The 57,671-nt window shown below is 43.6% G+C and carries 54 protein-coding genes and 3 pseudogenes (2 of these 57 cut by a window edge); 15 read left to right on the forward strand and 42 right to left on the reverse strand.

What is annotated here, in order from left to right; genetic code table 11:
• The 11 genes from gndA to MED222_RS18095 form a co-directional block, all read right to left on the reverse strand.
• On the reverse strand, positions 1-1,161 hold the 5' portion of the coding sequence (gene gndA / locus MED222_RS18145) for an NADP-dependent phosphogluconate dehydrogenase (protein WP_009845622.1). It extends 348 nt beyond the left edge of the window; only the first 1,161 of its 1,509 coding nucleotides appear in the window; it begins with the start codon at positions 1,159-1,161; its stop codon lies beyond the left edge, outside the window.
• A 3-nt stretch (positions 1,162-1,164) separates the two neighbouring features.
• Positions 1,165-1,662, reverse strand: a complete 498-nt coding sequence (locus MED222_RS18140) for a gluconokinase (RefSeq protein WP_009845623.1) — start codon at positions 1,660-1,662, stop codon at positions 1,165-1,167.
• 118 nt (positions 1,663-1,780) lie between these two features.
• The gene (locus MED222_RS18135; protein ID WP_009845624.1) at positions 1,781-3,103 is read right to left on the reverse strand and encodes a TRAP transporter large permease; all 1,323 of its coding nucleotides are present in this window, start codon (positions 3,101-3,103) and stop codon (positions 1,781-1,783) included.
• Positions 3,096-3,653 (reverse strand): TRAP transporter small permease subunit, encoded by a 558-nt coding sequence (locus MED222_RS18130; protein WP_009845625.1) that lies wholly within the window; start codon positions 3,651-3,653, stop codon positions 3,096-3,098. The genes MED222_RS18135 and MED222_RS18130 overlap by 8 nt, the downstream gene beginning before the upstream one ends.
• Positions 3,654-3,718: 65 nt before the next feature.
• Positions 3,719-4,735, reverse strand: coding sequence for a TRAP transporter substrate-binding protein (locus MED222_RS18125; protein WP_009845626.1), 1,017 nt, complete (start codon positions 4,733-4,735; stop codon positions 3,719-3,721).
• Between the two features lie 200 nt (positions 4,736-4,935).
• The gene (locus tag MED222_RS18120) at positions 4,936-5,838 is read right to left on the reverse strand and encodes an EamA family transporter (RefSeq protein WP_009845627.1); all 903 of its coding nucleotides are present in this window, start codon (positions 5,836-5,838) and stop codon (positions 4,936-4,938) included.
• A gap of 137 nt (positions 5,839-5,975) precedes the next feature.
• Positions 5,976-6,680, reverse strand: a complete 705-nt coding sequence (phnR, locus tag MED222_RS18115) for a phosphonate utilization transcriptional regulator PhnR (RefSeq protein WP_009845628.1) — start codon at positions 6,678-6,680, stop codon at positions 5,976-5,978.
• A 68-nt stretch (positions 6,681-6,748) separates the two neighbouring features.
• On the reverse strand, positions 6,749-8,458 hold the full coding sequence (locus MED222_RS18110; RefSeq protein ID WP_009845629.1) for a putative 2-aminoethylphosphonate ABC transporter permease subunit: 1,710 nt from the start codon (positions 8,456-8,458) through the stop codon (positions 6,749-6,751).
• Between the two features lie 21 nt (positions 8,459-8,479).
• Positions 8,480-9,589, reverse strand: coding sequence for a putative 2-aminoethylphosphonate ABC transporter ATP-binding protein (locus MED222_RS18105; protein WP_009845630.1), 1,110 nt, complete (start codon positions 9,587-9,589; stop codon positions 8,480-8,482).
• Positions 9,590-9,816: 227 nt separating this feature from the next.
• Positions 9,817-11,238 (reverse strand): FAD-dependent oxidoreductase, encoded by a 1,422-nt coding sequence (locus tag MED222_RS18100; protein WP_009845631.1) that lies wholly within the window; start codon positions 11,236-11,238, stop codon positions 9,817-9,819.
• A gap of 120 nt (positions 11,239-11,358) precedes the next feature.
• On the reverse strand, positions 11,359-12,369 hold the full coding sequence (locus MED222_RS18095) for a putative 2-aminoethylphosphonate ABC transporter substrate-binding protein (RefSeq protein WP_032555077.1): 1,011 nt from the start codon (positions 12,367-12,369) through the stop codon (positions 11,359-11,361).
• A 365-nt stretch (positions 12,370-12,734) separates the two neighbouring features.
• Between MED222_RS18095 and phnW the strand changes: the two genes are divergently transcribed.
• From phnW to MED222_RS18075, 4 genes are all read left to right on the forward strand, one after another.
• The gene (gene phnW / locus MED222_RS18090) at positions 12,735-13,838 is read left to right on the forward strand and encodes a 2-aminoethylphosphonate--pyruvate transaminase (protein WP_009845633.1); all 1,104 of its coding nucleotides are present in this window, start codon (positions 12,735-12,737) and stop codon (positions 13,836-13,838) included.
• On the forward strand, positions 13,838-15,277 hold the full coding sequence (locus MED222_RS18085; protein ID WP_009845634.1) for an aspartate aminotransferase family protein: 1,440 nt from the start codon (positions 13,838-13,840) through the stop codon (positions 15,275-15,277). Before phnW ends, MED222_RS18085 begins: the two co-directional genes overlap by 1 nt.
• 97 nt (positions 15,278-15,374) lie before the next feature.
• Positions 15,375-16,193 carry a phosphonoacetaldehyde hydrolase gene (phnX, locus tag MED222_RS18080; RefSeq protein WP_009845635.1) on the forward strand — a complete coding sequence of 273 codons (819 nt, stop codon included), beginning with the start codon at positions 15,375-15,377 and terminating at the stop codon, positions 16,191-16,193.
• A 351-nt stretch (positions 16,194-16,544) separates the two neighbouring features.
• Positions 16,545-17,606 carry an OmpA family protein gene (locus MED222_RS18075; RefSeq protein WP_009845636.1) on the forward strand — a complete coding sequence of 354 codons (1,062 nt, stop codon included), beginning with the start codon at positions 16,545-16,547 and terminating at the stop codon, positions 17,604-17,606.
• A 143-nt stretch (positions 17,607-17,749) separates the two neighbouring features.
• Here MED222_RS18075 and MED222_RS18070 read toward each other — a convergent pair whose 3' ends face one another.
• The gene (locus MED222_RS18070; protein WP_009845637.1) at positions 17,750-18,148 is read right to left on the reverse strand and encodes an OsmC family protein; all 399 of its coding nucleotides are present in this window, start codon (positions 18,146-18,148) and stop codon (positions 17,750-17,752) included.
• Positions 18,149-18,344: 196 nt separating this feature from the next.
• On the opposite strand from MED222_RS18070, the gene msrB reads away from it, so the two are divergent.
• On the forward strand, positions 18,345-19,487 hold the full coding sequence (gene msrB / locus MED222_RS18065) for a peptide-methionine (R)-S-oxide reductase MsrB (RefSeq protein WP_009845638.1): 1,143 nt from the start codon (positions 18,345-18,347) through the stop codon (positions 19,485-19,487).
• A 130-nt stretch (positions 19,488-19,617) separates the two neighbouring features.
• On the opposite strand, the gene MED222_RS18060 is transcribed toward msrB, so the two are convergent.
• Positions 19,618-20,985, reverse strand: coding sequence for a TrkH family potassium uptake protein (locus MED222_RS18060; protein ID WP_009845639.1), 1,368 nt, complete (start codon positions 20,983-20,985; stop codon positions 19,618-19,620).
• Positions 20,986-21,005: 20 nt separating this feature from the next.
• On the reverse strand, positions 21,006-21,662 hold the full coding sequence (locus MED222_RS18055; RefSeq protein ID WP_009845640.1) for a potassium channel family protein: 657 nt from the start codon (positions 21,660-21,662) through the stop codon (positions 21,006-21,008).
• A 184-nt stretch (positions 21,663-21,846) separates the two neighbouring features.
• Between MED222_RS18055 and MED222_RS18050 the strand changes: the two genes are divergently transcribed.
• From MED222_RS18050 to MED222_RS18040, 3 genes are all read left to right on the forward strand, one after another.
• Entirely contained in the window at positions 21,847-22,959 is a 1,113-nt protein-coding gene (locus MED222_RS18050) for a mechanosensitive ion channel family protein (protein ID WP_009845641.1), read from the forward strand.
• A 141-nt stretch (positions 22,960-23,100) separates the two neighbouring features.
• Positions 23,101-24,636, forward strand: a complete 1,536-nt coding sequence (locus MED222_RS18045) for a mannose-1-phosphate guanylyltransferase/mannose-6-phosphate isomerase (protein ID WP_009845642.1) — start codon at positions 23,101-23,103, stop codon at positions 24,634-24,636.
• A gap of 15 nt (positions 24,637-24,651) precedes the next feature.
• Entirely contained in the window at positions 24,652-26,076 is a 1,425-nt protein-coding gene (locus MED222_RS18040) for a phosphomannomutase/phosphoglucomutase (protein ID WP_009845643.1), read from the forward strand.
• A 120-nt stretch (positions 26,077-26,196) separates the two neighbouring features.
• Here MED222_RS18040 and aroG read toward each other — a convergent pair whose 3' ends face one another.
• The 4 genes from aroG to MED222_RS18020 form a co-directional block, all read right to left on the reverse strand.
• Positions 26,197-27,249, reverse strand: coding sequence for a 3-deoxy-7-phosphoheptulonate synthase AroG (gene aroG, locus MED222_RS18035; protein ID WP_009845644.1), 1,053 nt, complete (start codon positions 27,247-27,249; stop codon positions 26,197-26,199).
• Positions 27,250-27,935: 686 nt separating this feature from the next.
• Positions 27,936-28,250: a helix-turn-helix domain-containing protein gene (locus MED222_RS18030; RefSeq protein ID WP_009845645.1), complete on the reverse strand. Its 315-nt coding sequence runs from the start codon at positions 28,248-28,250 to the stop codon at positions 27,936-27,938.
• Positions 28,237-28,569 carry a type II toxin-antitoxin system RelE/ParE family toxin gene (locus MED222_RS18025; RefSeq protein ID WP_012600340.1) on the reverse strand — a complete coding sequence of 111 codons (333 nt, stop codon included), beginning with the start codon at positions 28,567-28,569 and terminating at the stop codon, positions 28,237-28,239. Before MED222_RS18025 ends, MED222_RS18030 begins: the two co-directional genes overlap by 14 nt.
• A gap of 476 nt (positions 28,570-29,045) precedes the next feature.
• Complete coding sequence (locus MED222_RS18020; protein ID WP_009845647.1) at positions 29,046-29,543, reverse strand: hypothetical protein; 498 nt, start codon at positions 29,541-29,543, stop codon at positions 29,046-29,048.
• 99 nt (positions 29,544-29,642) lie between these two features.
• Between MED222_RS18020 and MED222_RS18015 the strand changes: the two are divergent.
• Positions 29,643-29,867: pseudogene (locus MED222_RS18015) on the forward strand (IS110 family transposase); the annotation flags it as partial.
• 332 nt (positions 29,868-30,199) lie between these two features.
• On the opposite strand, the gene MED222_RS18010 reads toward MED222_RS18015, so the two are convergent.
• Positions 30,200-30,676 carry a hypothetical protein gene (locus MED222_RS18010; protein ID WP_102257517.1) on the reverse strand — a complete coding sequence of 159 codons (477 nt, stop codon included), beginning with the start codon at positions 30,674-30,676 and terminating at the stop codon, positions 30,200-30,202.
• Between the two features lie 110 nt (positions 30,677-30,786).
• On the opposite strand from MED222_RS18010, the pseudogene MED222_RS22270 reads away from it, so the two are divergent.
• Positions 30,787-30,992, forward strand: a pseudogene (locus MED222_RS22270) (IS110 family transposase); the annotation flags it as partial.
• Positions 30,993-31,316: 324 nt separating this feature from the next.
• On the opposite strand, the gene MED222_RS18005 reads toward MED222_RS22270, so the two are convergent.
• Positions 31,317-31,847 (reverse strand): GNAT family N-acetyltransferase, encoded by a 531-nt coding sequence (locus MED222_RS18005; RefSeq protein WP_009845650.1) that lies wholly within the window; start codon positions 31,845-31,847, stop codon positions 31,317-31,319.
• Positions 31,848-31,947: 100 nt separating this feature from the next.
• On the opposite strand from MED222_RS18005, the pseudogene MED222_RS18000 reads away from it, so the two are divergent.
• Positions 31,948-32,169: pseudogene (locus tag MED222_RS18000) on the forward strand (IS110 family transposase); the annotation flags it as partial.
• 376 nt (positions 32,170-32,545) lie between these two features.
• Here the strand turns inward: MED222_RS18000 and MED222_RS17995 are convergent.
• From MED222_RS17995 to MED222_RS17960, 8 genes are all read right to left on the reverse strand, one after another.
• Positions 32,546-33,283 (reverse strand): hypothetical protein, encoded by a 738-nt coding sequence (locus MED222_RS17995; protein ID WP_009845652.1) that lies wholly within the window; start codon positions 33,281-33,283, stop codon positions 32,546-32,548.
• 565 nt (positions 33,284-33,848) lie between these two features.
• A complete protein-coding gene (locus MED222_RS17990; RefSeq protein WP_009845653.1) occupies positions 33,849-34,067 on the reverse strand; it encodes a DUF3820 family protein in 219 nt (72 codons plus the stop codon).
• A gap of 12 nt (positions 34,068-34,079) precedes the next feature.
• On the reverse strand, positions 34,080-34,751 hold the full coding sequence (locus MED222_RS17985) for a DUF3313 domain-containing protein (RefSeq protein ID WP_009845654.1): 672 nt from the start codon (positions 34,749-34,751) through the stop codon (positions 34,080-34,082).
• A gap of 96 nt (positions 34,752-34,847) precedes the next feature.
• Positions 34,848-35,201 (reverse strand): hypothetical protein, encoded by a 354-nt coding sequence (locus MED222_RS17980; RefSeq protein ID WP_009845655.1) that lies wholly within the window; start codon positions 35,199-35,201, stop codon positions 34,848-34,850.
• Between the two features lie 151 nt (positions 35,202-35,352).
• On the reverse strand, positions 35,353-36,327 hold the full coding sequence (gene cyoE, locus MED222_RS17975; protein ID WP_009845656.1) for a heme o synthase: 975 nt from the start codon (positions 36,325-36,327) through the stop codon (positions 35,353-35,355).
• Positions 36,317-37,372, reverse strand: a complete 1,056-nt coding sequence (locus tag MED222_RS17970) for a COX15/CtaA family protein (RefSeq protein WP_009845657.1) — start codon at positions 37,370-37,372, stop codon at positions 36,317-36,319. Before MED222_RS17970 ends, cyoE begins: the two co-directional genes overlap by 11 nt.
• 102 nt (positions 37,373-37,474) lie before the next feature.
• Complete coding sequence (locus tag MED222_RS17965; protein ID WP_009845658.1) at positions 37,475-38,083, reverse strand: hypothetical protein; 609 nt, start codon at positions 38,081-38,083, stop codon at positions 37,475-37,477.
• Positions 38,076-38,954, reverse strand: coding sequence for an SURF1 family protein (locus MED222_RS17960; protein WP_102257518.1), 879 nt, complete (start codon positions 38,952-38,954; stop codon positions 38,076-38,078). Before MED222_RS17960 ends, MED222_RS17965 begins: the two co-directional genes overlap by 8 nt.
• Between MED222_RS17960 and MED222_RS17955 the strand changes: the two genes are divergently transcribed.
• Positions 38,893-39,123 (forward strand): DUF2909 family protein, encoded by a 231-nt coding sequence (locus tag MED222_RS17955; protein ID WP_009845660.1) that lies wholly within the window; start codon positions 38,893-38,895, stop codon positions 39,121-39,123. The genes MED222_RS17960 and MED222_RS17955 overlap by 62 nt on opposite strands.
• A gap of 63 nt (positions 39,124-39,186) precedes the next feature.
• Here MED222_RS17955 and MED222_RS17950 read toward each other — a convergent pair whose 3' ends face one another.
• From MED222_RS17950 to coxB, 4 genes are read right to left on the reverse strand one after another with little or no spacing between them, the layout of a single operon-like run.
• On the reverse strand, positions 39,187-40,071 hold the full coding sequence (locus tag MED222_RS17950; protein ID WP_009845661.1) for a cytochrome c oxidase subunit 3: 885 nt from the start codon (positions 40,069-40,071) through the stop codon (positions 39,187-39,189).
• Between the two features lie 38 nt (positions 40,072-40,109).
• Positions 40,110-40,754: a cytochrome c oxidase assembly protein gene (locus MED222_RS17945; protein ID WP_009845662.1), complete on the reverse strand. Its 645-nt coding sequence runs from the start codon at positions 40,752-40,754 to the stop codon at positions 40,110-40,112.
• 11 nt (positions 40,755-40,765) lie between these two features.
• A complete protein-coding gene (gene ctaD / locus MED222_RS17940) occupies positions 40,766-42,427 on the reverse strand; it encodes a cytochrome c oxidase subunit I (protein WP_009845663.1) in 1,662 nt (553 codons plus the stop codon).
• Complete coding sequence (gene coxB / locus MED222_RS17935) at positions 42,424-43,626, reverse strand: cytochrome c oxidase subunit II (RefSeq protein WP_009845664.1); 1,203 nt, start codon at positions 43,624-43,626, stop codon at positions 42,424-42,426. The genes ctaD and coxB overlap by 4 nt, the downstream gene beginning before the upstream one ends.
• A 557-nt stretch (positions 43,627-44,183) precedes the next feature.
• Here coxB and MED222_RS17930 point away from each other — a divergent pair.
• Positions 44,184-45,908 (forward strand): phospho-sugar mutase, encoded by a 1,725-nt coding sequence (locus MED222_RS17930; protein ID WP_009845665.1) that lies wholly within the window; start codon positions 44,184-44,186, stop codon positions 45,906-45,908.
• A gap of 127 nt (positions 45,909-46,035) precedes the next feature.
• Here the strand turns inward: MED222_RS17930 and MED222_RS17925 are convergent, their stop codons facing one another.
• From MED222_RS17925 to yegD, 4 genes are all read right to left on the reverse strand, one after another.
• Positions 46,036-46,668: a LysE family translocator gene (locus MED222_RS17925; RefSeq protein ID WP_009845666.1), complete on the reverse strand. Its 633-nt coding sequence runs from the start codon at positions 46,666-46,668 to the stop codon at positions 46,036-46,038.
• A gap of 150 nt (positions 46,669-46,818) precedes the next feature.
• Positions 46,819-47,451, reverse strand: a complete 633-nt coding sequence (locus MED222_RS17920) for a fumarylacetoacetate hydrolase family protein (protein ID WP_009845667.1) — start codon at positions 47,449-47,451, stop codon at positions 46,819-46,821.
• Between the two features lie 390 nt (positions 47,452-47,841).
• Complete coding sequence (locus tag MED222_RS17915; RefSeq protein WP_017097026.1) at positions 47,842-48,897, reverse strand: porin; 1,056 nt, start codon at positions 48,895-48,897, stop codon at positions 47,842-47,844.
• Between the two features lie 510 nt (positions 48,898-49,407).
• Positions 49,408-50,760 (reverse strand): molecular chaperone, encoded by a 1,353-nt coding sequence (yegD, locus tag MED222_RS17910; protein WP_009845669.1) that lies wholly within the window; start codon positions 50,758-50,760, stop codon positions 49,408-49,410.
• A 424-nt stretch (positions 50,761-51,184) separates the two neighbouring features.
• On the opposite strand from yegD, the gene MED222_RS21400 reads away from it, so the two are divergent.
• Positions 51,185-51,493, forward strand: a complete 309-nt coding sequence (locus tag MED222_RS21400) for a DUF1289 domain-containing protein (RefSeq protein ID WP_009845670.1) — start codon at positions 51,185-51,187, stop codon at positions 51,491-51,493.
• 202 nt (positions 51,494-51,695) lie between these two features.
• Here MED222_RS21400 and MED222_RS17905 read toward each other — a convergent pair whose 3' ends face one another.
• The 6 genes from MED222_RS17905 to MED222_RS17880 all read right to left on the reverse strand — a co-directional run bounded on the left by MED222_RS17905 (position 51,696) and on the right by MED222_RS17880 (position 57,360).
• Complete coding sequence (locus tag MED222_RS17905; RefSeq protein WP_009845671.1) at positions 51,696-52,046, reverse strand: HopJ type III effector protein; 351 nt, start codon at positions 52,044-52,046, stop codon at positions 51,696-51,698.
• A gap of 104 nt (positions 52,047-52,150) precedes the next feature.
• Positions 52,151-54,724 carry a quorum-sensing autoinducer 2 sensor kinase/phosphatase LuxQ gene (luxQ, locus tag MED222_RS17900; RefSeq protein ID WP_009845672.1) on the reverse strand — a complete coding sequence of 858 codons (2,574 nt, stop codon included), beginning with the start codon at positions 54,722-54,724 and terminating at the stop codon, positions 52,151-52,153.
• On the reverse strand, positions 54,724-55,818 hold the full coding sequence (locus tag MED222_RS17895) for a substrate-binding domain-containing protein (RefSeq protein WP_009845673.1): 1,095 nt from the start codon (positions 55,816-55,818) through the stop codon (positions 54,724-54,726). Before MED222_RS17895 ends, luxQ begins: the two co-directional genes overlap by 1 nt.
• Positions 55,819-56,124: 306 nt before the next feature.
• Positions 56,125-56,439 (reverse strand): GIY-YIG nuclease family protein, encoded by a 315-nt coding sequence (locus tag MED222_RS17890; RefSeq protein WP_009845674.1) that lies wholly within the window; start codon positions 56,437-56,439, stop codon positions 56,125-56,127.
• Positions 56,440-57,096, reverse strand: coding sequence for a YceH family protein (locus MED222_RS17885; protein ID WP_009845675.1), 657 nt, complete (start codon positions 57,094-57,096; stop codon positions 56,440-56,442).
• A 63-nt stretch (positions 57,097-57,159) separates the two neighbouring features.
• A complete protein-coding gene (locus tag MED222_RS17880; protein WP_009845676.1) occupies positions 57,160-57,360 on the reverse strand; it encodes a hypothetical protein in 201 nt (66 codons plus the stop codon).
• Positions 57,361-57,555: 195 nt separating this feature from the next.
• Between MED222_RS17880 and MED222_RS17875 the strand changes: the two genes are divergently transcribed.
• Positions 57,556-57,671 carry the 5' portion of a DUF496 family protein gene (locus tag MED222_RS17875; RefSeq protein WP_004730049.1) on the forward strand. It continues 199 nt past the right edge of the window, so 116 of the gene's 315 nt are visible here — the first part of the coding sequence; it begins with the start codon at positions 57,556-57,558; its stop codon lies off the right edge, out of view.

Genomic DNA, 57,671 nt, shown 5'->3' on the forward strand with positions numbered 1-57,671 from the left:
AATACAACCGGCTCGCCAGATCTTAGCTATTTGAGTGAAATCGAGATTCCAACCCTCTTTGTCTGACGCTGTCTTTAATAAATCAAAGCCTTGTGCATAAACAGACAACTTGGCGCAATATAGAGCATCATGAAGCTCAGAAATAACTTCTGTTTTATCCAACTGACTCGCATCGGCAACATTGCCTTTAAGAAGCTTGCTGCCTTGAACGCGTTGTGATTTCTGACCGCTCATCGCACGTGCATAAACCGCTTGAGCAATGGTTGGGGTTGGACACCCTTCTTGAAGGCTGTTAACTGCTGTCCACAATCCCGTGCCTTTCTGCCCTGCTTTATCAAGCACAACATCAACGAATGGCTTACCCGTCACCACATCTTCTTGTTGAAGAATATCGGCACTGATTTCCATCAGGTAACTATTAAGCACACCGTTGTTCCATTGCTCAAAGACTTGTCCAATCTCTTGTGCTGGCATATTAAGCACATCACGCATGAACTGGTAAACTTCACAAATTAGCTGCATGTCTGCATATTCAATACCGTTGTGTACCATTTTCACATAGTGCCCTGTGCCAGAAGGACCAACATACGCCGCGCACGCTTCACCCGCTTCAAACTGAGCAACCGGTAGTCCATTAGCATCCACTTTTGCAGCAATCGCTTCCCACATCGGTTTCACATATTGCCAAGCCGATTGGTCACCACTCGCCATGAGCGCAGGGCCAACACGAGCGCCTTCTTCACCACCAGAAACGGCGGTGCTAAAGAAGCGCAGTTTGCCTTTGTAGTTCACTTCACGCGCCTCGGTATCTGTCCAAAGGCTGTTACCTGTATCGATAACAATGTCATCCTTTTCTAAGCCAGCATCAAGCAAGCTATTGACGACGATATCGACAGGTTTTCCAGCAGGAACCGACAAAGCGATGACACGCGGTTTCGCGAGCCCTTGCAGCACATGTTCAAGGCTAGTCCCTTGTGTGCACTGACCTTTACCAGTAAACGATTCATTAAGCAGCTTTGCTTCTAAACTGGCGCGATCAATATTGTCTGTATTCAAGTCAAAGCCAGCAACGTTAAAGCCGTTATCCAGTAGGTTGAGCGCAAGGCTTTTGCCCATCACGCCTAAACCAATCATCGCGATGTCATTTTTTATCTGAGTCATGGTTTAACCTATCTGCTTAATTTGTTTGAGTGCACTTTCTACGACTTGCTCAACATCTTGCGATATATCGACAAATAGCGCTTCATCTAGCTCAGGTTCAACCAAGGTTGCGAATTGGCTTTTCAACATTTCTTGACCATTAAAGTAATGGTTTTCACGAGCTTTATGGCGATTCCAAATCGTATCGAAACTGCCCTGAAGGTAAACAATCACTAAGTCTTCATTGTTCTCTCGCAGAATCTCGCGGTATTGAGGTTTCAATGCAGAGCATGCAATCACAGCACTTGGTTGTTCGATATATTGCTTATTCAGTGTTTCTAGCCATCCTTGACGATCTTCGTCAGTCAGCGGGATACCTTGACGCATTTTTTCAACGTTGCTTTGCGGATGGAAGTCATCGCCATCAAAGAATTGAAGTTCTAAAGCCTGCGCGATACGGCTGCCAATCAGGCTTTTTCCGCATCCAGATACGCCCATCACGAGTATTTTTTTGCTTTTCATAAGGCAAGCCTTCCCTAAGCCCCAACCAAAACAGGGGCTGACAATCGAATCTAATAGTTAAACTTGTGTTGCTATTGATAGGTTCCTGAACGTTAAACTCACTCAGGAACCTTCGCTGTTATTGCCACCAAAGCGCGAGCTGAGGGAAGATAATAACCAGTGCCAGAACCAATACTTGAAGTGCAATGAACGGCAGTAATGAAGAGAAAATCTCACCTAAGCTGATGTCTTTTGGTGCTACTGATTTCAAGTAGAATGCCGCAGGACCAAATGGTGGTGACAAGAACGACACCTGCATGTTTAGACAGAACACAACGCCGAACCATACTGGGTCAAAACCAAGGCCAGTGATGATTGGAACGAAGATTGGCATTGTTAGAAGTGCTACACCTACCCAGTCAAGGAACATGCCTAGTACCAACAAGATAGCCATCATGATTAATAGCGTTACTGTCGCGTTACCGCCACTGAGCGCAAGGATGGTTTCTTCAACAAAATCAATACCGCCCATCAGGTTGTAGATACCAACCAATGCGCTTGCACCGATACCAATCCACATGATCATGCCGCAAGTACGCATGGTTGCGATGGCACTCTCCTTCAACATGTTGAAGTTCAGTTCACCACGGATTAGCGCACTGATCATGATGCCAACTACACCCAAGGCAGACGCTTCTGTTACTGAAGCGATACCTGTGTAGATACTGCCCAAAACCGTTGCGACAGAAAGCAATGGGAAGAACAGAGCTTTGAAGTAGCTTGGCTGATTGGCGATGTCTTCTTCTGTCTCATCATCACTTGGAATTGGCGCAAGAGAAGGGTTTAGCTTACAACGAATCAGCACGTAGCCGATGTAACAGCCAGCAAGAATAAACGCTGGTAAGAATGACGCTTTAAACAGGTCGCCAATCGATACGCTGGCGGTCATACCGTAGATGATCAGTACGATACTTGGTGGAAGCATGGTACCAAGTGCGCCACCCGCACAGGTTGTACCGATAGCAAGCTTACGGTCATAACCCAAGCGAAGCATTTGTGGCAGAGCAAGAATACCCAGTAGTACCGTTTCACCACCGATAACACCTGACATCGAAGCCAATAGAACCGCTACTAATAGCGTTTGAACTGCAACACCACCACGAACCTTACGGCCGACAGATTTCATTGCATCAAACAAATCACGCGCGATACCCGAACGGTCTAATAAAGCCGCCATCAATACGAACATCGGAACAGCAAGGAAAACATAACCAGAAGCAAAGCTGTAGGTACGGCTTGCGATCAAAGGTAAGGCATCAGGACCAAACCAACACAGAGTGAAGAAAATCGCGACAAAGCCTGTTACGAACGCTAGCTGCATACCGGTCAGTAGCAAGCCAATCATCATAACCAGCATGAGCAAACTGCCCCATGCGATACCAATAGAAGATAAATCAAACATCGTCATTCTTCCTTAGACCCATCAACTCTTGGATTAGGTGCAATACAAACTGGACAACAAGAACACACAAAACGACAAAGATCAGGCCTTTCAGCAACGCTGGATAAGGCGCGTTTAACACTGAGCCTGATGTTTCAAGGCGGAATTCACCCCAAGGTGCAAACCACGCTTCTTCCGCAGTGAAATAAGCCGCGTAAGCGAGCATGCCAGCAAAGGCCAAACCAACAATGTGGTGAACAAGATTAAGATATCTACGTGTTTGGTTAGACACTGAATCGTAGATAAGAACAACACGTACATGCTTATTCGCAGCAAACGCGTAGATACCACCAATAATGAATAAAGAACCACCGATGAAAGAAGCTGTTTCATGTACCCATGTGGTCGGGGCATCGAATGCGTAACGCATCACAACTTCATAAAATGAAATCAATACAGTAAAAATAAACAACCAGCTAACGAGATTACTGAACTTTATAACAAAACGATCAAGCGCATTTCTTGGTTGCTCGTCGTTTTCAGCTGGGGCGTGGGGGATTTTATCGGTCATGAGCCAAATTTCCTGGGAAAATACGGGAGAGCAGTGCCCTCCCCCGTCAGTAAACTAAGTTTGAATTACAGTAAGCCGTTTTCTTCTAGGAACACAGTCACTGAGGTGTAAACTTTTCCTGCGTTATCAGAACGCTCGGCAAATACCTTCCATTGGCCTTTCGCGATTTCACGGAACTTCTTACGCTCTTCTTGAGACCAGTCGTGGATAGTAATTTCAGGGTTCGCTTGAGCTTCTTTAAGCGCAGCTTGGTCAGCCATTTTCAGCTGAGTCGTCATGTCGTAAGAGAAGTCACGCACTGATGTTTGCAGCATTGTTTGTAGATCAGCTGGCATCTTGTCCCATTTCTTCTGAGAAATAGAGATATCGATAAGCGGCAATGAGTGGAAACCCGGTTGAACTGGGTGAGTAGCGATATCGTTCATGCCCGCTTTTTGGTTGGTAGAGAATACCGTGTAATCCGCGGCATCAATTACACCTTTGCTCAGGCCAGTAAATACTTCAGAACCCGGCAGGTTTACTGGAGTTGCCCCCGCGGCTGCAAATACTTGTTGAACTAGGCCTTCAGGCGCACGTAATTTCAGGCCTTTAAGATCCGCAACACCATCGATTGGCTTTTTAGAAATGAAAGATTCAACACCCGTCGTAGAAGCACCAACAAACTGAACTCCGTAAGGCTTGTACAGTTCGGTCATTAGCTCATTACCACCACCGTAGTTCATGTACTGAAGCAGTTGTGTAGTGTCTGACCATGCGCCAACCATGTTACCGATAAGACCAAATGCTGGATCTTTACCAGAGAAGTAACCTGTTGCTGTGATGTGACCATCTAGGATGCCCATTTTGATCGCGCCTAGCGTTTCTGTGTGCTTAACCACAGCGCCTACAGGCAGAAGATCGATATCAATACGTCCGTTAGACATCGTCTCTACGCGCTCAGCCCACTTCTGCTGAACTTTGAAGTTCAAGTCACCAGAAGGGTCTGAAGATTGAATTTTAAGTTTAAAGTCTGCAGCCATTGCTGAAGTAGCAAATAGACCAGTGAGGGAGGCAGCAATCAGCGTTTTAGTCAGAGCTTTCATTTGGGTATCCTTATGAGTTTCACAGAGTCCGGTTTGTAATTATATGTTACCGGTAACGTTGAGGTGGATGTTACCGGTAACTTTACAGCCTTGTCTATGAGAAGGATCACATCTTTAACATTAGTAAAACGTTTGCTATCAATAAGAAAAATGCGACTAAAAAGTCACATTATAGGTTGGAGGTAGGATTTAATTTCTTTTTAAGTCAGTGAGATAACTAAGCCAGCAATGATAAAAACGACGCCTACACCACGTGTAACGTGCCACTTTTCCTTTAAAAAGTAGATCCCCATCACTACGCCGAAGATGATACTGACTTGCCTAAGTGCAACAACCAAGCTGACGTTCTCTGTCATGGTCATCGCAAATAACACCAAACCATAAGTCGAAGCCATCATGATGCCAGCAAGTGTTGCTCTTTTACGCAATAACCAAGCATTATGAAATTCGATTCTTTGGTTGGTTACGAATAACCAAACACTCAGCGGAATCACAATCGCCCAAAACTGAATGCCTAGGTAGAAAATCGCAGTGTGTTTGTTAGTAACGATTTGTGTGCTTAGAGGCTCTAATAATAGAAGCGCCTCTTTATCAATGATGGAATAGCCCGTGGTACCAATGGCCGCGATCAACGCCCACAGTACGCCAAGGTTGAGATACGCTTTTAACCTAAGATCTGAAAACTGCTTAAGTGGTACAAACAAGCAGCCTAATGTTATTAAAGTGAACCCAATCCATTGATTCGCCGACAATTCATAGCCTATCAACACCGTGCCTAAACCCACCATCAACACAGGCAGTGCCCGTGCCATTGGGTAAATCACACCGATATCAGCTTGTTTATAGGCCGCGCCTAACCCAATCAAATAGATGATTTGACAGATCCCACTCAAGAAAACCAGTTGCCAGAATGGAAGTAAGATATTTGACAGTCCAACACTGTGAACATACCAGATCAAGTAAGGCGTCAATATCGCTGCGGCGGCAAAGCCAGAGGCTAAGAAGAATGACGAGCCCGAGCCTTGATTAGATTTACCTAGAACGTTCCAACCCGCGTGAAGCAGAGCCGAAATGATCACGATGACAATGGCAGAGAATTCCATTTCATTCCTAAATTATTGATGAATTAGCACAACGGCTGACAACAGGTGATAAAAAAGGCCTCCGAATAAGAGACCTTTGAGCGTTTCAATTGGGCAATCCTGCATAATTGCAGGTATGCCAACGCTATAACGTATGACTAGCGCTCTAGCTGTGCGATCGACTCAATGCTGATCGCGTCATGACGCCAATATTCAATATCGCAATCAATCAAATCACCGTCTTGATTGTAATTAACACGCTCAACCACCATAGCCGGAGAACCAGAAGTCGCACGCAGGGCTTGCGCGGTTTCGCCAAGCAAAGACGTTGTGCTCACTCGGTAACGGATCTTCTGATACACCACGCCAAAGTGCTCACGGTAGATGTCCGTCAACGATTTAGACAAGTCATAATCAAGCAAATTAGGGAACAGCTCAGGTCGAATGTAGTTGGTCACATACACAACGGGTCTGTCTTCAAGATAACGAACTCTGTCTACTCGATAAACATCCGAAAAAGGTTGCAGCTCAAGAAGCTTAGTTGCTTCCTTGGTTGCTAACATGCCTTTCGCTGCCACTAATTCTGTTTTCGGCTTACGATTCTGCGACAAAGCCATATTAGTGAAGTTCAGTGTTTGTGTTGGATCGTAACGCAGTGGCGCTGGAGAGATAAACCAACCTCGTCGGTCTTCTCGATAAATTCGTCCTTCCGCTTCAAGTGAAGACAAGGCTTCACGTAACGTAACTCGTGTTGTATCAAACGATTCAGCCAGTTTGCGCTCCGCAGGCAGCTTCTGTCGTGGTGTTAACATCCCCGACTCTATCTGCTCTACGATGACATCTTTGATTTTTACGTACTGCACTTCATTTCCTTTTATTCTTGTTCTTGTCGTCAGCCACTCCTTGGCCAACTGCAATATAAAATAGTTCGCTAGCGTTTACGCCAAGCCTGGGTGCGCTTCTCGAATAACTTGTTGATTAACATATGAATCAACTTCGCGCTCGCTGCCGATATCATGATCATCACCGCCATGGCTGCTGCTGCACCCGTTTGTCCCGCATCATCCATATTCAGTACTGAAACTGACGCAGGTATCGTATCGGTAGAATACAAGAATACTACCGCAGATGTCGTGGTAAGTGCATTAATAAACAGGTATGTCGCAATATCTAAAATCGCAGGCAAACAAACCGGAACCGTCACTTTAAAGAACAGCTTGTATTGCGGTAGGTTAACCGACGCCGCCGTCGCTTCTATTTCCTCAGGCAGCTGTTTTAATGCGGTTAACGCTGTCATGTGGCCGACTGTGTAGTAGTGAACCACGGTGTTAATCACCAAGAACGCCATCGTGCCATACAAGAAGTTGAGTGGGTTACTCAAATCATTGAAGTAAAAGATATACCCCAAGCCCAACACCATACCCGGAACAGCCATCGGTACCACACTGAGCATCTGCATTGCTTGACGAACAGGACCAAATGCTCTGCCTTTCTCAATGCAATATGCACCAAGGAAAATCAACACTGTACCGATAATAGCAGTCCATGCACCCAGCGTTAGAGAGTTGAAAAACGGCGTCCAACCATAAGTACTCATTTCTGCGAAGTTGTAGTTATTCAAGGTGAGTGCTTTGTTCCAAGGCCAGAACGTGACCATAGAACCGTATATCGCCATGCCTAGCACGATAACCACAGCAGCAGAGATGATGGTGCAATAGAGCAAACACACGCCATCACGTAGAGTGTTTGGTTCAGGTTGGTACGCGACGGATCGAGTATCAAACAAGCTCTTCTGTTTCTTTTGAACCCAGCGATCCACAGTAAACGCAAGCAACGCAGGCAATAGCAATAAAATACTGGTCACTGCACCCATAGAGAAATTCTGTTGCCCTACCACTTGTTTAAAGATGTCAGTCGATAGAACGTTATAACTGCCACCAATCACCTTTGGCACACCAAAGTCACAAACCACCAGCGTAAACACCACGATCAGAGTGCTGATCAAACCGTATTTTGCCGCAGGTAACGTCACCATGAAGAAGGTTTTTAGCGATGAAGTATTGAGTGCACGTGCCGCCTCATACAGACGAGAATCAGAGGTTCTTAACGAGGTAGTCAGAATCATCAAGGCGTGTGGAAAAGTCCAAAATATTAAGCCGAGTGATATACCAATCAAGCCGTATACCGAATTTCCCCCTAATACTTCTTTGGCGATACCTTGGTTGCCAAATAAGAAGATCAAACTGATCGCAGGAAGCAACGACGGAGCTAGAATCGGCGCTGAACCCAACACCTGAAAAAGCCCCTTGAAAGGCATGCATGAACGAGTCAAAGCATAGGCATACCCAAACGCTAATACTCCCACGACAACGGTCACTAACAACCCAAGCGTGAACGTATTGCCTACCGACTGCCATAAGCTTTGAGACGCAAAATACGTAGCGAAATTCTCTAAGCCTACAAATTCGCCATCTGCGTTCTGAACACTCTTTTTCAACATCGCCCACAGTGGCATCAGGATAAACAACGTCATGACCACAGACAAAAAGGCCAGCAGCCCAAACAGAATTACGTTGTCTTTGCTTAACCGAGCCAGAAAAGGTTGTACTCGTCGTTGAATTAGCAGCTTAGATTGCATCATTTGAGTCGATTCCATGATTGTTTACGCCGCCTCGTCTTTCATCACTTGCACGCTTTTCGATGGGTAAGCTCTCAGGCCTTCTTGATCAAACGCCACGTAACGAATATCACTGCGACGCAGCTTCAATCGGTTGAACTCTTTGACGGGTACATCAACGATGATCTCTTTCGCCGTTGAGTCATGTTGCAATTGACACTCAACACGATAAAACGCCCCTAAGAATTCGCTTGATACGATTCTCACTGGCAAGGATTCACTAAAACGATCAACAAACTGGATTTGCTCTGGACGAACGGCAATATCGAAAACATCACCCAGATTTGGCGTGAGATTATCTAAGCCAGGTAACGGCAGCATTGACTCAGCAATGCGCATCTTGCCTTGAGCTGCAACAGAAGCTTGAATGAAATTCATACTGCCAACAAACTCAGCCACAAAACGACTGACGGGTTTTTGGTAGATTTCTTGTGGAGCACCCACTTGCTCGATAACACCATGATTCATCACCACAATGCGGTCTGCCATCGTTAACGCTTCATCTTGGTCGTGCGTCACCATAATAGTAGTGATACCCAGCTTACGTTGCAGTTGGCAGATCTCATCACGTAGGTGTGTTCTTACCTTCGCATCCAACGCAGAAAGCGGTTCATCGAGTAGCAATAAGCCCGGAGACAACGCTAATGCACGAGCCAGAGCAACACGCTGCTGTTGTCCACCAGATAGCTGATTTGGGAATTTCTGACCAGACGTTGGTAAGCCGATGGTCTCTAACCAAGACTCAACCGTCTCAAGGGCTTCTTTGGTCGACATCCCTTGATTCTTCAAACCAATTGCGATGTTCTCTTCCACAGTCAGGTTGGGAAATAGAGCATAAGATTGGAATACGATACCAAAATCGCGCTTCTCAGGAGGTAGGAACGTCGTATCCGCTCCATTCTGCTCAATTGAGCCTGAGGTCGGTAAATCCAGCCCTGCAATCGCACGTAGTAGTGTCGTTTTACCGCAGCCAGACGGGCCAAGGAAACAGACGAACTCACCTTTTTCGATCGATAGGGATATGTCTTTTAACGCTGTAAATTGGCCAAATTGCTTTACAACGTTTTCAATATTCAAATAAGTTTGGTTGCTCATACTACAGCACTCTCTATATGGTATATACCAAATTTAAACTGAGAATATTGCAGTTGAGTGACAAATTTATAGTAGCTAAATGACAGTTATATTGCAGATATAATAAGCATTAAAGATTGCTATTTGTTCAGCTTTAAAAGTTAGTTCAACGTTGAAAGCCCTCAATGACGAACCAAAAAGTCACTGAGAGCCTAAATGTAAACTTCTAATTTAAACGCTAGATTAATCTATGATTCAACCTTGTCGGCTTTGCCCGCCGCACCTGCGAGTTTGGATAACTGTCTATCTAGCCACAATGGCGTGTTACCAGAATCTTCTGCGTTCTCTTTTCTTCGCACCGCATCACGCACCATCATCGCACCTACCCAGCGAAATGGCTCTGGCGGGAAGTGTCCCAACGGGCCTTTGGTTAAACCGCTTCGTGTCCATGCATTATCGATATCGAGTACCATGGCTGACAAGATCTTCCCGCCCATACGGGTTTGAGCAACGCCATTGCCTGAATAACCAAGCCCATAATAAATATTGCTTTGGCCTTTTAGATTACCGAAAAATGGCAATCCGGTGACCGAACGATCTGAGCCTCCAGACCAATTGTAATCGAATTCACTTTGTTCCAATTTAGGGAACAGTTTTTGAAACGATTGATTGAGAATCGGCAGGTAGCTAGTGGTTTGGTTAAACATGCTTTCAACTTGATTGGCAAACGAGAATTTATTGCCGCCTTTGCCCAACATGAGTCGTCCATCTTGGGTATCTCGGTAGTAGTGGACAAAGATACGCGAATCCACCACCGCCGCCCCTTTCTCTGGGCCAAATTTCTTGAGCTTTTCAGGAATAGGCTTGGTCACTACCATATCTGAAGAGACAACCACAATGCTGCGTTTGAACTCTTTAAAGTGATCGTGCATCCACGCATTGAGTGCCAAAATCACTTTATCTGCAAATACGGAACCGCCTTTGGTTTGAATTCGAGCTGGGGAGCCATAGTCGAGTGATGTCATCTCTGTATTTTCGTAAATTTCGACACCCAATTCGATCGCAACGCGGCGTAAGCCTCTCGCCAATAACGCTGGCTGCACACTACCCGCAGCTTCTGAGTAGTAACCCTCAATGTGGCGATCAGATCCCGCTTTATCAGCCAAAGAATTGTCGCACTTCTTCCAGCTATTGATACCCTGCTTAACCAGCTCATTAACGACAGGCTCCATTCCACCCTTTTGAGCTTTATTGGTCGCCGTGTAGTAAGTTCCGCTGCGATATAGATGCGCGTCAATCTTGTGTTCGTTACAGAAGGCTTCGATCTCGTATATAACCTTTTCCGACTCCTTAACCAACCATTTCGCTTGTTCTTTTCCGTAGAGCTTTTTCAGCGTCGGATACTTAGTTGACCACGTCAGCATGCAACCGCCGTTCGCACCAGAAGCACCGCTACCACATAGGCCTTTTTCAATCACGACAACATGTTTTTCGGGTTGCTGTTGTTTGATTAAAATCGCCGTCCATAAACCCGTATAGCCACCGCCAACAATGGCGATATCACAGTTGACGTCTTTTTGGAGCGGCTTAACCGAATCTAGCCCCGCATTGATGTTGCCAAACTCTTGTTCCAACGCTTGCTTGAACCAATATGAGTAGTGCTTTGTCATTTGTTGTACCTTACTTAAAACCTAAAGGCGTAAAACTAAAAAAGGAAGACCGAAGTCTTCCTTTACTGATTTCTAACTTCTAATGAACTAAATAGTTAAGTAACTGAATAGGTCGTCAGATTAAGATTTTGGCTCTGATTTAGCGTCAAACTTGTCAGACCATGTTTTAAGAACGTCGGCACGTTCGCTGCCCATTCGAGCGAAGTCCATTTTTGCCATGTTCTTTTCTACATTAGGGAAGTTCTCTGCTTTGCCTGTCACATCTTTGTGACCAACAACTGGGTACATTTCGATGTAAAGCTCATTTGCCGCTTTAGAAATAGACCAATCGATAACACGTTGTGCTGCATCAGAAGGCTTAACAAGACCTACCGCTTCAGATTCCCAGCCGATGCCTTCAGGCGTAATCACTGAAAGTGGCGCGCCTTGAGTTTTCAGCTTAGCGCCACGGCTCGCCATAGAAATACCGATAGCGACTTCACCCATGCCCGCTTGAACACATGGCTTAGAGCCTGAGTGCGTGTAGTGAGCAATGTTTTGATCTAGCTTCTGCATGTAGTTCCAACCTTGGTCTTCACCCATGTTTTGTAGCCAAGCCGAAACCTGCATGTAGCCTGTACCAGAAGACGCTGGGTTTGGCATAGCAATATGGCCCTTGTAGATAGGCTTCGTTAGGTCATCCCAAGACTTAGGTGCCGGTAGGTTCAATTGCTTAGCCACTACTTCGTTAAAGCAAACTGCATTGAAGAATGCGTCATTGCCGTACCAAGCTTGAGTAGATTGCGGGTCGTTAAGGTTTACACGCAACGCTTCTACACCTTGAGGAGTGTAAGGCTTAAGAATGCCCTCTTCTTTAAGCAGTGCCATTGAAGAACCAGCAAGTCCCCAAACTACCTCTGCGCGAGGATTGTTTTTCTCAGCCAATAATTTTGCCGTCATGATCCCTGTTGAATCACGCACCCACTTGATGTTGATGTCTGGGTTTTCACTTTCAAATGCGTTCTTGTATTTCGCTAAAATGTCAGTTTCAAAAGCGGTGTAAACCGTCACTTCCTGTGCTGCATAAGCATTACCAGCTAGTAGAGTAACTAATGCTGCAAGTGATCCTTTCATAAAACGGTTTTTCATCATTTTCTCCAGTCAGGCCAACTCTAAAGTGAGAAGTTGCCAAAATTAAAAATTGCCAAAGTTAAAGTTGTTAAAGCTAGAAGCTCCATCTAGAGGCTTCTATATCCATAAATTCATTTAGGTTGTTAGAACACACCTTTATATTGGTATGTACCAGATTTCGAGTATTAAGCTAACTGGCTTTTATGACGATTAAATGAACAAAAAATGGCAATTTCAAGATCGGTAAATTTCTCAACACAAGTGACCAATCTTAATATGAAGCTTTTGTGAAAATAACGTTTGGACTATTTACGACCGTTTAAATTGGTTGTTAAAGTAACCGCAATCACTGGTATAGTCCAAAATTAAAATCACGAGAATTGAACATGAGAAACGAATATTTACTACTGACACCGGGTCCTCTATCTACTTCTGAAACCGTGCGCCAAGCGATGCTAAAAGATTGGTGTACTTGGGACGATGAATACAACAAAGACATTGTTGAAGTGATTCGTAGCAAGCTTGTGACTTTGGCAACTAAGCAGGCGGGATATACCAGCGTATTAATGCAAGGCAGCGGCACTGCTTCAGTTGAAGCAACAATCGGTAGCGTTATCTCTAACAGCGGTAAGCTTCTTGTGGTCGATAACGGAGCATATGGTGCTCGTATTGCTCAAATCGCAGAATATTTAAACATTCCATGCCATGTCGTTTCCCCAGGTGAAACATCACAGCCTGACTTGAACGAAATGGAAACGGCATTGGCCATGGATTCAGACATTACTCACGTGGCGATTGTCCACTGTGAAACCACCACTGGCATGCTGAATCCAATTGAAGAGATTGCCAAATTGGCAAAACAGCACAACAAAACCGTCATTCTAGATGCGATGTCGAGTTTTGGTGGCATCCCTATGGATATTGCTGACTTAGGTATCGATTACATGATCAGCTCGGCAAACAAATGCATTCAAGGTGTACCTGGATTCGGCTTTGTTATTGCGAAGCAATCGGAACTGGAAAAATGCAAAGGCCAAGCTCGTTCATTAAGCCTTGACCTGTTTGACCAATGGCACTGCATGGAAAGCAACAATGGTAAATGGCGCTTCACCTCTCCAACTCATACAGTGCGTGCTTTCTACCAAGCTCTACTTGAATTGGAGCAAGAAGGTGGCATCGAAGCTCGTCATAATCGCTACCAAACCAACCAAACCACATTGGTTGCAGGTATGCGCTCTCTTGGCTTTGAGCCACTGCTTAATGATGATCTTCATTCACCTATCATTACTTCTTTCTATTCTCCAACTCATAGCGATTACCAATTCAAGGAATTCTATGACCGTTTGAAAGAACAAGGTTTTGTGATTTACCCGGGTAAGGTTTCAAACGCAGACTGCTTCCGAATCGGTAACATCGGTGAAGTGTATCCGTCAGACATTGAAGCTCTCATTGGCGCAGTGAAAAACGCTATGTACTGGGACATCAAATAATGACAACGACCAATCAAGAGCCAGTTCTAAAGGCAACGTACTTTCGAAGCGAAGGCGATGTGAACACCACACCAGCACGCGAAAAATGGAACGAATCGCTAAACGATGATGCGACTCAAGCGATGTTAAAGCGTGACTCTGACGTGTTTCTTCATCAAGCCATGTCAACGCCTTGCCTAGACACACTTGAAGCAGCCGAAGGCATCTATATTCAAGATGCGACGGGCAAAAAGTACATGGACTTTCACGGTAACAATGTTCATCAACTTGGTTATGGCCACCCACACATTATTAATAAAGTGACTCAGCAAATGGCGTCGTTGCCATTTTCACCACGTCGCTTCACCAATGAAACTGCGGTTCAGTGTGCTGAGAAACTCACACAGATCTGCGGTGGTGATTTGAATCGCGTGTTGTTTGCTCCCGGTGGCACATCAGTGATCGGCATGGCGCTCAAACTAGCTCGCCATGTCACCAACAATTTCAAAGTAGTGTCATTGTGGGATTCATTCCATGGCGCGTCACTTGATGCGATTTCAGTGGGTGGCGAAGCGTGTTTCCGCGAAGGCATGGGGCCGTTAATGGCTGGCGTAGAACGTATTCCACCAGCGGTTTCCTATCGTGGTGCTTTCCCGCTCAATGACTCTTTTTCGCTTTGCGGGCAAAACTCCGGCGATGCGAACGAGACCGCACGTGATGTTCACTACGCCGATTACCTTGAGTATGTGATTGAAAAAGAAGGTGGCATTGGTGCCTTCATTGCAGAAGCGGTTCGTAACACAGACGTGCAAGTACCAAGCAAAGCTTACTGGAAGCGCATCCGTGAGATTTGTGATAAGCATAACGTCATGTTGATCATCGACGACATTCCAAACGGTATGGGTCGCAGTGGCGAATGGTTCACTCACCAAGCTTTTGATATCGAACCTGACATTCTTTGTATCGGTAAAGGTTTTGGCGGCGGCTTAGTTCCAATCGCAGCCATGATCACTAAAGACAAATACAACACGGCAGCGCAAGTATCTCTTGGTCACTACACCCACGAAAAAAGCCCAATTGGTTGCGCGGCAGCACTCGCCACCATGGAAGTGATTGAGCAAGAAAATTTACTTGAAAAAGTGCAAGAAGACAGCGCTTTTGTACGTGAACAACTGCTTCAAATGAAAGATAAGTACCCAGTCATTGGTGACGTTCGCGGCATCGGCCTGCTCTGGGGGGTGGAATTGGTCACCGACCATATCACCAAAACCCGAGCGTTCGATGAAGCAGAAGCCGTACTTTATCAATGTCTGAACGATGGCCTGAGCTTTAAGGTGTCACAAGGTAACGTGATTCAATTGAGCCCGCCATTGATCATCAGCCGCAGTGAACTAGAAGTCGCTCTGTCTATATTCGAAAATGCGATAGCAAAAGTCTGCAAAGATTTTGAATACCTTTAATTCATTATCTAAATCAACATTTAAACCAATAAGCTAAAACAATCATTCGTCCTTCCAATAACTTGAACTGGGAGTGACACAAAAATAGGACACTATTATGAACACGACATCACCTATCCAAGCGGTTATCTTTGACTGGGCAGGCACTATCGTTGATTTTGGATCATTTGCTCCAACCAGCATTTTCGTTGAAGCATTCAGACAAGGTTTCGACTTTGATATCGACTTAGCAGAAGCGCGTGAACCTATGGGTATCGGCAAATGGGACCACATCCAAGCGGTTGGTCGAATTCCAGCTGTCGACGCTCGTTGGAATGCTCAATTCGGACGCTCGATGACCAGTGAAGACGTTGATGCGATCTACTCGGCATTCATGCCTCTTCAGAAAGCAAAAGTAGCAGACCACGCAGCACCAATTTTAAACGCGATTGAAGTCGTGAATAACTTAAAAGAAAAGAACGTAAAAATCGGCTCTTGTTCTGGTTACCCACGAGAGGTGATGGACGTACTAATTCCAGCTGCAGCAGATTACGGTTATCTTCCTGACAACGTAGTTGCAACTGACGACTTACCGCAAGGCGGTCGCCCTGCTCCATTCATGGCACTTAAAAACGTCATTGACCTAGGTGTGACGAACGTCGCTGCGTGTGTGAAAGTGGATGACGCAGCACCGGGTATCGATGAAGGCCACAACGCAGGCATGTGGACAGTAGGCCTTGTACTATCAGGCAACGAAGCAGGCTTAACCTACCAAGAATATGTGGATGCCGACGAAGCGACACTTGCAGTTGCGCGAGAAAAAGCAAGCATTAAGCTAAACAAATCAAACCCGCACTACCTGATCGATACCATCGCCGACTTACCTAGAGTGATTGCAGATATCGAAAAGCGTTTGTTAGCCGGTGAGCGCCCGTAACAGCTAAAGCTCCGCTCCCCCCTACAACTCAGACTATGTAGCCAAATAATCCGTTCACACAAAAAGATGAAACCTCGTACCGCGTTAAAATGATACGAGGTTTCATTGTTTCCAACATTTAAGACAACAATTGATCAACAAAAAAGCTATAAATAGCGCCTTGAAAACTATGAATACCAACAATCCGATTGACTATCATACGCAATCAGACTAACAATATATTAGTAGTACTTTAAAAGCTCTACCTGAATCAACGCCTTGATTTACTTACGGTCGCAGTGTCTTAGCCAGTAAGTTATCGCTTTACAGGTCAGTTCAGATAACAATAAAAATTAATCCAAGGATAAGATTATGAAAAAACTTTCTAAAATCATGTGTGCTGTCGTCGCAGCTTCCGGCTTAGCGGCAGCTCCTTCTATTGCTGCAACCACTTATGTTGGTGCAAAAGTGGGCATGGGTTGGCTAGATAGTGCCTGTGTCGATGGCGTTAAATGCGAAGATGATTCTGTTGCGGGTGGCCTTTACGGTGGCTACAACTTTTCTGACAAGTTTGCTCTTGAACTGAGCGCAGACTACCTAGGAGACTACGATACAAGCTTTAATAGCACAGGAACTTTGAAGCAATATAGTGATTCAATCGTCGCTATCTCTCTGAGCCCTATGTATCGACTCGCTATCCAACAAAAATTTGATATCTTCTTCAAAGCCGGCCCAGCTTACATCATGCACGATGACGAAGATGACGTAGTATTGTCTCTTGGTATCGGTGCTGAAAAGCAATTCGCTGAAGACTGGGCACTGCGTGTTGAATATCAATACTTCGATGATTTCGATGATAAATTCGTGCAAGACTTAAACTCTAACCTTGTTACCGTTGGCCTTAGCTACAACTTTGGTACAGGTAACACAACGGCTTCAGCAGCAGCCGCTTCTGCAGCCGTTATAACACAGGCTCCTGCAGAGCCAATTGCCGAACCAGAAGTCATTGTTGTTGAAGAAGAAGTTGTGGTTACTAAAGCGAAAACTGAAAGCTTCTCTCAAGGTATGTTTGAGACAAACAGCACTGAATTATCTTCAGAAGGCAAATCTGCATTAATGCCATTAGTTGAAGTACTGCAAGCTCACCCTCAATCATCAGTTAATGTTGTTGGTCACACTGATTCAACAGGTGCGGCAGAGTACAACATGATGATCTCTAAGAAGCGTGCTGCTGCTGTAGCCGCATACATTGAAGAGCAAGGCATTGAAGCGGACCGCATTACAGCTTCAGGTGAAGGGGAAGAAAACCCTGTAGCATCAAACGCTACAGCTGAAGGTCGTGCACAAAACCGTCGTGTTGACGCAACGATCCCAAGCTTCGAATACCAAGAAAAAGCGCAAATGGAAGAAGTTATCGTAGAAACTGCTGAATAATAGCACTCTACCTTAATTAAAATAATAAGGGCGGAGCACTTTCAAGTGCTCCGCCCTTTTCTTTATCAGGCTCTCCCCATATGCCATCAGCTATAAGTAGAAGCCGTAAAAATCAGTCTACTGCCAAGCTGTACAATCAGAGACTAGACTATTTCCCAGCTGTGGGTCATCTCTACACCAGCACCCAGCATTAAGCATACTGAACAGTATTTTTCTAATGAATCCGCACAGACCTTAGCAACCAACTCAGGATCAAGATTTTCACCCGACACTTCGAAGTGAATGTTAATCACAGTAAAGATTTTTGGCGCCGTTTCACGACGTGTGGTTTCAAGCTTTGCATTACAGCCCGTGATGTTTTGGCCTGCAGATTTCAAGCCATCAACCACATCAACAGAGCTACAACCGCCAGCAGCCATTAGCACCATTTCCATAGGGCTTGGCGCGGTAGCACCGCCACTGCCATCCATAACGACAGAGTGACCTGATTGAGATTGACCTAGGAATTTAAAGCCTTCGACCCATTTAACTTCTGCTTGCATGTTGTTCCTTAGATGTACGGAAACCGCCATCATTATCTATTATATCAATAATGGACACCCTACTACTGGCAGCATTTATGAGCAAGATTTTCTGTTTGAGATATTTTTTTTATGAATAGTGTAATTTTTTCCATCTAAACCCTGTCTCTATTCGTACATTCAAAATCGAATGAAAAGACGTCAAGATGAGGTATCTATGAATAAATTATCTAAAATATTGGTATCACTCGTGGTTGCGCTACCACTGATTTCGCTGTTTGTGAGCCAGACTGGCACTGCCAATACAATGGATAAAACGGCTAACTCAGGTAAGAGCGAAATAGCGACACTGGCTGGTGGTTGTTTTTGGTGTACAGAATCCGATCTGGAGAAGCTGACAGGAGTCTCGGATGTTGTCTCAGGATATTCTGGTGGCGAATTAGAGAATCCAACCTATAAACAAGTTTCATCAGGTAAGTCTGGTCACATCGAAGTGATCAACGTGACTTACAACCCTGATGTGGTTAGCTACGAACAGGTGCTTGACCAATTCTTCAGACACATCGACCCAACTGATGACAAAGGTTCATTCGTTGACAGAGGTCCACAATATCGACCTGCTGTTTTCTATCATAACCAGGATCAAAAAGACATCGCTCAGAACTTCATGATGGAAATAGACAAAGCTCAGATCTTTGGTGAGCCACTAAAAACAGAGCTGATTAAGTTTGAAAAATTCTGGCCAGCAGAAGAATACCATCAAGATTATTACAAGAAGAGTAAGGTTCGTTATAACTACTACCGCTACGCTTCTGGTCGTGATCAGTACCTAGATAAAATCTTCGGTGATGATAGAAAAGAAAATCCGAAAACGATCCGCCAAATCATCGATGACAAAAATGCGACAGCTAATGCTAAGACATACAGCAAGCCGTCTGATGCAGAGCTCAAAGCGTCTCTAACTTCACTGCAATACGATGTCACACAAGACGACGCAACAGAGCGCCCGTTTGACAACAAATACTGGGATAACAAGCAAGAAGGTATTTACGTTGATATCGTAACGGGTGAGCCTTTGTTCTCTTCAAAAGACAAATACAAATCAGGTACAGGTTGGCCAAGCTTTACACAGCCAATCAGCGAAGCTTATGTGGTAACAACTACTGACTACAAGCTACTTTACCCAAGAACAGAGGTTCGCAGTAAATTTGGTGACTCTCACCTAGGGCATGTATTTAAAGATGGTCCAAAGCCAACAGGTTTACGCTACTGCATGAATTCAGCCGCTATGCGCTTTATCCCAGCAGATAAATTGGCTGAGGAAGGCTACGAAGAATATGTAGAAATGTTCGAAGGCTAAAGCTTAAGTACTAAGAAATTAGTGCTACACCTATACCAACAAAGCCAGCATAACGCTGGCTTTGTTTTTCTAACACACTAACAAGAACTATAAATCCTAGCCTGTTAGCATTATTACCCCGTTAACATTATTAGCCCGTCAACACTGTATCTTCAGGGTATTTCAACAAGGAGGGTTCTGGACGAGCCAGCATGTACGCCAAAGTCAAAGGACCAATACGCCCGATGACCATAACGACAATCATGATGTATTTACCGGGCTCAGTGAGATTTGCAGTGAGTCCCGCTGTTAGACCGACGGTTGCAAAAGCAGAAATCACTTCAAACATCACGCGGTCAAACGCGGCTTGCTCAGTGAGCATTAACAAAAACATTGCGGTGGTTAACAGTGCTCCACTTACCACAATAATGGCCAATGACTTTGTTACAGCTTGCCAGGTCACAGTACGTTTAAACATCACTACATGCTTTTTCTGACGTAAGAATGTCCAAGTTGCTACAAAAGCGACCGCAAATGTCGAAACCTTAATACCACCACCAGTTGAAGTTGAACCAGCACCAATCAACATCAGTACTATCATCACCAACAATGCAGGCTGAGTGTACTGAGACAAATCCACACTATTAAAACCAGCAGTACGAGCACTCGCTGACTGGAAAAATGCCGCTAACCACTGACCTTGTGTCGATAACCCTCCCATGGTCGCGGAGTTATTCCTCTCCAACAACCAAAACATCACCGTACCAACCAACAACAGCGCTGGTGTCGCTGTTAACATAATCTTGGTATGTAAATGTAGGTGTCGAAAACCTTTACGCCAGTTACTCGATAAGTCGCCGACGACTGTAAAACCAAGTCCACCAAAAATAAACAAACCTGCTAATGTAAATATCACCAGTGGATCGTCAACAAAACTCATCATACTGTCTGAAAACAGCGCGAAGCCTGCATTATTGAATGCAGATATAGCGTGAAAGAGTGCATAAAAGCTTCCCGTTGCCCATCCCATTTCTGGAACCCAACGGAAACAGAGCAATACAAAACCGACAAACTCCGCCACCAACGCAAAGATAATGATCTTCTTAACTAATTTACGGAGATTAATCTTACGATCTTGTCCAAGTGCTTCTTTTGCCAATGCTTGTTGTTTAAGGCTTAATCGGACACCAAACATATAGAGCAGTACCGCAGACAGAGTCATCTGCCCTAACCCACCAACTTGCATCAAGAACATCAGTAAGATTTTACCTGCCAAGGTGAAATGCTGGCCAGTATCAACAACACCTAAACCTGTCACACTGATCGCTGACGTGGCAGTAAACAGTGAATCCGTAAAGCTTAGTCCTGTCACCGAGAACACAGGCAGCGTCAACAAGATTGCTGAGGGGATAAGAACACCTAAGAAGCTCGTAAGGATAATCTTAGGTTCAGAGCCTTTGCGTGGCTTCTTATCACTTTTAAGGGTGTAGAAAGCACCTTTTCGTTTTACCGAATTCATACTGTTACCTTACTTACCAATTACCAATTGCGTAGCTTTCTAGATAAAGTCTCTTTCGGCCCAGCTATGATCACCACATCCCCAATTTCTAAACTCACATCCAGTTCTGGTGCTTTCGTTAAGTTCGGGCCTCGCTTAAAGCCAAGTACCTCAACACCATTTTCTTTACACAGCTTAAGGTCACCAAGTTTCTTACCCAACAAATTAGAACCAATAACGATTTCCGTCATCGCTAAGCCACTGCCAAGGTCGATAAACTCAAGAACGCGTCTATCCAACATTTTACGCGCGACACGAATACCCATATCTCGCTCCGGCATGATGATATAGTCAGCACCAATCTTAGAGAGGATCTTGCCGTGGAACTTATCATTCGCCTTAACCCAGACTGCCTTTGCACCTGACTCTTTAACGACCAAGGTCGTTAGAATACTGGAATTAACATCAGAGCCAATCGACACCATCACCATGTCGTATTCATCGAGCCTTAACTCTTTAACTGTCTCTTCGCTTGTACAGTTCGCAACAATCGCTTGAGAAACAAAAGCCGCCGCATCTTTCACTCGCTCTTCATCAATATCAACGGCGAGTACCTGTGAGCCTGAACTTTGTAGCTCTTTACAGACTGAGAGACCAAAACGTCCCAAGCCAATAACTGCATATTGTTTGTCACTCATTTATTACTCCACTTACAAAGCTATGTAGCATCGAAAACAAATAATGAAATTGTCTTCATACAAAAAAACGACTATATATCCATATAGAGATACAATTGTCAGCTAATCGCTTGATTTATAAAGGTAGAGAACAAAAGTGATTTCTGCTAATTTCTAACCCACTATTTCTGCGGCAGTACACACAATGAATGAATTCATAACCCAAGTACAAACCTACATTAACCAGAGCCATAGTGATTGGGCAAACAGCGTCCTATTCATCACTATTGCGAGCTTTCTCGCTTGGGTCGCTTGGCGAATTATCCATAATCGCTTAGAAATTCTGGTTCAGAAAACCCCATTCCACTGGGATGACCTACTGCTAGAGGCGCTAAAAACACCTGTCAGTACATTACTCTGGTGTTGGCCTGCAACTGTCTCTGTGGGGTTAATCCTTCAAGACCAGTTTGGTAATGAAATTAATTGGTTAAAAACACTTAAGCACATATTAATTATCTGTACCTTCGTTTGGTTTACCTTGCGAATGATCACCAACACTGAAGCGTACGTCTTAGAACAAAAAACCAGAGACGAAACCACAGTACAAGCTATCGCTAAAGTCGCTCGCTTGTTCTTTATGGTGATGGGCGGCCTGACCATCATGCAGGCATTTGGTCTGAGCCTATCTGGCTTACTCACCTTCGGTGGTGTGGGTGGCTTAATCGTCGGTTTGGCAGCAAAGGATCTACTGTCGAATTTCTTTGGCGGCATGATGATTTACTTCGACCGTCCTTTTAAAGTCGGTGATTGGATACGCTCACCAGACCGCCAAATCGAAGGTACAGTCGAACGCATTGGTTGGCGCATGACCATCATTCGCACTTTTGATAAGCGACCTTTATACGTGCCAAATTCGGTATTCAGTAACATTGTGGTGGAGAACCCATCAAGAATGTTGAACCGCAGAATCAATGAAACCTTCGGTCTTCGTTATCAAGATGCAGACAAGCTAGCTCTAATTGTTGATGAAGTTAGATCCATGCTCGAAACACACCCTGACATTGATGCAAAACAGACGCTGATCGTTAACTTTGATAAGTTTGGTCCATCAACCCTTAATTTCTTTATCTACACCTTCACCAAAACGGTTAACTGGGTGAGATACCACGAAGTTAAGCAAGATGTCCTGCTGCAGGTGTTGGCGATTATTCATAAGCACAATGCTGATATCGCCTTCCCAACACAAACGCTCAAGATCGATCCTCAAGATTTTGGCGAAGCTCAAGGTATGGTCATTTCCAACTCAGAAGGTCATTAAGAAGCACATCTATATTGCTTATCGTTTATAGCTTGTCGTCAAGTCGATGGGTTATCGATAAGTAAACTGGTTATCGATAAATAAACAGAGTGAAGCGTGGTAACATGGCGCCAGTATTCAAATACACCTAATTACCACTCTATGATTTTACCTGTGATCCTAGCTGGCGGCTCCGGAAGTCGCCTCTGGCCTCTGTCTCGCGAACTTTACCCTAAGCAATTTCTCAATATTGCTGGCGAACAGTCAATGCTTCAGCAAACGCTTCAACGCTTGCAAGGTCTTGAGGACTATCTAACGGATAGCAAGTGCGCAGCTCCATTCATTATCTGTAATGAAGAACACCGCTTTATTGCCGCTGAACAAGTTCGCGCCACTAAAATCCAACACAGTGGAATCCTTTTAGAGCCTGTCGGTAGAAATACAGCCCCAGCTATTGCGCTTGCTGCCCTACAGGCTCTAAGCAAATCAGTGGATAAAAAATCGAACGAATCTGACCCTATCTTATTAGTGTTGGCGGCCGATCATCACATCGCTAAAACCTCTGAATTTCAACAAACAATTAGCCGTGGTGTTGGTTACGCAAAACAAGGCAAACTGGTGACATTCGGTATAACCCCGAATGCTCCAGAGACTGGTTATGGCTATATCAAACAAGGCCAACCACTTCCCTCTAGCCTGCAAATAGAAACCAACACTACAGTGCAATCAGTCCATCATGCCTACACCATTGAATGCTTCATAGAAAAGCCTGATAAAGCAACTGCAGAAGAATACATACGTTCAGAGCAATACTTGTGGAACAGCGGCATGTTCATGTTTAAGGCATCCCGCTACCTTGAAGAACTCTCTAAACACCACCCAGAAATATTAGCGGCTTGTCAGTTAGCTCTTTCAAAGCAAAATACCGACCTCGACTTTATCCGTATCGAGGCAGAAGCATTCAAAAATAGCCCAAGTGACTCTATCGATTATGCCGTGATGGAGAAGACCTCACACGCCGCAGTGATCCCGATGGACGTTGGTTGGAATGATATTGGTTCGTGGTCTGCTATCTGGGATGTAAGCGACAAAGATGAGCACAATAACGTCATTGAAGGTGATGTATTAACCGTCGATTCTCAACACAACTACATTCATGCGGAAAATAAGCTGGTCGCGACTGTAGGTGTCGACAATTTGATCATTGTCGAAACTAAAGATGCAATATTGGTTGCGAACAAAGACAAAGTTCAAAGTGTTAAGTCGATTGTTAGCCAACTGAATCAGGCTGGTCGAACGGAACATGTCCATCATCGCGAGGTCTTTAGGCCTTGGGGTAAATACGACGTGATCGATCTAGGCAAACGAGACAAAGTGAAGCGCATTACAGTCAACGCTGGCCATAGGCTTTCGTTGCAAATGCATCACCATAGAGCAGAACATTGGGTAGTCGTGGCTGGCACTGCGAAAGTAACCAACGATGAGAAAACGTATCTAATCGAAGAAGATCAATCCACTTACATTCCACTAGGCCATATCCACAGCCTTGAGAACCCTGGAGACTCACCTCTCGAAATGATCGAAGTACAAACCGGTAGTCACTTAAGTGAAGACGATATCATTCGATATCAAGACAGCTATGGGCGAGAGGTTCGAAACCAACAAGCTTCTTCGTCTCAGAACAACAAATCGAAATAAAGCGGCGACAATCAAGTGAAACCAACATTAGACCTTAGCTGCTTTAAGAACAACGATATTCGCGGCATCATTGGTGACCAAATCAATGGGTACTTTACCTACCTGCTCGGCAAAGCATTTGGAGAATACGCCCTATCCACGACACCTGAAGCCTCATTCGATGGATTGGCTCAAGTGGTGATTGGTCGTGATAACCGAGAAACGTCCCTTTCATTACAAGAAGCCATGACCAAAGGCTTAATCGAGTCTGGAATAACCGTCGTTGATCTTGGAATGACAGGGACTGAAGAAGTCTACTTTGCAACTCGCCACCTTGGCGCCATTGGCGGAATCCAAATTACGGCAAGCCATAACCCAATTAATTACAACGGAATGAAATTGGTCGGCTTGGACGCTAGCCCGATAAGTAAAAACAGTGGGTTAGATGAAATCAAACGACGCATTGCAGAGCTTAATCAAGAGCTGAACTGCAATTTACCGTTCGTTCATGCACAACCAAGTAACTCTAGTAGATCGACCAGTATTCTCGCCCCTTATGTAGACCACCTACTCTCTTATATATCTCCTTCTGAGCTTTCACCTATGAAAATTGTGGTGAACGCAGGGAACGGTGTCGCAGGGCGTATTATTGATGATTTAGAAGCTCGCTTTGCCACGCTCGATATTCCGATCACCTTCATCAAGGTTCACCATACTCCTGACGGAACATTCCCTAATGGCATTCCGAACCCATTGATTAAAGAAAACCAAACAGCCACCAGAGACGCCGTTTTACAAAGCTCGGCCGATCTTGGTATTGCTTGGGATGGAGACTTCGATCGCTGCTTTTTCTTTGACGAGACAGGCAATTACATTGAAGGTTATTACATTGTCGGGTTGCTTGCTGAAGCATTCTTATTAAAAGAGCCGAACGCCACTGTATTACACGATATGCGCATGACATGGAACACGATTGAAATCGCTTACAAACGTGGTGGAAAAGCGATTGGGATTAAAGCGGGACACGCACTTATCAAAGAGAAGATGCGTGAAACGAATGCGGTCTACGGTGGTGAGATGAGCGCACACCATTATTTTCGTGATTTTGGATATTGCGACTCAGGAATGATTCCTTGGCTACTGGTTATTGAACTAATGTCGAAAACCCAACAGTCTCTTTACCAACTGACGAACGCAAGTATGGATAGATTCCCCTCATCCGGAGAGATCAATCGCAGAGTATCCAACCCAGAGGAAGTCATGGCTTGTGTGTTATTGCACTACCGAGATAATGCCGTTGAGATCGATCACACAGACGGGATCAGCATGAATATGGACACATGGCGCTTCAACTTAAGAAAGTCTAATACCGAGCCATTAATACGCCTTAATGTAGAAACCAGACAAAATAGAGCTTTGCTATCACTTAAAGTCGACGAGCTACTGTCTTTTCTTATTTAAGAGTCCAAGGCGCTTTCCGTTTAAAACTAAAATCCACAAAAAAGCCCTTACTAGCGATTGCTAATAAGGGCTTTGAATTTTCAGCAGCTTAATCGCCGACTGTAATATGCAATAATCAGTCTATTTGTTACGACGTGCTTCAACAGCATCTGCTAGTTGGCGAAGTACTGTTTCAGTATCTTCCCAACCGATACATGCGTCAGTAACAGATTGGCCGTATGTCGCCGCTTTACCGTCAACTAAATCTTGGCGACCTTCAACAAGATGAGATTCAATCATCACACCAAAGATGGCTTTGTCACCGCCTGAGATCTGTGCACTTACGTCATCAGAAACGTTCATTTGGCGCTTGAACTGCTTTGAGCTGTTCGCGTGGCTGAAGTCAATCATCACCTTCTGTGGAAGACCTGAAGCTTCTAGCTCTTCTTTAATCTTACCAACGTGCTCTGCACTGTAGTTTGGCTCTTTACCACCGCGTAGGATGATATGACAATCAGGGTTACCTGCGGTTTCAACGATCGCTGAGTGACCGTATTTAGTTACCGACAAGAAGTGGTGCGAAGCACTTGCAGAGCGAATTGCATCTGTTGCGATCTTGATGTTGCCATCCGTACCATTCTTGAAGCCAACTGGGCAAGATAGGCCTGAAGCCAGTTCACGGTGAACTTGAGATTCTGTCGTACGTGCGCCAATTGCGCCCCAGCTGATTAGGTCAGCAACGTATTGCGGCGTAATCATATCTAAGAATTCACTCGCCGTAGGCATTCCCATATCAGTTAGGTCAAGTAGTAACTTACGTCCTAGACGAAGACCGTCATTTAGTTTGAACGTGTCGTTCATGTACGGGTCATTGATTAGGCCTTTCCAGCCAACAGTGGTACGTGGTTTTTCAAAGTAAACACGCATTACGATTTCAAGGTTATCGCCTAGTTCGTCGCGTAGCACTTTCAAACGTTTACCGTACTCAAGCGCAGCTTCTGTATCATGAATAGAACATGGGCCAACAATAACAAGTAAGCGATCATCGCTATCTTCTAAAATATTGTGGATCGCTTTGCGGCTTTCAAAGGTTGTAGAAGAAGCAATTTCTGTCGCTGGAAACTTTTCTAAAACAGCAACAGGGGGTAATAACTCTTTTACTTTGTTAATTCTTACATCATCAGTCTGGAACATTGCTTACTTCTTCCTATTTTCTATCCTTGAGGCTGAATGCACGTTATCTCACGTCATTTTCCATCAGCATTTATCTTCTTGTTCCCTGTAACTTAACTAGTAAAAACCACAGTTTCAATCACTAATTAAAAAAAAACGCAATTTATTTTGTGTTTTATATTTAAAACACCCTGTATAACATTATTTACACGTTATCGATTGTGCAGTTATCAGACACAGTAAGAACACAGCTCTTCAAACTATCCTGGCTAGATAATGTCTTACGCAACGATAGATAAAAGCTCTTTACCACACTACAGCCTTTACAAAACGCATACACAAAAAATAGAGAGCTAAAGACTTTTCGTCACATAGAGAAAAATGGGAACTAGCACCACAACCTTGGTTTGGATGTTACTCATCGAAGAATAGAACTGATCAAATTTGGCAATTTCTGCGCAGGAACGGTATATGGAGAATTGTACAGGCGAAACAACAGAAGATGTGACGACGAAAGAAACGAAGAACAGCTAACTGGTTGATAAGATTGCTATCGCGACCTTACCTTGGCCTCGATCGTCTTGTGAAAAGCCTCAAAGCGATGTGCCCTTCAAATGCAATAGTACAATTTAATTAATAAAGTCGCTTCGGGCTTGTTGAACACTCGGGATTTAGTGTTGACTGCGCAACACCCTAGCCCTTATTTGTTATAGCTCAGCGATGTGCGAAAGAGTTTCCGGATGACGCTGAACCAATTTTAGAAGGGTCACAGCTTGTCCATTTGGTGCGCTACGCCCTTGTTCCCAGTTTTCTAATGTTCGGGATGATGTATGCAGTAAACGCGCAAACACACCACGCGACATATTAAACTGTTCACGGATACTCACGATTTCATTAGGTGAAATATCTAACTCACTGATATCGTTAACTTGATGAGTTTTAAGAGTGAGTTTACCCTCTGAATGCTCTTTAGCCTCAACAAGAGCAGTACTTAACTCTGCAAATAGGTCACGATTGCTCATTACGCCACGCCTCCATAAAAGCCTTTAATTGTTTCTTTTGATCTGCAGTTAAATCGGACATTTCATTCTTGCCATAAATTGTCAGCAAGTAGAAACGACGCTTTTCATCGAGGAAGTAATAGATAACACGAGAGCCGCCACGCTTGCCCTTACCTTTACTTGCAACTCGAATCTTTCGCAAACCACCTGTACCTTGAATCACGTCCCCCTGTTTTGGGTTAGACATTAACTCAGCTTGAAAAAGCCTAAACTCATCATCGCTGAGATATTCATTACGGTACTTTTCAAATATGGTCGATTCGACAAATACACTTTTCATACTCAGAGTATACGCAAGTGACGTACACATGGCAAAACTATACGTGATTAACGTAGTTATGACCTTTCGAAAGGTGAATCTGACCTGAGCTATAACGCCTGCATACTCAAAGCCGACAACGAAACTTGCACTCACTTCTGCACTGAGCTATTTGTCGCGATACCTCTATCGCGGTGCGTTGGAGTGAGCCGACCCACGTAGCCGAAAGGCATTGATAATAAGGAGAATGGCATTGACGAAATCAGAGGAGATGTGGCGACGAAAGAAACGAAAAACAGCTAACTGGTTGATAAGATTGCTATCGTAACCTTATCTTAGCCTCGCTCGCCTTGAGAAAAGCCTCAAAGCGATGTGCCCTTCAAATGCAATCGTACAATTTACTTAACAAAGTGGCTTCGGGCTTGTTCAACACTCGGGATTTAGTGTTGACTGCGCAACACCTTAATCCTTATTCGTTACGTCTTTTTAGAGAGCGCCTATCTATTTATTTTGTCCAAATAGAACTCTACGCTGTCTGCGTAATCAGATGTGATTTCGTGCATCATATAAGTCGTTGAATTACTTATGTGATAGTAGCCCACATAACGTTTTTCATCAGAGACAATTGTACCTAACACTACCACATTGTCTTGATTAGTCTCCTTGAGCTTTAGGTCAACATAACTTTCATCTATATTGTATAGTTGCGCTGCTACTGAGTTAAACATCAAAAGATTACTAAGCATCGCTAATTCAAGCACTAACTCTGGATCGTGTTCTCCTTGCCCGATTAACGAATGATTTATATTTAATCTTATTGCTAAAGCATTATTCGACTCAAAGTAGATTGGTTTATCTAGACACCAACCATTTTCTTCTATTACACACACATCCAAAAACTCTTTAAGTGCTTCTATTTCTACAGTTTTGTACAACGTATTCGCACTAGCAATGTTAGTAAATATGCAAGAAATAATAACAAATATAAACTTCATTCTATACCTTTCTTCTTACGGAGACATAACGAATGACATGGATTTCCCCTCCCGAGGATCTGCCACACTTACGTGGTACTTAATTACACCGGAGGCACCATGTCTGATTATTCTTATTTCTGCGGTATCGACCTAGCTAAAAACCACTTTAGTCATCATGCCGTAGACCAAAATAGTAAGGTCTTACTTCATAAGTCACTAACTCGCTCTAAACTACTGACTACAATAGCAAATATGCCACTTATGCGTATAGGCGTTGAAGCGTGTGGTGGTGCACATTATTGGGTAAGAACACTCAATCAACGGGGGCATGACGCTAGTATCTCACCGAAGACACAGTCACTTTTAGCTATAAAAGTAAGACCAATACATGGCGAGTTTCAGAATGAGCCTATCCACCTAGCTGAAAGGCATCGATAATAAGAATAATGGCATTAGCGAAATCAGAGGAGATGTGACGACGAAAGAAACGAAAAATAGCTAACTGGTTGATAAGATTGTTATCGCAACCTTATCTTGGCCTCACTCGCCTGAGAAAAGCCTCAAAGCGGTGCGCCCTTCAAACCCAACCGTACAATTTACTTAATAAAGTCGCTTCGGGCTTGTTCAACACTTGGGATTTAGTGTTGGCTACGCAATACCTTAATCCTTATTTGTTATGAGTACTTAGTTTGAATCTCCTTCAAAAGGCTCCATACAGACTGTTCTATAAGTGGCTCAAGGTCTGCAAACCCAAATTCTGGCTTAATATGAATGATTGAGTTCAAACGTAGGAGACCTCTAATATACCCACTCCAACTAAGCTTGTTTGTTGAACGCAATGTTTCAATTGTCTCACCGCTAGCCAAAGAAATAACATCAAACTCTATTGTCACTAGAGGACGCCAACCTAAGATTACTCCGAAGCCAAACAATAACGTCCCTCTTCGATGAAATGGCACACGAACAACTAGAGCGATATCGTTTTCAGCGAAACTATCTTCAGACACCGAACCCAATGGCAATATTTCTACTAGTTTGAAGCGAATATCATCAGTTAGACTGACACTATCTGATGACATTGAGTATTCATCTATGACTTTTAACATATCTCTTCTAGGTGAAACTTTTATTGAATCTAAATATACAGCCACTGAAACTCCTGTTCACTCATAACGAATGACATGGATTCCCCCTACCGAAAATCTGCCACACTTATGTGGTACTTAATTGAACCTGAGGTACCATGTCTGATTAGTCTTAATTGCGCAGTATCGACTTAGTTAAAAGCCATTTTACCCTCATGCCGTAGAGCAAAATAGTAAAATCTTACTTCATAAGTCACTAACTCGCTCTAAACTACTGACTACAATAGCAAATATTCCACTCATGCGTATAGGCGTTGAAGCGTGTAGTGGTGCACATTATTGGGCAAGAACACTCAATCAACGGGGGCATGACGCTAGTATCTCACCGAAGACACAGTCACTTTTAGCTATAAAAGTAAGACCAATACATGGCGAGTTTCGGAATGAGCCTATCCACCTAGCTGAAAGGCATTGATAATAAGGAGAATGGCATTGATGAAATCAGAGGAGATGTGACGACGAAAGAAAGCTAACTGGTTGATAAGACTGCTATCGCAACCTTACCTTGGATTCGCCCGTCTTGAGAAGTACCTCAAAGCGATGAGCCCTTCAAATGCAATCGTACAATTTACTTAATAAAGTGGCTTCGGGCTTGTTCAACACATGGGATTTAGTGTTGGCTACGCAACACATTAATCCTTATTTGTTAGTTGCGTTCTTGCCACTCCGAACGCAACACCCCATATTTCACTGAATCGTAATACTCGCCTTCATAATAACGTACTTTTCTTAGCCTCGCTTCTTGCTGAAAGCCCAACTTCAACGCCAGAGACATCATGCGAGGATTACCTGACCATGTTGTCAAACCGACCCTTTCGATTCTGTTATTTTTGAACAAGTAAGAGATCCATTGAGGAAGAGCCAAAGCGGCGATACCTTGACCCCAATAATTTGAATCGTAGATTACCACACCAGCTTCAAGCCAATGAGTTTCTTCACATTCCCAGTAACTGCTGACTGTTCCTATCGGGTTATCATCGACAGTGATTAACTGTAAATCTAAACCGCTTAACAACCGTTGAAACGAAGACTTTTCAAACTGCTTTAACGAAGGGTGACAATAAGGAAAATACGGACCATTAAACTTAGTCCATGCGTCGTTTGAAGTTACTAAAGCATGAATTAATTCCAATTCATTCGGTTTTGCTGGTCTCATGCTTACTCGTTTTTCTTCCATGATACTTCCCTATTCTTTGAAGCAAACTAACGAATGACATGGATTCCCCCTCCCGAGGAGCTGCCACACTGATGTGGTACTTAATTGCACCGGAGGCACCATGTCTGATTATTCTTATTTCTGCGGTATCGACCTAGCTAAAAACCACTTGGGTCTTCATGCCGTAGACCAAAATGGTAAGGTCATACTTCATAAATCAGTAACTCGCTCTAAACTGCTGACTACAATAGCAAATATGCCTCTCATGCGTATAGGCGTTGAAGCGTGTGGTGGTGCACATTATTGGGCAAGAACACTCAATAAGCTCGGTCACGACGAAAGAAACGAAGAACAGCTAACTGGTTAATAAGATTGCTATCGCGACCTTACCTTGGCCTCGATCGCCTTGAGAAAAGCCTCAAAGCGATATGCCCTTCAGATACAATCGTACAATTTACTTAATAAAGTGGCTTCGGGTTTGTTCAACACTTGGGATTTAGTGTTGGCTACGCAACACCTTAATCCTTATTTGTTATGGTAATTCTCATATTTTAGTTGCCTTAATTAACATCGCAATACTGATAATCAAACCTGACACTGCTGTTAGTAAATCAATTAACTCATTCATTTTTAACCTCATATATTCTTAATATAAGGTCATATTAAAGTATTAAGTCTTTAAACATAGGGGGCAAAAACATATACCTAGTAAATCTAATTTACCCCCTACGAACAGGAATAAAAGTTCCACCAATTCTTTTTTCTATAGGTAGTCTTTTTTGCTTTTCATATAAACTAGATAAAATTGGTTCCGCTTCAAATGGGAAAAACACCTCTAAAAACCTCAAAAACGGTGTTTTCCCCCCTGATGAGTCAATAGTTCTAGTTGCTTTTATGTTCGCAAACCATATAAGATTATTACAGGTACCAAGTACAAAGCTTTCAGCTTTAGAGGGAGAACGATCATGAAGATCGACTCGTTCTAGATGCGAACTAATTAACTTTTTTAACTCTATTAATTTTTCATTTGCTACTGACATATCAAGTTCATCTTGTTTTGTCGTTGTTGTATTTGATAACCAGTTAATTGTTCTTTCTAAGCTACAAAATGCTTCGTCAGATAATTTGGACGCTTTTTGTCTTTGTTTTTGGTGAAAGTCATGAATTTCTTTTGATTTATGTTTGGTTGCAGGAAAATGGCTTGAACCGAAAAAATCATGAATAGCTTTATTAATAATTAAATAAACCCCGTCGAGGTCTCCTTCATATCTTTTATATTTTATTACTTCACTATTGATTCTCGATCGAAAAATCTTTCCCATAGCTTCATAGGACTGATCGATTAATTTCAGATGATGATCAGAGTTCTTATATTTTTCTCTCATTAACTGTAAAGAACTTCGTTCATCAAAAGTCAATTCATCCCAAGAAGACTCAGACATATAGCCTTGCTGCATACTCTCAATCCTCACTAATTACCATAATCATGCAAGCACGAACCCGTCCGCTTAACATATCAAAAAGGTCGGTCATAACCAACTGAATGCTATGCATTTAATATAAAATCGGGTCTCAACATTCCGTGTGAAAACGTGCAAGCACACATTGCCGCCTTTGTAAGGCACGTTATCATTCTTAGCCACTTATCAATCCAATTACTATTCAAAAACTTAACACCATTACCCTCGTTAGGTTCGTGCTCATTCAGTGTTAAAAACCACTCTTTTTAAAGTCATTAATTATTCAATAAACTGTCTGTGTGTACAGGTCACTTAAGGGAAGGTAAAGCTAGTCGATTCTGACTCGTCATCAATGAATACGTGAATGTATAAAAGTAATCATAAATTCGGGCGCTTTGAGGGAGGTGTTGGTGGAAATATTAAAGTTACAGCGACTCTGGGTTCATAAACATTCAAAAGGCAAGATTCAGTTTTTTCCTTTTGAATGTTCCTCAGAAAATCACCACTACTCGTCACTTATTTGGATGGGATTTTAGTTACTAAGTGTGAGATGTGACTAGGGCTAATAGTCATATTTAAGCGGTTGCACCACAGAATCTAAGCCCTCAATCTTGAGAGCTAAACATAACTGCATTAAGTCGCCCAACTCACCTTGTGGGAAGCCCTTTTTATCGAACCACAGCAAGTATTCTTCAGGTAGGTCAATCAAGGTGCGGCCAGCGTATTTGCCAAAAGGCATTTGCATTCTGGCTAGCTTAATCAGGTTTTCTTTCTCTAGCATTACAAGCTCTTTCTAGACGTCGTCGATATTCTGTAGAGTATCACCTAAACGTTCAACCCAATAGTTGATCGCATCTTTGGCATCATCTAACGAATCAATCATAGTAGACAAGTCTTTATTACCCGCTTCGCGGTCGATGGCTGCAAACAATGGAGTACCGTCTTGCGCATCGCTGACCAATAGCTCAACACTGGCGCTCCCAACGTTGGTGTGCTCGCCTGTCGTCACCTTATATATAGTCGACATCGCAAGACCAAACGGCAGCACACTGCTTGTCACGGCTAAGATAGGGTTGGGCGTTTCAACATTACTTAAAGCGATACTCAAGCGTAGCGTGTTCCCTGTTGGTTCATCGACAATCGTTTTATGAGGCGATATTTTCGCTTCCAAACGACTTACCATATGATCTGTGAGCTCCTGAATGTCTTCCTGATCTAATGTGCCTTCTTCTGCCAACACAAAGATTTGGTCGATCACCACAGAGTCATAAGCGTCTAACTTGGATTTCAAACGTTGTTCGTCACGCAGCCCTATCCTTGCCCAAACTAAATCAACGCCTCCATCAGGGCCAGGCCGAAAATCTTCATAACTGGTGAATTTAGTAGCGGTTTTAATTGGGCCGCCTGCACAACCAAACAAAAACATGCTGGTTGCAACAAGCAAAAGGACTTTTAAAGGTTTCATAACGCACTTAAGTAAATCAAGGAATTAACCAAGTATGCCATACCCTAAGTTAAAAAGTTGTAGAAAAAGAGGTAAAACTCAGAGCTCGATCTAAAATCAATGGTTCTGAACAGTATGTGCATACTCTACGATCACCTGATTGCCTTCGATATAAGCATTTTGGATCTCACCATCAACACTCATTCTACTTTTCAGATAAACCACTTTGGGCCCGGATTCATTGTCTTCTTTAAGTGAAGGGAGCACATTCCTTGGCTCCAAATGAAGCAAACGACAGAAGTGACTAACGAAAGACATGGTTAATGCTTTCTCCCCTCTTAGCACTCGCGAAAAATCCAACTGGTTCATCCCTAGCTTTTTTGAAAACTCCATCTGCGTAATTCGCATTCGAGATTTTTGTGACATCCACGTTTGGTACAAAGCATCTCTATCTTGCTCAGTGAATTCCATTACCGGTTCCTTTATATAATTCATGCCAATCAATTGTCCGGCTTTTCATACATGACATGTCAGGGTTTGGTTAGTGGAAACCAAAGGTTTGGTTTTGATATGGGAATAACCTTGTTTGATCTGTTCAGAGCTATCAGAGCTATCAGAGCTATCAGAGCAGATAATGATCCGCCAACAAAGCAACAAACAAAATCATAAGATGATAAATGGAGAACTTAAAGGTCTTCATCGCCATATTAGGTTCATCACGATATTTCAGAACCCACGCGTGATAGACAAACCCACCGTTGAGCACCAAAGACGCGCTCAGATATATCCAACTGCTCATGCCAACTAATACTGGTAACACACACACGATGCTTAACAACAATGTATACAGCAAAATTGAAGTCTTGGTGTATTCGATTCCGTGGGTCACGGGCAACATGGGAATATTCACTTTGGCATACTCATCACGACGATGAATTGCCAACGCCCAGAAGTGCGGAGGTGTCCAAATAAAGATGATCATCACCAACAACCAAGCATTTGAATGAAGCTCGTTGGTGACTGCCGTCCAGCCCAGTAGAGGTGGCATTGCGCCTGCGATCCCTGCGATCACAATGTTTTGTGGCGTCGCTCGTTTTAAGTACATGGTATAAATCACTGCGTAACCCAACAAGCTTGCAAAGGTTAACCAAGCGGTGAGTTGATTGACCCACACCATTAACGTGGCAAACCCAAGTAAGCCGATACCCGCGGCAAAGCTGAACACACGCACACTACTCAGTTCACCGGATGGTAAAGGACGTCGATTTGTTCGAGTCATCTGGCCGTCGATCTTTTTATCGATCAAATGGTTAAACGCAGCGGCTGAACCTGCCATCAGCCCTATCCCAATCATCCCGAACACAGTTTGCTGTAAAGGTAATCCATTAGGCACAGCCAAACACATTCCAACCAATGCCGTCAGCAACATCAAAGCCACCACTTTAGGCTTGGTCAGCGTTAAATAAATTTTCCAAGTGGCTTTGTTTTTTATAGCAATTTCGTTACTTAAAGCTATGTCATTGTTGACTGCTATCTTATGAGTTAAGGCTGCGTCTTGAGCCACCACTTCATACTGTGTTGACGTTCTACTGACCATGATTACCTCCTTGTAATACACTGTTTTTCACCAAGCTCTCACTCGGTTTGTGTTGCCACACGACAAAATTGGTTACAACCATGCTGATGAGCAACATCGCTGCGACTAGGTTATGCAAAACCGCAACTGAGATTGGCAGATGAAACCATACATTACTGATCCCAAGGCTAATTTGAGTAAACAGGACTATTGCGACAATCACGCTCAGCTTTTGGTGAGGCGCTTGGCCAAATTTCCATAGCTGGTACACGATCATCAGCACCGTTAACGTCGCCACAATAGCCCCGAACCTGTGCATGACATGGATGGTAAGCCTTGCGGGATACTCCAACACGCCAAACTCATAGTTATCATGGCCGTGTTGAGCAAAATCGAAGGCATTCTTGAAATCTAAATAGCTTGTCCAGTTCCCTTCACAGATAGGTAATTGGGTACACACCAGAGCGGCATAATTAGACGATGTCCAGCCACCAAGCAGTATCTGCCCAACCACAATGAGTAATCCGAATAGTGCCGAGACTTTAAGTGGTGAAGAATAGGTAGCCTCACCAAAACGGCTTTGGAATTGAGACAAACGACAGTAGAGCAGACACAGCAGTGACAACAACGTGAAGCCCCCCATCAAATGCGCCATAACCACAACGGGCATCAACTTGAGAGTCACCGTCCACATTCCAAGCAAAGCCTGAAATATCACGGTTGCAGAGATAAGTAACGGAAGACCAGCAGCTGTTATATTCTTTTTAATACACCAAGCAACAACGACAAAGATAAGCAGCCCTAATGTTCCTGCAAAGTAGCGGTGGATCATCTCTATCCAAGCTTTGTCTGCTTCGAGAGCTCGTTCTGGAAATTGTAGATTGGCTTGATTAACGGCTTGGGTATTCGAGGGAACGGTAATCTTTCCATAGCACCCAGGCCAGTCAGGACAGCCAAGGCCAGCATCAGACAAACGGGTATAAGCGCCGAGCACAATCACGGTAAGGGTTAACAAGATAGTTAATCTCATCATGTGCATGAGTAAATCAGGGGCTTTATTCTGCATCGTTTATCTCCCTATACTTATTCCCTTTTCGCTAACAACACTCAGCATTAACGCAATCTGCTAAAGCTCATCAACTCAAGCTTATCAACTTAAGCTGATTAACTACCCAACTCGTGACAGCTTGAGTAGCTTTCTTAAATCATGAATCATGCCTTTAGATTGGCTGACTAGCTGCGAAGGATCAGAAACACTTTTGTATTCCATAACCAATTGCCCGAGTGGGTCAATTATGACAATGGAAGCTGGTGCAAACTCAGTACTTAATTGATCACCACCTGCTAACAAAGATAAATCAGGCTTGTTGAGCGAACCCGACAACGAGTTACCTTCTGAGACGAAAACAACGGCGGTCACTCGCTCTTTGTTTTTCCCTAGCGCCAAGTAACTTTGATTCAAATAATGGAGTTGTTGTTCGCATAAGCTTTCACACTCTGTGGGAGCGATATAACCCACAACCCAACCCTCTCCAGCCATGGGTACCGTTACGCCGAAATCCGCTAGTGTAATTCTTGGTTCTACCAATTCGCCTGAGTTAGTGACACCTGACGTATACCAATTTTGATCCAACACAGTTTTGGCGATAATGGCTGGCAAAGCGAAAATTAAAACGAGTCCGATTAATACCAAGCGTCCTTTAGTACGACGGCTTCTGAGCTCAGCCATGTTTGCCTCGGTACTTTCCCTGTTCACTTGTGCTTGAGACTTATCCATCGTTGTTCTCCGTGATAGGTGTCGCTTTTAGGTACCGATAGCCAATTAACAACATCAAAAACAAAAGTACCGCAGCCATAACAAACCATTGAAATGAGTAACCAAAGTGCTTCTCAGATTTCATCGCCGTTGGACGCCATAACATTTCATAGGGCCATGCATCTAAACTCTGAGGTTGGAAGACAAAGGGCAGCACTTCTTGCCCGGTGTACTGTGATAGCGCTGTTATGTTTAAGTTTTGAATTCTATTCGGTGTCGTATTTTCTAATCCCAACTCATGACTTAGAGGGTTCAACGAACGTGTGTACAAACGCCCTGACATATTGGTTGGTAGTGTGATGCTTCCTAATTGGGGTAGCTCTCTTCTGTCACGGCTCGCTGCAACGAACCCAAGATCGATCAACAGTTGTTTTCTTCCATCTTGTGTTGGAACTTCGCCCAACATGTAGATCACATACCCTACCGTTCCTTGGTTAATCTGGTTGTCTAACAAAACCACTAATCCACTGGGTGCTTCCAGCTCAAGGTCAACTCTCAAACCATTTAAAGACGGCTGTTCAGATGCACCTTGCATTTGTGTACGCGAGCCCTTCCATTCAGAGATAACCGTGTCCAATGACCTAGACGATTGCTGCGCTCTTTCTGATAGCTGCTGTTCATAGCGCAATTTCTCGTTACCTCGATCTAACTGCCACAAACCCAACTTGATTAAAGCGCCGACTGAAACCACAGTTAAAACAACCGCTATCCAAAAACCTTTACTGCGGAACTTGTGTTCATCATCAATCAATCGGTTTGGAGTTATCACTATGGCGTCATCTACCTTTGTGTTGTTGTTTAAAATTGTGTTAGTCGCTTTGCTGTTCTTCATCGCTTTCAATTTGATGAAAGGCCTAATTCAAATCGCCTCTGGTAAACACAATGGCAAAAGACTGAGTCACTTCTTAGGTCGCCGTGTGATGCTGTCTGCCATCGTCGTGCTATTGTTGTTACTTGCCCTAGCCTCAGGCACCATCACTCCAAATCCAAGACCTTACTAAGGCATTCAAGTTTTCAAACTTATTTATTCTTCAATACACGACTTAAAGCAGCCCCGTATATCATCAAAGTACATAGACAAACACGAACAGGCCTAACCAAACCACATCAACAAAGTGCCAATACCAACTGCCCGCTTGGAACGCAAAGTGGTCTTTCGGAGTGAAGTGGTCTTTCGCAACCCTTGCCAGCAACACGATCAAAAAGATAGTTCCTAAACAGACATGCAAACCATGGAACCCAGTCAACAAGAAGAAGGTATTGCCGTAGATACCAGACTGAAGTGTCAGCCCCATCTCTTGATAAGCGTGAAGATACTCTTCAACTTGAAAGAACAGGAAGAAGCCAGCCAGAACAATGGTTATCTCCAACCAGACGATCAAAGCCATACGCTTATTTTGTTCAAGACTGATATGTGCCATGTGCAGCGTCACAGAGGAAAGCAGCAGGATAATGGTGTTCTTAAGCGGGATACCTTGCCAAGGCATGGCTTGTGTCGTTACGCCATCAGGGGTAGTCGTTAGCGGCCATATTGATTGGAACATCGGCCACAATACTTCATGGGTCATTTCATTATTGCCCGCACCACCAATCCAAGGAACAGAAATCATGCGTGCATAGAAAAGCGCGCCAAAAAAAGCGCCGAAGAACATGATTTCGGAGAAAATAAACCAACTCATTCCTTGTCTAAAAGAACGAGAAATCTGCTCAGAATAGAGACCACTCAATGATTCTGTGATCACATTGCTAAACCAACCTGCGAGCATGTAAAGCAGCACTGCAAACCCGACTAACAACACCGCTTTGCCAAATACTCCACCTGCGGCGTCGGTGCCCATGTTTTGCACCGTCAAGCCAGCGCCAACTGCGACCAAAAACAGTGCTACAGCACCCACCAATGGCCAGTGGCTTTGGTGTGGAACGAAATAAACTTCCTTTTTAGAACTCATCGCTCAACTCCTTTTGTTGATTCTGGTTCTGTAAACCCCTAGTTACTTGCGAGTGTGCTCAATGTTGATGTACTCACTTCAGGCTTACTTGCCTCTCCACTCACCTGACTCGTGATGTTAAACAGCGTATATGAGAGCGTGAGTGTATGTATCGATTCTGGAATATCTGGCTCAATGTAAAATATCAAACCCATTTCTGCGCTCTTGTGCCCGTCCAATGGCTGCTGATTAAAGCAAAAGCATTCCATCTTATTGAAGTAAGTTGCTCCCATACCTGGAGAAACCGATGGTACGGCTTGGCCAACCAATGAGGCTCCAGAAAGGTTTTTGGCAATGTAGTTAGTTTGAACCACCTCACCAGGATGAACCTCTAATACTCGAACCTCAGGCGAAAACTGCCACGGCATATCTGGCTTAATGTGCGACATGAATTCAACACGAACAGTACGAGAGTAATCAGGCTGCATTCCCTGAGGTTGAACGGCAGAGACCGTGTTGGTTTTGCCGTTGATCCCCAAGGCTTCACACATTACGTCATACAGAGGAACCAAAGCGAAACCGAAGCCAAACATCGCGACCACGCTCAACACCAAGTAGCCCGTCAGCTTTTTAGTCGAGCGCTTATTAGACAGGCGCTTTGGTTGTTTTTTATCTTGATTGGGATCGCTTTGCTTATCACTCATAGCTAATCCCTCTAGTCTACTTTAGGTGGATGAGTAAAGGTGTGGTGAGGCGCTGGGCTTGGTACTGTCCATTCTAGCCCTTCAGCCCTATCCCAAGGCTTGCTTGGTGCAGGCTCTCCGCCTCTTACGCACTTAATAGCCAGCCATAAGAAAATCAACTGAGACAACCCAAAGGCAAAACCACCAATCGATACCACTTGGTTAACGTCAGCAAATTGAATGGCGTAATCTGGAATACGACGCGGCATGCCCGCTAGCCCTAAAAAGTGCATAGGGAAGAACAGTACATTAACTGAGATTACCGACGTCCAGAAGTGCCACAGACTGAGCTTGTGGTCGTACATATGCCCTGTCCATTTCGGCAGCCAGTAATAAGCTGCGGCCATAATTGAGAACACGGCGCCTGTCACCAGAACATAATGGAAATGAGCCACAACAAAATAGGTATCGTGGTATTGGAAATCCGCAGGCACGATAGCAAGCATCAATCCAGATAACCCACCAATCGTAAACAAAACAATAAAGGCAATCGCAAACAGCATTGGGGTTTCAAAAGTCAAAGCACCCCGCCACATGGTCGCCACCCAGTTGAAGACTTTCACCCCGGTCGGCACCGCAATCAGCATAGTGCAATACATGAAGAACAATTCGGCAAATACTGGCATACCCGTGGTGAACATGTGGTGCGCCCAAACCAAGAATGACAACAATGCGATACTACAAGTCGCGTACACCATAGAGTGGTAGCCAAACAGACGCTTGCCACTGAATGCTGGAATGATGGCTGAGACAATACCAAAAGACGGCAAGATCATGATGTACACTTCAGGGTGCCCAAAGAACCAGAATATGTGCTGGAACATCACCGGGTCCCCACCACCAGCGGCATCAAAGAAGCTAGTACCAAAGTATTTGTCGGTCAGCACCATGGTAACCGCACCCGCGAGCACGGGCATCACGGCTATTAATAAGAAAGCGGTAATTAACCATGTCCATACGAACATCGGTAGCTTGAACCAAGTCATACCCGGCGCGCGCATGTTCACTATGGTTACGATCACGTTAATCGCCCCCATGATCGAACTGATCCCCATAATATGAACTGAGAATACGAATAGCGCGGTGCTGTCTGGGCCATAAGTTGTTGAGAGCGGAGCATAAAATGTCCAACCAAAACTCGGCCCGCCTCCCTCAGTAAACAAAGATCCGATCAAGATTAAAAATGCAAAAGGCAGAATCCAGAAACTGAGGTTGTTCATTCTCGGCAACGCCATATCTGGAGCTCCGATCATCATCGGAATCATCCAGTTAGCCAAGCCCGTAAAAGCGGGCATTACTGCGCCAAACACCATGATCAAGCCATGGACAGTGGTCATCTGATTGAAGAAATCGGGCTCAACGAGTTGTAACCCTGGTTGGAACAGCTCCGCACGGATCACCATTGCCATGGCACCACCCGTTAAGAACATCGCAAAACTGAACCAAAGATATAATGTGCCAATGTCTTTATGATTGGTTGAATACAGCCAACGAGCCCAGCCTTTAGGTGCCGCATGTGAGTCGTGATCATCAACAGGCAAATCATTATTACCCAATGTGCCTTCTACAGAATGGCTCAGTGCTTGATCTTCTGCTGGAGCCGATTTCACCGGCTTATTGATTGGTGAACTCATAACTGATCCTTAGCATCATTTTGTGCATCATCCGTTGAGCTTTCAGAACTGCCTTCTTGCTTCGCCTTATAAGCGTTGATATCTGAAGCCTGAACAATATCGCCGGTGTTATTACCCCAAGCATTTCGTTGATAAGTCACTACCGCTGCGATCTCTTTCTCGGTTAACTGATTATCGAATGCTTGCATCGCCGTTCCGCCACGACCATAAACAATGGTGTCGATATGAACATCCACATCACCAAGGGCAATAGGACTTCCTTTGATAGCAGGGAATGCTCCGGGAATGCCTTCACCGTTTGCTTGGTGACAAACCGCACATCGAGTTTTGTAAACCTCTTCACCGATGGTATTCAACTCTTCCAAAGAAAGTGACGCATCTAATGCATCTTTCGCGGCTTGTTGTTCGGCTATCGCCAACTCTTTCTGTTCTGCTAGCCATGCGTCAAACTCGTCTTCTTCCATGGCATGCACCACTATCGGCATGAAACCATGAGCGCGGCCACACAACTCTGCACACTGCCCGCGGTAGACGCCGGGCTCATCTATCTTTGTCCAAGCCTCATTAATAAAACCTGGAATGGTATCTTTCTTAACGGCGAATGCTGGCACCCACCATGAGTGAATCACATCATCGGAAGTCATCAAAAAGCGGACTTTACGATTGATAGGCAGTACAAGTGGCTTATCAACTTCTAGCAGGTAATGCGCGCCTTTCACTTCGATGCCTTCAATCTCTTTGTCACTGGTTGCTAGGAGGCTGAAAAACTCAACGTCTTCACCAAAATAGCTGTAGTGCCATTTCCATTGTGACCCTGTGATTTTTACGGTCAGATCTGATTGGGAGGTGTCTTCCATCGCTATTAAGGTTTTAGTGGCGGGTATCGCCATAGCGATAAGGATAATAATAGGAATGATGGTCCAAAGAATTTCTACTTTCGTGCTTTCGTGAAAATGGGCAGCAACCGCACCCTTCGACTTTCTGTGCCTCAGAATCGAATAGAACATCACTCCAAAAACAACAAAGGCAATCGCACAGCAGATATAGAAGATCAGCATATGAAGCTCGTATACCTTACCGCTGATCTCAGTGACACCTTGAGTCATGTTGTATTCACTGCTTGCATGCACCAAAGGCGACACCAAAACCACAACAAAACTTTTCAAAAGCCACGCTAGCCTAACCAGTAATCTTTTCAAAAGATCTCTCCTTATCCTTCCTAATTGGATACTTGCGACCTAAATGTCGTTGCGAGCTGTGTTTCGTTACGAGCTATATTCGTTGCGAGCTACGTTTCATTACGAACTACATGTCATTACGAGCTATGTGTCATTACGAGCTATGTGTCATTCCGAGCCAGACAACATTCATTGTTATTCCAGCTGAACATGAAAAGCTGAATCTCAATCTACAACTCACATGGAGCTAGCCTGTAAACGGGCTGCTGACATCATCTGAACTTAAGAACCGATACGGATCATAAGCGTTGTAAGTTTCCACTAAAGATTCAAAAACGACGAACTTGTTAAGTTTTGTTATATTTATGTAAAAGGCTAGTTAGTGATATCCAATTGTTCAAGGTAAGTTTACTTATTAAACAGTCAATTATTTGAAGTGGCTTTACCCATATGCCTTTCCCTTGCTGTTGGAATTTATTTTAAATCGAGTTTTACGATTGCTTTCATAGAAATGATAATCAGTATCATTTAAATTAAATCAACAGAAAGACACCCCGATATTAAAAGGTTTAGTGATTATGCAAGATGCAATGAACTGGTTAGCGAGAGACCCAGACCCAAGAACTCGTGAAGAGCTTCAATACCTTATCGATGAGGGAATGCACGACGAACTTGAAGACCGCTTTATTCAACGATTAGAATTCGGAACGGCGGGACTGCGCGGCAAAGTCGGATGCGGCCCAAATAGAATGAACCGCTTGGTCATACAAGAAACAGCCACAGGCCTTGGCCACTATTTAATTGAACATGTCGAAAATGCCTCTATGCGTGGTGTAGTGGTTGGCTACGACGGTCGTTTAGATTCAAAGCAATTCGCGATTGATACAGCTTCTGTACTCACCGCTTTAGGTATTAAGGTTTACCTAACTTCGAATGTTGCAGCGACACCTATCGTTGCCTTTGGTATTGAGCACTTCAACGCGGCGGCGGCGGTTGTCGTGACGGCGAGCCACAACCCGCCGGAGTACAATGGCTTCAAAGTGTACTGGGAGAATGGCGCTCAAATCATTCCCCCTCATGATGCAGGCATTGCTGCTGAAATAGATATCGCATCGACCAAGCCCATCCCATTGATGAGCCTTAGTGACGCTGAAACACAAGGTAAGTTGGTATGGTTAACTGAAGGTTACTATCAGACCTATCGTGCTGCTATCAACCAGAGTCCACACGTGAGTAAAGAGATCGAATCGGCGAACACCACCATCACCTATACCGCTATGCATGGTGTCGGCGCACAAATGGCGGAAGATCTACTTCATGATTCTGGTTTCCATAAGGTGTTCAGTGTTGCCGAACAGAGAGAACCAGATGGTCACTTCCCAACCGTAAACTTCCCCAATCCGGAAGAAAAAGGCGCGATGGATCTTGTGGTTAACTTAGCAAAAAGTGTCGATGCCGACATCGCTTGCGCTAATGACCCAGATGCAGACCGATTTGCCGTTGCCGTTCGAACCGATGATAAAGTTAGAACTGAAGATGACTCGTACAAAATGCTCACGGGTGACCAAGTGGGTGTGTTATTCGCGCACTACTTGCTATCAAAGCCACACACTAAAAACCAGTTAGTTGGTAACAGTATCGTATCTTCAACTCTACTTGAGAAAGTGGCTCAATCCCATGGTGCGACTTACTTCCAAACGCTGACTGGCTTTAAATGGTTAGCGAATATTGGCATGCAATTAGAAGATGAGAAAAACGAGTTCTTGTTCGCCTATGAAGAAGCGTTAGGCTACACAATTGGTACTCAGGTACGAGACAAAGATGGGCTGTCTGCTATCGTCGTGTTTGCTCAACTGGTTGAGGAGTTAAAATCTCAAGGGCGAACCGTTTGGGATCTTCTCGCTCAAATTTCATTTGAACATGGGGTTCATACCAACGCGCAACGAAGTATTGCCCTAGACCCAGATTCACCATCGATTGGTTCTAAACTCCGAGCGGCACAACCTAAAGCAATAAACGGTGTCGCTATCTCTGTGATTGAAGATCTGCAGTCTTCTTTGCGCTTTATTGTCGGTGGGGCTACCGAAGCGATTAACCTGCCAGTAAGTGACGTACTCATCTATCATCTCGAGGATGGTTCACGCATTATCGTCCGCCCTTCAGGAACAGAACCAAAAGTTAAGGTTTATTATGAGACGGTAACAAAGTTCGAAGGGACAGAAACCTATGACGATACTCGCAAGCGCGGTGAAGAGTACATGGATAGGCTCATCGAACAACACCAGAAAGAGTTGAACTCTTAGATCATCATTCTTTCAAAACATCAGTTCCATGAAGTGCAATATGTAACTGATAGACATAAAAAATGGACGCTCGAAGCGTCCATTTTTGTATCGGCGGCTAACCCCGATAAACTGTTTGAGTTGCAGTCTACGAGGTAAAGAAGGAAGACAACATCCACACCGCTAACACGATGAAAACTCCGCCCATCACTTTTTGCTGATAGGTACGAAACTTTGCATTTTCTACCAAAGATTTACCAATAGTGCCCACTAACGCCACAAGTAAAAAGTTGAACGTCAAACCTAGCACATTCAGCAATAAACCCAGAACGAGCATCTGCTCGCCCGAAGTCGCTTCAATACTCGTCGATACAAACTGCGGTAAGAACATCACGAAAAAAACCAACGCTTTAGGATTAAGCAGGTTACTAATAAGTGCTCGTTGGTAGTACGCTTTTGCAGCACGGTTATCGCTTAACTCAGGCGCATTGCCCTGTTCTGTTCGAAGACAATCCCACCCCATCTTTAATAAGTATGCACCGCCTAATAGATGAAGAGCTTTTAAAGCCACTGGACTCATCGCAATCAATGCTGAAACGCCCATTGCTGCCAATACTGTCAGGATAATTCCAGAAGTCGCATTACCTAAGCTCGCAAACACACCGACTTTACGGCCATAGCTCATGCTTGAGCTTGCGATGAGTAACATATCAGGGCCTGGTAAAAGGAGAAGAGCTACAACGGCCGTCAGGTAAACAGGTAGGATGGTTAAATCGATCATGGGTTTCAGTATTGATAAAAATGGAGGCGAATTTTATATCAATTACTAACACCCTTCCAGATGCAATCAGTTGCTAGGTGTTAAATCAATCGAATTAAACACCATTAATAAACAGTAAAACCAATTTATTAACTAAATACAAAAGACTAATTAACGTGCTACCCACTCGATCTCAATCACAGTGGTTTCACCACACTTTAGACGACCAAGGAAAATATCACCTTGATGTACCTCTCCAACACCTTTCGGAGTGCCCGTCATCACAACATCACCGTCAAGCAAAGTCGTATAAGAAGATAACTCTTCGAGGATGGTCTGTGGGGAATAAAGCATCTGTTCAACATGCCCTTTTTGAACGCGGACACAGTTAATAAATAACTCTATGTTTAAGTCAGATAGGTCCAAGTTATCTATGGGAACAAAGCGACTAAAAACAGCAGAACCATCAAAAGCTTTAGCACGCTCCCAAGGCAGACCTTTCGCCTTCAAACTACTTTGTAACTCGCGTTTGGTAAGGTCTAAACCTAGCCCCACGGCAGAGTATTCACCGTTTTCAACAATGAAGCAGATTTCAGCTTCATAATGTAACGTTTCTTGATGGAAAGATGATAGAGAAGACGTAACGCTAGTGCTCGGCTTATTAAACACCACCATAGAGTCAGGGATAACATTATTAAGCTCTTCGATGTGATCAACATAATTGCGCCCAATACACAGTACTTTGCTGGGTGTTGCTGTTCGTTTCGAATTCATCAATTGCTCCTGATCTACAACGCTGCTCATAGTTTGTCCCTAAACTGTTTTTTAGAGCGCAGAGTTTACCGCATCATTAAAAGAGAATCTTCGACAAGATGGTTACCAATATCTAAATTCTGATCTTTAGCTCAATTAAATGATTTAAATACTTTTATTCGAAGATCGCGACGTATAAGAACTAATGACAAGAGCCTTAGCTACGTAGATCATCGCTGCGTAGACCATAGCTACGTAGATGAAATAAATGGCTGGGTAACATGAAGGAAAAGCTAAAACAGATGCGTATAGAACGAAAGCAGCCCTCTCAAACCAAAAGGCTTGAGAGGGCTTAGCATGGTGTCTAGGACAGTATCCGAAAAGGTAAATTTAAGGAGTAAACACTATGCATAATAGTGGTCAAACTCAATGAGTCGCGACTTATAGGTAGAAACGAGCACCAATAGTCCACTTGTCGTCAGTTTTTCTGTTGTCAGCATCGTTTAGATCAAACTGATAGCCAGTGTAGCCAACAACATTACTCGTAAAGTTGTATTCAGCTTGTAGAGCTAGCTCTTCACGGTCAGTTTGTGTTGCCGCGCCTTTCGTCGCTTCGCCTTCAACAACTTCGTAGTTAACGCTTAAGTTTAAGCTGTTCGCTAAAGCGTAAGCCGCTAGCAATTCATATGCATCACTTTCTTCAAGGCCTACGTTCATGTTTTCGTTTGAAGCGTAGATACCTGCTAGGTATAAACCTGAGCCGTAAGAACCGTATGCAGCAGAAACTAGGTGAGATTCAGCCGTCTTAGAAACACCACCCTCTTTGAAGTCACCAGTGTTGAAGGCATAACCCAATTTAACACCAGCGATTGAGTAACCAAGAGTCGCTTGAATACGGTCATCGTAAGACACCGTTGAACGAGTAGTAACAACAACACCACCAAGAACGTTTTCAGTGTCAGTCGTTACGTCATTGCTGCCCTGCCAACCTAGACCAAAGCTAAGCTCACCCGCTTCACCAAAATCAAATCCGTTGCGGTAACTTGCCATTTTGTCTGCACGACCAGTACCTAGAGCACCGTGGTTGTCGTATAAGAAATCGTTCGCGAAAGCGATCGGCATATCAGTAGCTGAAGCTACATCGTAGTATGGCGCCCACTGCGTACCTGCAACAGCACGACCTAGCTCATCATGAGTTAAACCTACGTAACCAAGACGAGTAGTAAACGATTCGTCACCACCGTTTAGGTAATTAAGCGCCCATTCGCCTTTAGCGTCAGCTGTGAAGCCATTGCCTAATTCTTGCGTAGCATTAAAGTTGATGCGTGGTGAGTTTGTACCAACATCCGTATCGCCTTTCTCTGAACCATTCAGGTTTACAGAAACGTGACCACCAACAGAGAAGGCTGTACCGTCTTCGTTATAAAGCTCTACCGCAACTGCCTGTGTACCAAATACTGCACCAGAAATTGCTAGCGCTAAAAGTTTCTTATTCATTGTCATATCCATTTGTAACTGGGAGAGTGATTCCATAACAACCTCGTACTTACGAAGAGGTTGTTACCTGCATTTAACAAGTGGGAAAACACTAATATACGACTGCCAAAAAAGTTGCATTAAAATATATAAAATAAAAAAAATCGCGCTATAAAAACAAAAAACATCATTAAAAACAAAGTATTAAAAACAAACCTCAAGCTAATTTTTGGTATTCTTTGATATAAAAACCTTTGATTTTTTGATTTTCCAATCATAAAAACAGCATTAGACACTTAAGCTACAAACGACTTTCCAGACCATTCTGCGACATACCATTAACCTAGAAACATCCTGTAACATAATGAGCCGTACTGAAATATTTAGCCTTGTGAAACAATTCCCAATTTGAACTAGGATAAGTTGCTTTATTAATTATTGGCTATTGCTTTATTGAAAGTTCACTAGAGAAAATACAAAAAAAGGGCAACCAATCCGTGACTGGTTGCCCTAATACAAGTTAGTACATTCTTATTTGAAGCAAACCTCAGCCCAACGTGCTAGGCCTGAAGTTACGGAACCAAAATAGTTACCACTCACAATTGGCACATTCGGTACGGCTTGTTGTACTGCTTCTCGAAGAATAGGAGAACGGGCAGAACCACCCGTCATGTAGATGACATCTGGCTTTTTCTGACCTTGTTGAATCGCTTCTTTAACCAATTCAATCATCTTAGATTTTGGCGTTTCAATCGCTTCAATCATCTGCTCAACGGAGATATCCACTTCAATCAGCTCTGATGCAACATTGATTGCTGTTCGATATTGGGAGGATTCTGCCAATGCAATCTTGGCTTCTTCCGCCCGACGCACAATGCTGTAACCTAAAGTATCGTGATAGACCTTCATTAAACGGTCTAACTTTTGAGGCTCTGAAGCTTCTTTACGAAGTAACTTTAACGCGGCTAGGTTTTCCCTTGAATAGAAGTTTTTTTGAGCTTCTACATTGTTTATCGCAATTGGATTCCAGAATTGAGTCAACGGCATATCGATACCCGAAATACCCTTACTACCCATACCGAAAGGTGACATCAATTGTTTGAAGGCAAGGTAAATATCAAGATCATTACCCCCTACCCTTTGTCCACTGTGTGCTAACAAGCTTTGGGTGCGGTTCGCTTTACCAGACCAACTTGGCCCCATTTCTAACAATGAGCAATCGGTGGTACCACCACCAATATCGACAACCAATACCGTTTGGTTCTCAGTCAGAGTACTTTCGTAATCAAGGCCTGCAGCGACCGGTTCAAACTGAAAAGCGATATCAAGGAAACCTGCACGTTTGGCTGCACGTGAGAGTATATCTTCGGCTTGTCGGTTTGCTTCTTCACCACCACGACCGTGGAAGTTAATTGGTCGCCCAATAACAGCTTGTTTGATCGGCTCTTGAGTCGTGATTTCAGCTTGATGCTTGATATTCGCCATCATGGCGCACACTAAATCTTCGAAGAAACTCACCTGAACATCATGCAATCCACTGGCACCAAGGAAAGACTTAGGGGACTTAACGTAATAAACGTCACGAGGGTCTTCCAAATAAAGGTCCAATGCAGCCTGACCAAATGCCATGTCTTCTGGCACTAGGTCGATACTCTCTTCTCGGTTCAGAGCGATAGCACGTCGCAACACCTGCTCACCAATCGCATCACTCGGTTTGATATTCAAATGGCGAAATAGGTGCTCAGAAACGCTCTCACGAGTAGGTGCAAATACCGTTGAGGGAATATAATGGTTGCTACCTTCTAATGGTAACAGGCTTGGTTCTCCATCAACCATCGCCGCGACAGAACAGTTCGCTGTTCCATAATCAAACCCAATAAACATAATATCCCCCACTCAACAAAAGGGGCGAGATGCTACATGAAAAGCCTTTAAATTACGAGGTCATTTGTCGATTTTACTTAGGGTCTGTTGACCTTTCGTGGTTAAATTTTTGTTCGAGATAGAATCGTTTTAGGCGCGGCAAGATGTATGTAGCCTAGTCATTCTAAGTAAATACATCTTAACAAAGTATAAAACGATTCTAACCGAACCCTTCGGGCAGCCTTTGTGGTTCATTTCTACTGTGTTATCGGCTTCTCATGTAGGCTAGCTACACTTCAAAGCCTCTGCCTTGTAGAAATTTCCCACAAAGTGCTGCAAAAATCAGCTCGAAAGATCAACAGACCCTTGTGTTTTTGGTTTGATGACTCTTAAAAAGGAAACAAATATGCTACATTTCAGCCCAAATGAATCATGGGTTAGATAGATGAAAACACCTTGCCGAGCGGCTTGTAAAAATAATGGCGGAATGTGCAGTGGCTGCTTTCGAACAATGGATGAAATTATAGGTTGGAAAGGCTTATCTGAAGACGAACGAACGTCAGTCATGGATAACCTTAGTGGCGAGAGTTCGACTCACCAATGTCCGCAGTGTCATGAGCCAGCTCAATGCGATATTAGTGCGGGTAAAGAGACGTGTTGGTGTTTTGAGTTAGAGAAGCGTGATACTAGCAACATTCCAAAAACTGGTGCGTGCATGTGCCGTAAATGCCTGTCTGCCTTGCCTATTCAGTAGCTTACGAACCTAGTCAATAGTTTTCATACATAATCAAAAGCTTGCAAACATAATCAATAGCTTACAAAGCTACTCAGCAGCTTACGAGCCTGTTCATCATATACAAAAAAGCGAGAGGTTGTTCTCTCGCTTCAAGATACGACATTAAGTTTCGACCTACTACTTACTACTTACTACTTACTAATAGTTATCTAGTTAGTGGTTACTTCGATTTTGCAATCAGCGCAGGCTGAGAAAACTGTACTCCGCTCCAGCCATGAGTCATGAAGTTACGAATATTTTGATGGTCAGTGTTCTCGGGAAAACCTAATACGTCATTACGATAAAATTGACCAAAACAAGCAAGTATTTGCTCTGCAGATAGACCTTGCTCTAAACCAAAAGCAAAAATCTTACACGAACCATTATTCTGCCCAGCGGCATTCACTACATCGCCATTACGAAATTCACTCTCAGCAAAATCATAATGAGCTTCTATCACTTTTATTGTGTCTTCAAATTGCACGCTTTCTGGGGTATCAGCCAGAGTATTCAATAAGGTTTGCAGTTCCATTTAATATTTCTCCATCAAGTACATATCTGAAGCAGTGTATCTTGTTTTTCAGCAAGAGTAAGCCGTTGTTTCCTTGAATCAGTGACTCACTTTCTAGCTTCGACTTAATGCTGAGTATCATCCCAGTACAGTTGTTTGAAATGAACAAAAGCTTTGTGCAACGACGCTTCTTTTATCGGTTTTACGATCACATAATTTGCTCCAGCAGCCATGAACCTTTCTCTTGTTGACTCTTGAGCATCGGCAGTACACGCATAAATCGGAGCTGTTACGCCAATTTGCTCTCTTAGTTGCTGAGTGGTTTCAATTCCACCCAGATTAGGGAGTTGATTATCCATTAAGATAAGATCGTAAACCGTGCTTTTTGCTAGCTCTATCGCTTCCAAGCCACCTTTTGCCCAAGTAACCACCATCCCATACTTTTTGCAAAATGCCTGTGCGATAAAGGCGTTGGTGTGATTATCTTCCACTAGCAGCACTTTCAACGAACGATTAAACAACGCCTCAGGCTCCATGTCGGCTTGTTTCTTAACGTCGGCTAACAGAGGCTTGGAGTGTAACTCCACTGGGATTTCTACAATGAACTCAGACCCCTGATCTTTAACGCTTCGGACTTGAATGTCTCCCTCCAGCATATCGACAAGATTCTTTACAATCGTAAGCCCAAGTCCTGAACCGCCATACTCCCGAGTCGTCGTTTCTTCTGCTTGAACAAAAGGTTCAAAAATAGCATCGATCTTACTCTCATCAATACCGATGCCACTGTCTTTTACTCGAACAATCAAGCTAGCGTAATCAGTATTCAAGATACTTTCGATTTCAAAACTGACGGAAATACTGCCTTGATGAGTGAACTTAAGGGCGTTGCTCAGTAAATTAAACATGATCTGGTTCAAGCGAACCTGGTCGGTGTGTATTTTGATGTCATCAACCAAGTGATTCACAATGGTGAACTCGACGGATTTATCCTCACAAAGTGGGCGATAGATGCTATCTAAGGTGTTAACTAACTCTCCTAAGAGGAAATCTTTCTTCTGAATATTAAATTGTCCCTGCTCTATCTTAGAGAAGTCCAAAATATCGTTTAGTACCGCCAGTAGATGTTCTGCACTATGGCAAAGTACATCAACCTGATCACGGTTATCTTCATCGTGTATTGAACGTTTAAGCAACTGAGAGACACCGAGGATACCATTCAATGGCGTACGAATTTCGTGACTCATTTTAGCGAGGAAGTCTGCACGCACACTGGCAAGATGCTCTGCCTCTTCACGCGCTCGATCTGCCTGTCTTTCTGCTTCTATAAGTTTAGTAATATCTTGACCTTGCACCACCACACCGGTAATGCCGTGTTCAACTCGGATTGCAGACATGTTCCAGCGAAAAACCTTCTCGCCGATTGGCACGTTAATGCCCGTTAGTTTAGAGCCTTGAACCACCATCTGGATATTCGGCAACATACGGAGCTCAAACTCTCGAGCCATTGCACCATAGTTATCATCTTCATCAAATAGCGCCATACGAGCCGCTGGGTTCATCTGAATTAAGTCACCTTTTTCGGACCAAACCAAAATTGGAGAATGCGCAAAATTAAACAGATCTTGAAATTTTTGGTGTTGCTCAGATAAGCGCTCAAAAGTATCTTCCAACGTGCAGCCAATGTGGTGAAATTCGAAAATATTTGAACCATCAAACTTGCTGAACTCTTCATTACCACTTGCAGAACGAGTGAATTCCATTAACTTATCAAGTTCTGCCGCGACTCTTCTTTGAATCCAAGATCGCGCAAGGAAAGACATGATGATGATCACCACAATCATAACAATGATGGTACGTTCATAATTATCTTCGAGTGCAATGAGGTTAGTGTTTTTCTGGATCGCGCGAATGGTTAGGGGGGTTTCAACAGCATTGATCTTAATGGTTGCAATAGTGACGAAATGACGAGGTAGCTGCTCGTACATTTCATAGCTGAGGACGTCTTTTATCGTATAGCTTTCATCGCCACTGAATGTCGATGTCACCGGAGTACCATGCGCTTCAATAACGATATTTTCGCAATTGCTGCCTTGCTGGATAGATTCAGCCAATGAAAAATTGTTGTCGAGCACAATAGCGACATAAAGCTGCCCTAGAACTTCACCGGTTTTGTTATCAACAATAGGGGTTCGACGAGCCAACAAATGACGCTTACCGATATCCGTAGTCAGCTGAATGAAGTGCCAGTTACTGCTAAAAGCGACCTCATCAGATATATGTTTTAAACTAGATTCATCCAAACCATAGAACTGCCCATTGCCATCTTCCCAAGCTAAACCATTATAAGTTGAAACAAAACGCAAATCAGGAGCATAATCAGGCTCACGTTGGTCAACACCATAAAAAAAGTAGCTCAGAGCCTCTTCATTGTTGGTATCAAAATACTCCCTTAAAGTTTCACTGTGTGAGCTACTGTCTTGATGGATTTGCAGCACTGACAATCGATAATCGAACATGTTTTGGATCAAGCTAGAAGTTTGCTTAACCGTTCTATTCGTCTCTTGCTTAACGATCCTACTGCTTGTTTCATAGTTATGAATAAGCACGCCAAGCGCCATCACGCCAATCACTAAAATAATGATACGCGTAATTAATTTGGCTAAAGTGTTCTTTGGTGTAATGGCGTAGCTTTTTTTCATTATTGGTCTGAGTACCTAAATGCTCGCTGCTTAAGTTCTAAAATACGATCTGGAGAATCCTCTTTAGTCACAATTTCAAACTCACCTGAATAAACGGTAGGAACTTCCAACCCGGTAAGATCCCATTTAATTGCCTCTGCCATCGCAATACCCGTATCATCATTCATGCGCATGACCGTAACATCTAAGTCGCCCCTTGCTATAGCTTCCAATTCTGCAGAGCCGCCTCCCCAGCCATTAACTAAGACATCTCGACCAGATTCTCGAATAGCTTCTGCTGCGCCCAGAGCAACATCCGTTGAGCATGCATAAATAAAGTTTAGATCCTTATCGTTAGCTAGGCTGATTTTAGCTGCTTGGTAACCGCTCTCTTTACTTGATTTTGTGTAAAACGACGACTTAAGAGCAAAGTTAGTATCAGAATTCACATCATGGATAAAGGTATCTCCACGAGCATCACTAATATAACCTTCAGAACGATATAACACAGAATACTTGCTGTCCGGTTCACTCACTTGTTTGAAGTAATCCGCTAGCTTTAAACTCCCCGTCATATGGTCGAAACCCACGTACATGAACGGCTGTCTATCGGCCCATGCACGTACTGGTGTGGTAATATTTTGCAAAATCAACTTGGTGTCCGTTGAGCTCAACACATGTTCAATAAACTTACGGTGTCGCGTCGTCTCTAACGTGAAAATCAAATAATCCGTTTTATTTTCAATCGCTTCTTGCAAAGAGATACTCTGCTGAGAGGGGTTAGCATTATCACGAGTAAAAACCTGATTTATTTGATAATTGATCCTCAATTTATCTAGGCGTTTCTCAAAGGCTTGGATATTACGAACCCAATAATCAGAGATCTGTTGCCCCGGGTACACAACTGAAATCGTGATAGGTTCATCCTGAACTTGCCTCAATGGCACAGGGGGATTTTGCACAGCTTCAACCATTTTATCGGTCAATGCTTTTTGCTCTGGAAATTTAGTGAGGTAATCCTGATATTCCCAATAGCCATTCAGGACGTGGGTACCGTGGGAGAGAGCAGACGCAGAAAACACGGCAACTCCCAATAATATAAGTAAACGTTTCATATTTTTCTCGTTTTATATGAGCTACTTTGGCTCATTTTTTTAACCTAGCATGACACCATCTCTTTGTATGGCTGAAAGATATTATGTAGGACAACGAGGATAAATGATAGCGTCTAATACTAATTGGAATGTCATTCTAAATGTGCAGTGTGTAAATTTGGAATAGAGACTAAGATTAATGAGTCCTAAGATAAAACAACTCAATTGAAAGTAAAAACATTACCATTTAATCAATAACTTAAGTGGTAACCTTGCAACAATTAACGTGACTAACATTCAGCCGAGAATAAGAACTCTAACGATAAGTTACGATACTGGAATATACTGAATTTTGTCTTGTTGCCACTCAATGATTAGTTTGAGTGATACTAATTTTTCTTTACGAGATTTAGGTAATTGTTTGATCGCGTATTCGGTCTTTAACGCCTCACTTTTTGACCCAACACCAATACTCCAAACCAGCTTAAGTGGGCCTTTACCTTTTAAGGCTTTTGCACCTTTGCCCGTTTGATGTTGTTCGAATCGACGTTCTAAGTTATTCGTCACTCCACAATAAAGGGCATTGTGTCGATTGCGGATCAAATACACGACCCAATCCGCATTTTTGTCAGATTCCGACATTTAAAGCAGTGATTCAACCAGAGCCTTAAGCTCTGCCACTTCTTCACGTAAGCTCGCGACTTCTGATTCAAGTTCTTCAAACTTTTCACTGGTTGCAGATGATGAAACAGCGCTTACCGATGCCGTCGCAAACGCTTCAATGTCTACTTCGCCGCTCAGTAAGTGTTGGTAGCGTGATTCTCGTTTACCCGCTTCTCGTGGTAACTTCACGACTAACACACCCGCTTCTCTTGCCGCGAGTTTTTCGAGTATTGATTCAACTTCTTTCACATCGCTAAAGTTTGCAAGACGACCAGTTCGAGTACGAAGCTCACCCGGGGTTTGGGCCCCACGAAGCAGCATGCAGCAGATGATTGCACGCTCTTGCTCTGTAAATTGTAGATCACCAAATTCAGTGTTGCAGAAACGGTGCTGATACTTATTAACTCGGCTGTTGAAGCTGCTTTCATCGCTCACCATACGACGTCCTATCAAACCATCAACCGCATCTAAAACGTCTGACTCAGACAGAGAGAGCACTGGTTCACGGTTACTCTTTTGATTACAAGCCGTTGTTAAGCTATTTAGTGTCAGTGGGTAATGATCTGGAGTAGTCACTTCTTTCTCGATCAAACAACCGATAATTCTCGCTTCAATTGGGGAAAGTACTGTGTTCATCGTTTTTCCTTTTTATTATTTTGATAATTCCATCTCAACATTTAACAATGCAGCCAGTCATGGCTAATGCTCAGACAAAATCGGTACTCGTTTCTTTCTGCCTTGTTCATCAATCATTATGATCTTAGAACGATTTAGCTCTATTTCCACGACTTCCAAATTAGTGCGCTCTTGTACATACGCATCACGAAGCTTATTTTGTTCTGCCGAAGATTCAACGACATCGTCGCCCAAATCTTCTGTTTCCAATTGTTGTTGATTCATTTCACATGTCGTATCAATGCAGTATCTAGATGGGATACTAACTTGAACGGTAAGATAAAAACAATCACACGTTAGAGAGAGTGACGAATAATTAAACAACCTTACTTTTGCTTTGATCTAAATACTGTTACATCATCAATTGATGTGCTTTAATCAGAACCAGACAACGTATTTGACGATTAGGAAAAGGAATCTATGAGCAGCGTATTTGAAATTGTTAACCAAGCACGACGTAAGAACAAACTTAAGCGTGAACTTTTAGACAACGAAAAGAAAGTTCGTGACAACCGCAAGCGTGTCGACCTTCTTGA

The sequence above is a fragment of the Vibrio sp. MED222 genome, assembly GCF_000153005.1.
Lineage (GTDB): Bacteria > Pseudomonadota > Gammaproteobacteria > Enterobacterales > Vibrionaceae > Vibrio > Vibrio tasmaniensis_A.

What these genes read in the sequence shown, in the direction of transcription:
- MED222_RS18140 (WP_009845623.1), bottom strand. Translation starts at nt 1,662, where the DNA reads ATGAAAAGCAAAAAAATACTCGTGATGGGCGTATCTGGATGCGGAAAA.
- MED222_RS18135 (WP_009845624.1), bottom strand. Translation starts at nt 3,103, where the DNA reads ATGTTTGATTTATCTTCTATTGGTATCGCATGGGGCAGTTTGCTCATG.
- MED222_RS18130 (WP_009845625.1), bottom strand. Translation starts at nt 3,653, where the DNA reads ATGACCGATAAAATCCCCCACGCCCCAGCTGAAAACGACGAGCAACCA.
- MED222_RS18125 (WP_009845626.1), bottom strand. Translation starts at nt 4,735, where the DNA reads ATGAAAGCTCTGACTAAAACGCTGATTGCTGCCTCCCTCACTGGTCTA.
- MED222_RS18120 (WP_009845627.1), bottom strand. Translation starts at nt 5,838, where the DNA reads ATGGAATTCTCTGCCATTGTCATCGTGATCATTTCGGCTCTGCTTCAC.
- MED222_RS18110 (WP_009845629.1), bottom strand. Translation starts at nt 8,458, where the DNA reads ATGATGCAATCTAAGCTGCTAATTCAACGACGAGTACAACCTTTTCTG.
- MED222_RS18105 (WP_009845630.1), bottom strand. Translation starts at nt 9,589, where the DNA reads ATGAGCAACCAAACTTATTTGAATATTGAAAACGTTGTAAAGCAATTT.
- MED222_RS18100 (WP_009845631.1), bottom strand. Translation starts at nt 11,238, where the DNA reads ATGACAAAGCACTACTCATATTGGTTCAAGCAAGCGTTGGAACAAGAG.
- MED222_RS18095 (WP_032555077.1), bottom strand. Translation starts at nt 12,369, where the DNA reads ATGATGAAAAACCGTTTTATGAAAGGATCACTTGCAGCATTAGTTACT.
- phnW (WP_009845633.1), top strand. Translation starts at nt 12,735, where the DNA reads ATGAGAAACGAATATTTACTACTGACACCGGGTCCTCTATCTACTTCT.
- MED222_RS18085 (WP_009845634.1), top strand. Translation starts at nt 13,838, where the DNA reads ATGACAACGACCAATCAAGAGCCAGTTCTAAAGGCAACGTACTTTCGA.
- phnX (WP_009845635.1), top strand. Translation starts at nt 15,375, where the DNA reads ATGAACACGACATCACCTATCCAAGCGGTTATCTTTGACTGGGCAGGC.
- MED222_RS18075 (WP_009845636.1), top strand. Translation starts at nt 16,545, where the DNA reads ATGAAAAAACTTTCTAAAATCATGTGTGCTGTCGTCGCAGCTTCCGGC.
- MED222_RS18070 (WP_009845637.1), bottom strand. Translation starts at nt 18,148, where the DNA reads ATGCAAGCAGAAGTTAAATGGGTCGAAGGCTTTAAATTCCTAGGTCAA.
- msrB (WP_009845638.1), top strand. Translation starts at nt 18,345, where the DNA reads ATGAATAAATTATCTAAAATATTGGTATCACTCGTGGTTGCGCTACCA.
- MED222_RS18060 (WP_009845639.1), bottom strand. Translation starts at nt 20,985, where the DNA reads ATGAATTCGGTAAAACGAAAAGGTGCTTTCTACACCCTTAAAAGTGAT.
- MED222_RS18055 (WP_009845640.1), bottom strand. Translation starts at nt 21,662, where the DNA reads ATGAGTGACAAACAATATGCAGTTATTGGCTTGGGACGTTTTGGTCTC.
- MED222_RS18050 (WP_009845641.1), top strand. Translation starts at nt 21,847, where the DNA reads ATGAATGAATTCATAACCCAAGTACAAACCTACATTAACCAGAGCCAT.
- MED222_RS18045 (WP_009845642.1), top strand. Translation starts at nt 23,101, where the DNA reads ATGATTTTACCTGTGATCCTAGCTGGCGGCTCCGGAAGTCGCCTCTGG.
- aroG (WP_009845644.1), bottom strand. Translation starts at nt 27,249, where the DNA reads ATGTTCCAGACTGATGATGTAAGAATTAACAAAGTAAAAGAGTTATTA.
- MED222_RS18030 (WP_009845645.1), bottom strand. Translation starts at nt 28,250, where the DNA reads ATGAGCAATCGTGACCTATTTGCAGAGTTAAGTACTGCTCTTGTTGAG.
- MED222_RS18025 (WP_012600340.1), bottom strand. Translation starts at nt 28,569, where the DNA reads ATGAAAAGTGTATTTGTCGAATCGACCATATTTGAAAAGTACCGTAAT.
- MED222_RS18020 (WP_009845647.1), bottom strand. Translation starts at nt 29,543, where the DNA reads ATGAAGTTTATATTTGTTATTATTTCTTGCATATTTACTAACATTGCT.
- MED222_RS18005 (WP_009845650.1), bottom strand. Translation starts at nt 31,847, where the DNA reads ATGGAAGAAAAACGAGTAAGCATGAGACCAGCAAAACCGAATGAATTG.
- MED222_RS17995 (WP_009845652.1), bottom strand. Translation starts at nt 33,283, where the DNA reads ATGCAGCAAGGCTATATGTCTGAGTCTTCTTGGGATGAATTGACTTTT.
- MED222_RS17990 (WP_009845653.1), bottom strand. Translation starts at nt 34,067, where the DNA reads ATGCTAGAGAAAGAAAACCTGATTAAGCTAGCCAGAATGCAAATGCCT.
- MED222_RS17985 (WP_009845654.1), bottom strand. Translation starts at nt 34,751, where the DNA reads ATGAAACCTTTAAAAGTCCTTTTGCTTGTTGCAACCAGCATGTTTTTG.
- MED222_RS17980 (WP_009845655.1), bottom strand. Translation starts at nt 35,201, where the DNA reads ATGGAATTCACTGAGCAAGATAGAGATGCTTTGTACCAAACGTGGATG.
- cyoE (WP_009845656.1), bottom strand. Translation starts at nt 36,327, where the DNA reads ATGGTCAGTAGAACGTCAACACAGTATGAAGTGGTGGCTCAAGACGCA.
- MED222_RS17970 (WP_009845657.1), bottom strand. Translation starts at nt 37,372, where the DNA reads ATGCAGAATAAAGCCCCTGATTTACTCATGCACATGATGAGATTAACT.
- MED222_RS17965 (WP_009845658.1), bottom strand. Translation starts at nt 38,083, where the DNA reads ATGGATAAGTCTCAAGCACAAGTGAACAGGGAAAGTACCGAGGCAAAC.
- MED222_RS17955 (WP_009845660.1), top strand. Translation starts at nt 38,893, where the DNA reads ATGGCGTCATCTACCTTTGTGTTGTTGTTTAAAATTGTGTTAGTCGCT.
- MED222_RS17960 (WP_102257518.1), bottom strand. Translation starts at nt 38,954, where the DNA reads ATGAAGAACAGCAAAGCGACTAACACAATTTTAAACAACAACACAAAG.
- MED222_RS17950 (WP_009845661.1), bottom strand. Translation starts at nt 40,071, where the DNA reads ATGAGTTCTAAAAAGGAAGTTTATTTCGTTCCACACCAAAGCCACTGG.
- MED222_RS17945 (WP_009845662.1), bottom strand. Translation starts at nt 40,754, where the DNA reads ATGAGTGATAAGCAAAGCGATCCCAATCAAGATAAAAAACAACCAAAG.
- ctaD (WP_009845663.1), bottom strand. Translation starts at nt 42,427, where the DNA reads ATGAGTTCACCAATCAATAAGCCGGTGAAATCGGCTCCAGCAGAAGAT.
- MED222_RS17930 (WP_009845665.1), top strand. Translation starts at nt 44,184, where the DNA reads ATGCAAGATGCAATGAACTGGTTAGCGAGAGACCCAGACCCAAGAACT.
- MED222_RS17925 (WP_009845666.1), bottom strand. Translation starts at nt 46,668, where the DNA reads ATGATCGATTTAACCATCCTACCTGTTTACCTGACGGCCGTTGTAGCT.
- MED222_RS17920 (WP_009845667.1), bottom strand. Translation starts at nt 47,451, where the DNA reads ATGAGCAGCGTTGTAGATCAGGAGCAATTGATGAATTCGAAACGAACA.
- MED222_RS17915 (WP_017097026.1), bottom strand. Translation starts at nt 48,897, where the DNA reads ATGAATAAGAAACTTTTAGCGCTAGCAATTTCTGGTGCAGTATTTGGT.
- yegD (WP_009845669.1), bottom strand. Translation starts at nt 50,760, where the DNA reads ATGTTTATTGGGTTTGATTATGGAACAGCGAACTGTTCTGTCGCGGCG.
- MED222_RS21400 (WP_009845670.1), top strand. Translation starts at nt 51,185, where the DNA reads ATGAAAACACCTTGCCGAGCGGCTTGTAAAAATAATGGCGGAATGTGC.
- MED222_RS17905 (WP_009845671.1), bottom strand. Translation starts at nt 52,046, where the DNA reads ATGGAACTGCAAACCTTATTGAATACTCTGGCTGATACCCCAGAAAGC.
- luxQ (WP_009845672.1), bottom strand. Translation starts at nt 54,724, where the DNA reads ATGAAAAAAAGCTACGCCATTACACCAAAGAACACTTTAGCCAAATTA.
- MED222_RS17895 (WP_009845673.1), bottom strand. Translation starts at nt 55,818, where the DNA reads ATGAAACGTTTACTTATATTATTGGGAGTTGCCGTGTTTTCTGCGTCT.
- MED222_RS17890 (WP_009845674.1), bottom strand. Translation starts at nt 56,439, where the DNA reads ATGTCGGAATCTGACAAAAATGCGGATTGGGTCGTGTATTTGATCCGC.
- MED222_RS17885 (WP_009845675.1), bottom strand. Translation starts at nt 57,096, where the DNA reads ATGAACACAGTACTTTCCCCAATTGAAGCGAGAATTATCGGTTGTTTG.
- MED222_RS17880 (WP_009845676.1), bottom strand. Translation starts at nt 57,360, where the DNA reads ATGAATCAACAACAATTGGAAACAGAAGATTTGGGCGACGATGTCGTT.